This window comes from Micromonospora sp. NPDC003241, from assembly GCF_053589795.1.
This window is the reverse complement of the sequence record NZ_JBSFSO010000048.1, coordinates 1-53,195: the sequence shown is the minus strand read 5'-3', so window position 1 is coordinate 53,195 and position 53,195 is coordinate 1. Positions and strand designations below refer to the sequence as shown.

Annotated in this window: 41 protein-coding genes and 1 pseudogene; 21 read left to right on the top strand and 21 right to left on the bottom strand. The window is 72.0% G+C overall.

What is annotated here, in order from left to right; all coding sequences use genetic code 11:
- Positions 1-162: 162 nt before the first annotated feature.
- Positions 163-822, bottom strand: a complete 660-nt coding sequence (gene eda, locus ACWDVW_RS27615) for a bifunctional 4-hydroxy-2-oxoglutarate aldolase/2-dehydro-3-deoxy-phosphogluconate aldolase (RefSeq protein ID WP_449954447.1) — start codon at positions 820-822, stop codon at positions 163-165.
- A gap of 46 nt (positions 823-868) precedes the next feature.
- On the opposite strand from eda, the gene ACWDVW_RS27610 reads away from it, so the two are divergent.
- Together ACWDVW_RS27610 and ACWDVW_RS27605 are read left to right on the top strand one after the other, a co-directional pair.
- On the top strand, positions 869-1,645 hold the full coding sequence (locus tag ACWDVW_RS27610) for an IclR family transcriptional regulator (protein ID WP_449954445.1): 777 nt from the start codon (positions 869-871) through the stop codon (positions 1,643-1,645).
- 137 nt (positions 1,646-1,782) lie between these two features.
- Complete coding sequence (locus ACWDVW_RS27605) at positions 1,783-2,106, top strand: hypothetical protein (protein ID WP_449954443.1); 324 nt, start codon at positions 1,783-1,785, stop codon at positions 2,104-2,106.
- Positions 2,107-2,267: 161 nt separating this feature from the next.
- On the opposite strand, the gene ACWDVW_RS27600 is transcribed toward ACWDVW_RS27605, so the two are convergent.
- Entirely contained in the window at positions 2,268-3,647 is a 1,380-nt protein-coding gene (locus ACWDVW_RS27600) for a glycosyl hydrolase family 18 protein (RefSeq protein ID WP_449954440.1), read from the bottom strand.
- Positions 3,648-3,807: 160 nt separating this feature from the next.
- Complete coding sequence (locus ACWDVW_RS27595; RefSeq protein ID WP_449954438.1) at positions 3,808-4,971, bottom strand: GH12 family glycosyl hydrolase domain-containing protein; 1,164 nt, start codon at positions 4,969-4,971, stop codon at positions 3,808-3,810.
- A 447-nt stretch (positions 4,972-5,418) separates the two neighbouring features.
- Here ACWDVW_RS27595 and ACWDVW_RS27590 point away from each other — a divergent pair, with 447 nt between their 5' ends.
- Positions 5,419-6,267: an SDR family NAD(P)-dependent oxidoreductase gene (locus ACWDVW_RS27590; protein WP_449954435.1), complete on the top strand. Its 849-nt coding sequence runs from the start codon at positions 5,419-5,421 to the stop codon at positions 6,265-6,267.
- A gap of 75 nt (positions 6,268-6,342) precedes the next feature.
- Positions 6,343-7,899: a glycoside hydrolase family 43 protein gene (locus ACWDVW_RS27585; RefSeq protein WP_449954432.1), complete on the top strand. Its 1,557-nt coding sequence runs from the start codon at positions 6,343-6,345 to the stop codon at positions 7,897-7,899.
- Between the two features lie 79 nt (positions 7,900-7,978).
- Here ACWDVW_RS27585 and ACWDVW_RS27580 read toward each other — a convergent pair whose 3' ends face one another.
- Positions 7,979-9,331 carry an endo-1,4-beta-xylanase gene (locus tag ACWDVW_RS27580; protein WP_449954429.1) on the bottom strand — a complete coding sequence of 451 codons (1,353 nt, stop codon included), beginning with the start codon at positions 9,329-9,331 and terminating at the stop codon, positions 7,979-7,981.
- A 725-nt stretch (positions 9,332-10,056) separates the two neighbouring features.
- On the opposite strand from ACWDVW_RS27580, the gene ACWDVW_RS27575 reads away from it, so the two are divergent.
- The 4 genes and pseudogenes from ACWDVW_RS27575 to ACWDVW_RS27560 all read left to right on the top strand — a co-directional run bounded on the left by ACWDVW_RS27575 (position 10,057) and on the right by ACWDVW_RS27560 (position 13,558).
- Positions 10,057-10,662 carry a DUF4956 domain-containing protein gene (locus ACWDVW_RS27575; RefSeq protein ID WP_449954426.1) on the top strand — a complete coding sequence of 202 codons (606 nt, stop codon included), beginning with the start codon at positions 10,057-10,059 and terminating at the stop codon, positions 10,660-10,662.
- Complete coding sequence (locus ACWDVW_RS27570) at positions 10,659-11,495, top strand: polyphosphate polymerase domain-containing protein (protein WP_449954424.1); 837 nt, start codon at positions 10,659-10,661, stop codon at positions 11,493-11,495. Before ACWDVW_RS27575 ends, ACWDVW_RS27570 begins: the two co-directional genes overlap by 4 nt.
- A pseudogene (locus ACWDVW_RS27565) lies at positions 11,390-11,881 on the top strand (chitobiase/beta-hexosaminidase C-terminal domain-containing protein); the annotation flags it as partial. The gene ACWDVW_RS27570 and the pseudogene ACWDVW_RS27565, both read left to right, overlap by 106 nt.
- 24 nt (positions 11,882-11,905) lie before the next feature.
- Complete coding sequence (locus ACWDVW_RS27560) at positions 11,906-13,558, top strand: CotH kinase family protein (protein WP_449954451.1); 1,653 nt, start codon at positions 11,906-11,908, stop codon at positions 13,556-13,558.
- Between the two features lie 80 nt (positions 13,559-13,638).
- On the opposite strand, the gene ACWDVW_RS27555 is transcribed toward ACWDVW_RS27560, so the two are convergent.
- From ACWDVW_RS27555 to ACWDVW_RS27540, 4 genes are read right to left on the bottom strand one after another with little or no spacing between them, the layout of a single operon-like run.
- Positions 13,639-13,890: a phosphopantetheine-binding protein gene (locus ACWDVW_RS27555; protein WP_396748458.1), complete on the bottom strand. Its 252-nt coding sequence runs from the start codon at positions 13,888-13,890 to the stop codon at positions 13,639-13,641.
- Entirely contained in the window at positions 13,890-17,012 is a 3,123-nt protein-coding gene (locus tag ACWDVW_RS27550) for a non-ribosomal peptide synthetase (protein WP_449954421.1), read from the bottom strand. Before ACWDVW_RS27550 ends, ACWDVW_RS27555 begins: the two co-directional genes overlap by 1 nt.
- 29 nt (positions 17,013-17,041) lie before the next feature.
- On the bottom strand, positions 17,042-18,544 hold the full coding sequence (locus ACWDVW_RS27545) for a class I adenylate-forming enzyme family protein (RefSeq protein ID WP_449954418.1): 1,503 nt from the start codon (positions 18,542-18,544) through the stop codon (positions 17,042-17,044).
- A gap of 1 nt (position 18,545) precedes the next feature.
- Positions 18,546-24,242: an amino acid adenylation domain-containing protein gene (locus ACWDVW_RS27540; protein ID WP_449954416.1), complete on the bottom strand. Its 5,697-nt coding sequence runs from the start codon at positions 24,240-24,242 to the stop codon at positions 18,546-18,548.
- Between the two features lie 137 nt (positions 24,243-24,379).
- On the opposite strand from ACWDVW_RS27540, the gene ACWDVW_RS27535 reads away from it, so the two are divergent.
- Complete coding sequence (locus ACWDVW_RS27535) at positions 24,380-27,205, top strand: condensation domain-containing protein (protein WP_449954413.1); 2,826 nt, start codon at positions 24,380-24,382, stop codon at positions 27,203-27,205.
- Positions 27,206-27,242: 37 nt separating this feature from the next.
- Here ACWDVW_RS27535 and ACWDVW_RS27530 read toward each other — a convergent pair whose 3' ends face one another.
- On the bottom strand, positions 27,243-28,439 hold the full coding sequence (locus ACWDVW_RS27530; protein WP_449954410.1) for a helix-turn-helix domain-containing protein: 1,197 nt from the start codon (positions 28,437-28,439) through the stop codon (positions 27,243-27,245).
- 306 nt (positions 28,440-28,745) lie between these two features.
- Between ACWDVW_RS27530 and ACWDVW_RS27525 the strand changes: the two genes are divergently transcribed.
- Together ACWDVW_RS27525 and ACWDVW_RS27520 are read left to right on the top strand one after the other, a co-directional pair.
- On the top strand, positions 28,746-29,588 hold the full coding sequence (locus ACWDVW_RS27525) for a hypothetical protein (protein WP_449954407.1): 843 nt from the start codon (positions 28,746-28,748) through the stop codon (positions 29,586-29,588).
- On the top strand, positions 29,558-30,451 hold the full coding sequence (locus ACWDVW_RS27520; protein ID WP_449954404.1) for a protein phosphatase 2C domain-containing protein: 894 nt from the start codon (positions 29,558-29,560) through the stop codon (positions 30,449-30,451). The genes ACWDVW_RS27525 and ACWDVW_RS27520 overlap by 31 nt, the downstream gene beginning before the upstream one ends.
- 1,064 nt (positions 30,452-31,515) lie before the next feature.
- Here ACWDVW_RS27520 and ACWDVW_RS27515 read toward each other — a convergent pair.
- From ACWDVW_RS27515 to ACWDVW_RS27505, 3 genes are all read right to left on the bottom strand, one after another.
- A complete protein-coding gene (locus tag ACWDVW_RS27515; RefSeq protein ID WP_396748438.1) occupies positions 31,516-31,887 on the bottom strand; it encodes a hypothetical protein in 372 nt (123 codons plus the stop codon).
- Between the two features lie 230 nt (positions 31,888-32,117).
- Positions 32,118-32,756 (bottom strand): class I SAM-dependent DNA methyltransferase, encoded by a 639-nt coding sequence (locus ACWDVW_RS27510; RefSeq protein ID WP_449954400.1) that lies wholly within the window; start codon positions 32,754-32,756, stop codon positions 32,118-32,120.
- Positions 32,757-32,776: 20 nt separating this feature from the next.
- Positions 32,777-33,136, bottom strand: coding sequence for an ArsR/SmtB family transcription factor (locus ACWDVW_RS27505; RefSeq protein WP_449954397.1), 360 nt, complete (start codon positions 33,134-33,136; stop codon positions 32,777-32,779).
- A gap of 51 nt (positions 33,137-33,187) precedes the next feature.
- Between ACWDVW_RS27505 and ACWDVW_RS27500 the strand changes: the two genes are divergently transcribed.
- The 3 genes from ACWDVW_RS27500 (at position 33,188) to ACWDVW_RS27490 (ending at position 36,429) form a co-directional block, all read left to right on the top strand.
- Positions 33,188-34,270 (top strand): cation diffusion facilitator family transporter, encoded by a 1,083-nt coding sequence (locus ACWDVW_RS27500; RefSeq protein ID WP_449954394.1) that lies wholly within the window; start codon positions 33,188-33,190, stop codon positions 34,268-34,270.
- Between the two features lie 149 nt (positions 34,271-34,419).
- Positions 34,420-34,710, top strand: coding sequence for a flavin reductase (locus tag ACWDVW_RS27495; protein ID WP_449954392.1), 291 nt, complete (start codon positions 34,420-34,422; stop codon positions 34,708-34,710).
- 159 nt (positions 34,711-34,869) lie between these two features.
- Complete coding sequence (locus ACWDVW_RS27490) at positions 34,870-36,429, top strand: ricin-type beta-trefoil lectin domain protein (RefSeq protein ID WP_449954389.1); 1,560 nt, start codon at positions 34,870-34,872, stop codon at positions 36,427-36,429.
- An 88-nt stretch (positions 36,430-36,517) separates the two neighbouring features.
- On the opposite strand, the gene ACWDVW_RS27485 is transcribed toward ACWDVW_RS27490, so the two are convergent.
- Entirely contained in the window at positions 36,518-37,159 is a 642-nt protein-coding gene (locus ACWDVW_RS27485) for a hypothetical protein (RefSeq protein ID WP_449954386.1), read from the bottom strand.
- Between the two features lie 274 nt (positions 37,160-37,433).
- On the opposite strand from ACWDVW_RS27485, the gene ACWDVW_RS27480 reads away from it, so the two are divergent.
- The 5 genes from ACWDVW_RS27480 to ACWDVW_RS27460 all read left to right on the top strand — a co-directional run bounded on the left by ACWDVW_RS27480 (position 37,434) and on the right by ACWDVW_RS27460 (position 44,187).
- A complete protein-coding gene (locus tag ACWDVW_RS27480; protein ID WP_449954383.1) occupies positions 37,434-39,440 on the top strand; it encodes a serine hydrolase domain-containing protein in 2,007 nt (668 codons plus the stop codon).
- A 41-nt stretch (positions 39,441-39,481) separates the two neighbouring features.
- Positions 39,482-40,816 carry a sensor histidine kinase gene (locus tag ACWDVW_RS27475; protein ID WP_449954380.1) on the top strand — a complete coding sequence of 445 codons (1,335 nt, stop codon included), beginning with the start codon at positions 39,482-39,484 and terminating at the stop codon, positions 40,814-40,816.
- Complete coding sequence (locus ACWDVW_RS27470; RefSeq protein ID WP_396748420.1) at positions 40,813-41,469, top strand: response regulator; 657 nt, start codon at positions 40,813-40,815, stop codon at positions 41,467-41,469. Before ACWDVW_RS27475 ends, ACWDVW_RS27470 begins: the two co-directional genes overlap by 4 nt.
- A gap of 70 nt (positions 41,470-41,539) precedes the next feature.
- Positions 41,540-41,620, top strand: a complete 81-nt coding sequence (locus ACWDVW_RS27465; RefSeq protein ID WP_350697899.1) for a putative leader peptide — start codon at positions 41,540-41,542, stop codon at positions 41,618-41,620.
- A gap of 113 nt (positions 41,621-41,733) precedes the next feature.
- Positions 41,734-44,187, top strand: coding sequence for a M14 family zinc carboxypeptidase (locus tag ACWDVW_RS27460; protein WP_449954378.1), 2,454 nt, complete (start codon positions 41,734-41,736; stop codon positions 44,185-44,187).
- A 138-nt stretch (positions 44,188-44,325) separates the two neighbouring features.
- Here the strand turns inward: ACWDVW_RS27460 and ACWDVW_RS27455 are convergent, their stop codons facing one another.
- On the bottom strand, positions 44,326-45,225 hold the full coding sequence (locus ACWDVW_RS27455; protein WP_449954375.1) for an alpha/beta hydrolase: 900 nt from the start codon (positions 45,223-45,225) through the stop codon (positions 44,326-44,328).
- Here ACWDVW_RS27455 and ACWDVW_RS27450 point away from each other — a divergent pair.
- Positions 45,115-45,840 (top strand): TetR/AcrR family transcriptional regulator, encoded by a 726-nt coding sequence (locus ACWDVW_RS27450; protein WP_449954372.1) that lies wholly within the window; start codon positions 45,115-45,117, stop codon positions 45,838-45,840. The two genes, ACWDVW_RS27455 and ACWDVW_RS27450, sit on opposite strands and share 111 nt — an antisense overlap.
- Before the next feature lie 37 nt (positions 45,841-45,877).
- Here ACWDVW_RS27450 and ACWDVW_RS27445 read toward each other — a convergent pair whose 3' ends face one another.
- The 7 genes from ACWDVW_RS27445 to ACWDVW_RS27415 are packed head-to-tail and all read right to left on the bottom strand — an operon-like array spanning position 45,878 to position 52,001.
- Entirely contained in the window at positions 45,878-46,831 is a 954-nt protein-coding gene (locus ACWDVW_RS27445; protein ID WP_449954369.1) for an amidohydrolase family protein, read from the bottom strand.
- Complete coding sequence (locus ACWDVW_RS27440; protein WP_396748410.1) at positions 46,831-47,766, bottom strand: MBL fold metallo-hydrolase; 936 nt, start codon at positions 47,764-47,766, stop codon at positions 46,831-46,833. Before ACWDVW_RS27440 ends, ACWDVW_RS27445 begins: the two co-directional genes overlap by 1 nt.
- Positions 47,763-48,578: an ABC transporter ATP-binding protein gene (locus ACWDVW_RS27435; protein WP_449954366.1), complete on the bottom strand. Its 816-nt coding sequence runs from the start codon at positions 48,576-48,578 to the stop codon at positions 47,763-47,765. Before ACWDVW_RS27435 ends, ACWDVW_RS27440 begins: the two co-directional genes overlap by 4 nt.
- Positions 48,575-49,384 (bottom strand): ABC transporter permease, encoded by an 810-nt coding sequence (locus ACWDVW_RS27430; RefSeq protein ID WP_449954363.1) that lies wholly within the window; start codon positions 49,382-49,384, stop codon positions 48,575-48,577. The genes ACWDVW_RS27435 and ACWDVW_RS27430 overlap by 4 nt, the downstream gene beginning before the upstream one ends.
- Positions 49,381-50,202, bottom strand: a complete 822-nt coding sequence (locus tag ACWDVW_RS27425; RefSeq protein ID WP_449954360.1) for an ABC transporter permease — start codon at positions 50,200-50,202, stop codon at positions 49,381-49,383. Before ACWDVW_RS27425 ends, ACWDVW_RS27430 begins: the two co-directional genes overlap by 4 nt.
- The gene (locus tag ACWDVW_RS27420) at positions 50,199-51,218 is read right to left on the bottom strand and encodes an ABC transporter substrate-binding protein (RefSeq protein WP_449954357.1); all 1,020 of its coding nucleotides are present in this window, start codon (positions 51,216-51,218) and stop codon (positions 50,199-50,201) included. Before ACWDVW_RS27420 ends, ACWDVW_RS27425 begins: the two co-directional genes overlap by 4 nt.
- A 36-nt stretch (positions 51,219-51,254) precedes the next feature.
- Positions 51,255-52,001 (bottom strand): class II aldolase/adducin family protein, encoded by a 747-nt coding sequence (locus ACWDVW_RS27415; RefSeq protein WP_449954354.1) that lies wholly within the window; start codon positions 51,999-52,001, stop codon positions 51,255-51,257.
- Between the two features lie 348 nt (positions 52,002-52,349).
- Here ACWDVW_RS27415 and ACWDVW_RS27410 point away from each other — a divergent pair, with 348 nt between their 5' ends.
- Entirely contained in the window at positions 52,350-53,108 is a 759-nt protein-coding gene (locus ACWDVW_RS27410; protein ID WP_449954351.1) for a Clp protease N-terminal domain-containing protein, read from the top strand.
- Positions 53,109-53,195: the final 87 nt, after the last annotated feature.

Sequence of the window (53,195 nt, the reverse complement as noted above, 5' to 3'; positions counted from 1 at the left end):
GCTCATGCCGGCACTCCGCTCCGCTGCGTGCCGCCACGAGGCACCACCGCACTGAACCCGATGATTCGCTCGCTCTGCTCGCTCATGCCGGCACTCCGCTCCGCTGCGTGCCACCACGAGGCACCACCGCACTGAACCCGATGATTCGCTCGCTCTGCTCGCTCATGCCCGACCTCCCGCCGCCGCGACCACCGAGGCGGTCCGGCTGGTGATCTCGTCCCACTGCTCACCGGCGATCAGGTCCGCCGCCACCATCCAGGTCGCGCCGACGGCCAGCACGGCGGGCAGGGCAAGGTACTCGTCGATCACGGCGGGCGTGATGCCGCCGGTGGGGATGAACCGGATGTCGCGGAACGGCGCCGCGAGCGCCTTGATCATCGGCGCGCCGCCCAGTTGCTGGGCGGGGAAGAACTTGACCACGTCCAGGCCGGCGTCGACGGCCATCTGGATCTCGGTCGCGGTGGCCGCGCCGGGGAAGACCGGCACGCCGGCCTCCTGGCAGAAGCGCACCACCGCGGGGGCGAAACCGGGGGTCACCACGAACCGGGCACCGGCGGCCACGGCCCGCTCGGCCTGCTCGGCGGTGAGCACGGTGCCGGCACCGACCGTGAGATCTCCGCGCCCGGCCACCGACTTGATCGCGTCCAGCCCGGCGGCGGTGCGCAGGGTCACCTCGATCGCCGACAGACCACCCTTGACCAGCGCCGAGGCGAGTGGATCGGCGTGCCGAGCGTCCTCGAGGACCACCACCGGCAGCACCCGTCCAACGTCGAGTCGTCCCGATCCGCGATCAGATTGTTCAGATCCTTGAACGTTAGTCACGTACGTGACCTTACTTGAGGCGTACCGGCTTCGCTAGAGTGGGCCGGTGCCCACCGCGCCCGAGGAGTTCCAGCCCGTCAAGTCGGCCGGGCGCACCCTCGACCTGCTCGAACTGCTCGCCGACCAGCCGCGCTCCTGGGCCCTGGGCGACCTGGCACGGGCCCTCGGCATTCCCAAGAGCAGCCTGCACGGGCTGCTGCGCACGCTGACCACTCGCGGCTGGGTGCAGACCGACGACACCGGCACCCGGTTCCGGCTCGGCCTGCGGGCCCTGCGGGTCGGCGCCGCCTATCTCGACGGGGACGACCGGGTCGGTCTGCTCGGCGGCGTCCTCGACGAGTTGTCCCGCCGGTTCGGCGAGGCCGTCCACCTCGGCCGGCTCGACGGCGACCAGGTGGTGTATCTGGCCAAGCGGGAGTCGGTGCACCGGCTGCGGCTCTACAGCGCGATCGGCCGACGGTTGCCGGCGCACGCCACCGCCCTCGGCAAGGCCCTGCTGGCCGGGCACCCGGAGCAGACGGTCGACACGATGCTGACTTGGCCGCTGCCCCGCCTCACCCCGCACACCCTCTGCGACCGCGACGCCCTGCACGCCGCGCTGGCCGACGTCCGGGCGACCGGACACGCCGTCGACCGGGAGGAGAACGCCGAGGGCATCGTCTGCTTCGCGATGGCCGTGCCGCTGTCGTCCCCGGCGGTGGACGCGGTGAGCATCTCCGTCCCGGTCTCCCGGCTGCGTCCGGAGATCGAGACGTCGATCGTCGCGGCGCTGCGGGAGATGGTCGGTGGCCTCACCCAGGCCCGCAGCATGGTGGTCGCGTAGCGCCCGGAAGCGGGTCAGCGCAGTCACGTGGATCGCTGTAGTGTCGGCCTCGATCATCGACAACAGGTGATCGAGCCATCACGGGGGCTCCTCAACTCAATGTTGGGCGCCCATCGACGATCCGTCGGAGGGTACACATGAACACCGCACTGAAGGCTGGCCTGCGCACGGGCGCCCTGGCCGCACTGCTGGCACCGGCACTCGTCCTGGTTCCCGGCGCGGCCCAGGCCGCGCCGAGCGGCTGCTCGGGCGCGTACAACCTGGAGTACCAGAACACCTACGCGGTCTATTGCAGCAAGGGCACCGGCGAGTACCGCGCCAGGGCCCGCTGCTACCGCATCGGCAGCGAGAACTACACCACCAGGTACGGCACGTGGAAGCGCCCTGGCGGCACGGTCTCGACGGTCTTCTGCCAGTCGAACGAGGAAGTGGCGAGCGGAAGCTGGGAACTCCGCGGCTGAGCCTCGACCCACAAGTTCCGTCAGTGGTCGGGATCGCGGGACCCCAGACGGCTCTCGCCGCTGGATCTCTGACGTCCGCCATCTCGCCGCATCCGTGATCGGGCCGGGGGGTTCGGGACAGGATCATCCCTCCTGAACCCCCCGGTGTCACCCGACGCGCATCAGGCCGGCAGGCGCCAGACCTGGTTGGCGCCGCCGAAGCAGTCCCAGATCTGCAACCGGGTGCCGTCGGCGGAGCTGTTGCCGGTGGCGTCCAGGCACCTGTTCGACGCCGGGTTGCGCAGCGTGCCGTTGGACTGGGCCTGCCAGACCTGCGCGGTGGTGCCGTTGCAGTCCCAGAGCTGCACGAGCGTGCCGTTGGCGGTGCCCGCACTGGCCACGTCCAGGCACTTGCCGAGGGCCCGCAGGGTGCCGCCGGAAGCCACCGTCCAGCTCTGCGCGTTGGTGCCGTTGCAGGTGTAGAGCTGCACGGCCGTGCCGTTGGCGCTGCTCGCGGCGGCCACGTCCACGCACTTGCCGGCGATGCCGGTGATCGGCCCGGTCCGGCCGGTCGGCGGCGGGGTGCCGCCACCCATGACGGTGTCGTAGATCGCGCTGACCAGTGAGGTCGAGCCGCTGGTGTCCTGGGTCAGCTCCCAGTTCATCATCCCGCCGGCGTTCGCCATCGCCCACTGGGTCTTGCGCTTGACGGTCGGGATGCCGTTGTAGCACTGCTGGACGCCGCCTACCGTGGTGCAGTCCCGGTTGGCGTTGGCCGGGTCCATGCCGACCAGCTGGGTGTACGTGTAGTAGCCGGGCCGGCTGTAGAAGGGCACCCCGAGGACGGCCTTGGCGGCCGGCAGTCCGCGCGCCTTCCACCCGTTCACCGCGTTGATCGACCAGTCGTAGTTGGCGTGGGGGCTGCCGCCGTCGTACGCCATGATGTTGAGGAAGTCGACGTGGTTGAAGACCGAGGTCGGCACCCCGTCGCGGTAGTAGCCCTCGGCGACCACGGCGGCGGTCAGCAGCTTGCCCTGCGGGCGCAGCGCGTTGCCGAGCTGCTGCATGAGCAGGGCGTAGTTGGCGGCCGAGGCGCCCGGGTCCGGGTACTCCCAGTCCATGTCGACGCCGTCGAGGCCGTACTGGTTGACGAACGAGACCAGGCTGTTGACGAACGTGGTGCGGGTACCGGCGTTGGCGGCGAGAGCCTCGAAGGCGCTGTCGTCGCCGTCGTTCCAGCCGCCGACCGCGATGGAGACCTTGACGTTGTTGGCCCGGGCCAGCGACACCAGCGAGGAGAGCTTGCTCGGGTTCTCCACCGGCCGCAGGGTGCCGTTGCTGTTCGGCAGCACGAACGCGTAGTTGATGTGGGTGAGCTTGCCGTACTGGACCGAGTTGACGTTGCCGGTCCAGGACGGCATGTAGCCGACGCTCTTGAAGTTGTTCGGCAGGACCACGGCGTGTGCGGCGGTCGGGGTGACGGCGAGGGTCGCTCCGGCGGTGACCAGGGCGAGCAGACCGGCGGCCAGGGCCGAACGGGGGCGTGGACGTGGTGAGGACATCGAGGGCCTTCCCGGTGCGGATCACGGCGTCGTGCCGCCGTCCGGCGCCGATGGTCGTCGGCGCCGGACGGGCGTACGGATGGACGGGTGGGTTCCTCGAGGCAGCAGAATCTTAAAGAGTGTTAACCGTTTCGGTCAATGACGCCTTTCGATGGCCGCGTCAGTTGACGGTCACCGAGTAGGAGTTCGTGACCACCTCACCACTGCCGGTGAAGATCTCCGGACCGGCCTGGACGCTGGTGAGGTACTTCGAGCTGCTCATCCAGCCACGGGACACCACGTCGTTGGCGAAGTCACGGATGTTCAGCGTCGCGTTGGTGGTGTTGCTGGTCCGCACGTACGAGTAGACGTTCCAGGTGCCCACGTAGCCGCGCCACACCTCCCAGGTGGTGCCGCCGATGGTGACGGTGCCCTGCCGGCTGCCGGCCGGAGACGCGTTGGAGCGGTACAGCCAGATCATCAGCTCGTCGGTGGGCTGGTCCGCCGAACCGGGGTTGGCCATCGGGTGGAACCACATGTCGTAGGCGACGTTCATGTTGCTGGTGCCGTTGGAGGTCACGCTGAACTGCCAGCTCGTGTTGACGCTGCGGTTGGCGGAGACCTGCACCGGCAGGCCGGTGTTCGGCCGACGCCATCCCCAGTGCCAGCCGAGGATGGCTGCGGCGTACGACTTCACCGTGCCGGCCTGGCCACCCCAGGTGTAACTGGTGCCCCAACGGATCTGGCTGCCGGAACCGCCGTTGGACCAGATGCACTGGCTCCCGGAACCGGAGCTGCCACCCCACTGGTTGTTGGGGATCCAATACTTGCCGATGTCGATCAGGTCGCTGCTGTTGCAGAGCCGCCCGGTCGGCGGGTAGTCACCGGGCGGCGTCGAGGTGGTCGGCGTCGGTGTGGGGTTGGTCGGACCGGTCGAGCCGGTGCAGGTGACGCCATTCAGGGCGAACGAGGTCGGCGCCGGATTGCTGCCGCTCCACGAGCCGCTGAAGCCGAAACTCGCCGTGCCGTTGGTGCCGAGCGCGCCGTTGTACGCCACGTTCACCGCGGTCACCTGGGTACCGCTCTGGGTCACCGTGGCGTTCCACGCCTGGGCCACCCGCTGCCCGGCCGGGTACGACCAGGTGAGCCGCCAGGACGACACCGGGTCGCCGAGATTGGTGACGGTCACGTCGGCGTTGAAGCCACCCTGCCACTGGGCCGACACCGCGTACCGGACGGCGCAGCCGACCGCTGCCGCGTGGGCCGCGGCGACCCCGGCACCGGCGAGGAGGATCGTCACGGCCGCGGTGGCCGCGAGTGGAACGAGACGTCGTCGATTCAGCACTGCTGTCTCCTTCAGGTCGGACCGCCGCGCGGGACCCGCACTGTTCACGCTCACACCGGCCGGGTTCGACCCCGCCGTTCGTGCGTGCGATCGCGACAGGAGAGCCGGCCGGCGGCACAGATGACGTCCAGGACACGCGTATGCGCAGGTCCTGAGGGATCCGATCCATCGAGCCCGCGGCCCGTGCCCGAGAGGCCGCCGGGGGTGCGACACCGGCCCGATCACCACACCCGACATCGATGAGTATCTTTTGTGAAGGTACGACAACCGTCGAACAGGCGTCAACACGCGGCACACCCGTCGGCCGGGGGCACCGGTCCCGGTCGGCGAAACTCGCCAACCGCACCATCGCCCCGACGACAGCCGCTAGGTTCATCACCGATGCCGCCGGTGCCGCTGCGGGAACGCCGTCCACCGCCCGGGGTTCGACGACGACGGGAGCAGGTCGTGCCGACAGGACAGCACGCCGACGCGCTGCGGGACGCCGCCGTCGTGCTGACCGGTGCGACGAGCGGCATCGGCCGTGCCACCGCGCTGGCCATCGCCGACCGGCCCGGCAGTCTCGTCCTGCACGGCCCGGAGCCGGAGAGCGAGGTCGCCGACCTGCTCGACCAGGTGCGGTCCCGGCAACGCCGCGATGCCGAGCTGACGTACGTGACGGCCGACTACCACGATCTCGCCGAGGTCACCCGGCTGGCCGAGCGGATCCGCGTCACGACCGATCCGATCGACGTCCTGATCAACAACGCGGGCCGTCCCGCGCCGGCCACCCGGACGGTCAGCGACGCCGGGAACGAGATCACCTTCCAGGTCGACTACCTGGCGCCCTTCCTGCTCACCACCGACCTGATAGACCTGGTCGCCGGCCACGAGCGGGGACGGATCGTCAACATCGTGTCCGCCACCCATCACTCGGCCACGCTGCACCTGGACGACCTCGACCTGACCCGGCAGGCGTACACCCCGTCGGCCGCGTACGCGCACGCCAAGCTCGCCCTGGTGACGTACACCGGCTGGCTGGCCCGGAACCGGCCGTCGCCCTCGCTGGACGTGGTCAGCCTGCACCCCGGGGTGATCTCGACCGGCCTGCTGCACGCGATGTTCTCCGTCGACGGGCAACGCCCGGAGCAGGCCGCCGACACCGTCGTGCGGGTCGCGGCGCAGCGCGAGGACAACGGCACCTACTACGACGAGCGGGTACCCGGCACGCCGCACCCCCAGGCCGTCGACCCGGAGGTCCAGGACCGGTTGTACGAACGCACCGTGGAGTTGTTGCGCGGCCATCTCCCGGAGTGACGGGCGGGCCGCCCGCCGGCGCATAACATCGACCGGGATAGTTGCTTCGCCCAGACGACGAAGGGTGACCCCGAGGTGTCCGCTGCCCCCACGTTCCGCAATCCCGTCGTCGCCGGATTCCACCCCGACCCCAGCGTCTGTCGGGCCGGCGAGGACTACTACCTGGTCTGTTCCAGCTTCGAGTACTTCCCCGGCGTACCCGTCTTCCACAGCCGGGACCTGGTCACCTGGCGGCAGATCGGCAATGTGCTGGACCGCCGCAGTCAGCTCGACCTGCCACCGGACGCGCACGCCTCGGGCGGCGTCTTCGCGCCGACCATCCGCTACCACGACGGTCGGTTCTGGATGGTCACCACCAACGTCAGCATCGGCCGGCACCTGCTCGTCACCGCCACCGATCCGGCCGGGCCGTGGTCCGACCCGGTCTACTTCGACCTGCCGCACATCGACCCCTCGTTGGCCTGGGACGACAACGGCGACTGCTGGCTGACCCTGTCCGGGGTGGCGTCGTACCGCATCGACCCCGAGGCCGGCAAGGTCCTCGAAGGCCCGGTGTCGATGTGGTCCGGCAGCGGCGGGCAGTACCCGGAGGCGCCGCACCTCTACCGCATCGGCGAGTGGTGGTACCTGCTGGTCTCCGAGGGCGGTACGCACACCGGTCACGCCGTCTCCGTCGCCCGCTCGCGCAGCGTCCGGGGCCCGTTCGAGCCCGCCCCGGCCAACCCGTTCCTGACCCACCGCAGCACCGGTCATCCGGTGCAGGCGACCGGGCACGCCGACCTGGTGCAGGCGACCGACGGCAGTTGGTGGATGGTGCTGCTCGGCATCCGGGCCAAGGGCCAGTGGCCGCCCTACCACGTGCTCGGGCGGGAGACGTTCCTGGTGCCGGTGCGCTGGGAGGACGACTGGCCGGTGGTCGACCCGGTGCAGGAGGTGACCTCCGCTCCGGCCGGAAGTCCGCCCGCTCTGGCCGCGCCGCCCGGCCCGGCCGCGTACCGGGACGACTTCGACACCGCCGTGCTCGCGCCGGAGTGGATCTCACTGCGCGACCGACCCGCGGACGCCTGGTCGCTGACCGAGCGGCCCGGCTGGCTCACCCTGCGGGCCGCCGGCACGACCCTGGACCGGGCCGGCGTCACCATGATGGCCCGCCGACAGCAGCACCACGACTGCCGCGCCGCCGTGCGGGTCGACCCGGGCACGGGTCGGGCCGGGCTGACGGTACGCATCGACGAGGCCCACCACTACGACATCGAGGTCGCCGACGGGCTGGTCCGGGTGGTCGGCCGGGTCGGGCCGTTCCGTCAGGTCTTCGGCGAGCTGCCGGTGCCGGCCGGCCCGGTCACGCTGAGCATCGCCACCCGGACCGACGACCTGCTCCCGCCGACCGTGACCGCCGCCGAACAGGTCACCGCCCCCGGTGCGCCGTTCGGCGTACGCCCCGCCGCCTGCGACACGGTCGGCTTCGAGGTGCTGACCGAGCAGGGGCCGGTCGTGCTCGCCGAACTCGACGGGCGCTACCTGTCCACCGAGGTCGCCGCCGGCTTCACCGGTCGGGTGTTCGGCCTCTATGTGACCGAGGGCAGCGCCGCCTTCGACTGGTTCGACTACCGCCCGACCGGCCACGCCTGACGCGCACGGGCGAGCGCCCGCCCCCGGGTCTCGGGGACGGGCGCTCGCGTGGTGGTGGAGTCGGCCGTACGGCTCGTCGTCAGCCGACGGAGCAGGACCGGATCTGCGGGCGGGCCGAGGAGTTGCCGTTCGTCGACGTGGTGAAGCCGAACGTGTTGCCGCTGCCGTTGGAGCGCATCGTCATCACGTTGCCGCTGCTGTCCCAGGTGGGGTTGCCGCTCCAGGTGGCGGAGATGCGCTGCGGCGAGGTGATCACGACGACCACCGACCAGGTGCTGGCCCCGCTGACCGTCACCGAGGTGTTGTAGCGGTCGCCCCAGACCTGGCCCGGGGTGATCGTCGCGGTGCAGCCGCCCGGCGCCGGGGTGGTCGGCGTGGGCGTCGGGTTGCCGGTGCCGGGGCTGCCGTTGTTCAGCGCGGTGAGCACCGCGTCGTAGGCGGCCTTCTTGTTGCCGTTGCCGTCGAACAGCAGCGGGCTCTCGTTGGAGCGCCACGAGTCGGAGTCCCGGATGCCCCAGACGGTGATGCCCTTGCAGCGCGCCACGGCGAGACAGTCGTTGACCACGTTGCGGTACGCGTCGGTCGGCGCGTTGCGGATGTCCAGCTCGGTGATGTGCACGTCGACACCGAGGGCGGCGAAGCTGGACAGCGTGGTCCGGTAGTTGCTCGGGTAGTTCGAGCCGCCGGTGAAGTGCGACTGGAGCCCGACGCAGTCGATCGGGACGCCCCGGCTCTTGAAGTCCTGGACCATCCGGTAGACGGCCTGGGTCTTGGCGTCGTTCCAGTTGTCGATGTTGTAGTCGTTGTAGCAGAGCTGCGCGTTCGGGTCCGCCTGGCGGGCCGCGCGGAAGGCGGCCTCGATCCAGTCGTTGCCGGTGCGCTGGAGGTTGGAGTCGCGGCGGGCCCCGCTCGACCCGTCCTGGAACGCCTCGTTCACCACGTCCCACCAGGCGATCTGGCCCCGGTAGTGGGTGGCCACCTGGGTCACGTGGTTGAGCATGGCGTTGCGCAGCGTGGTGCCGGACATGTTCTGCATCCAGCCCGGCTGCTGCGAGTGCCAGGCCAGGGTGTGTCCCCGGACCTGCATGCCGCGGCTGAGCGCGTGCTGGACGAGCCGGTCGCCGTTGGCGTAGTTGAACTGGCCCTGGTTGGGCTGCAGCGCGTCGATCTTCATTTCGTTCTCGGCGGTGACCTGGTTGAACTCGCGGTTCAGGATGGTCGTGTACGCCGAGTCGTTGAGCCGGTTCACCGCGACGGCGGTCCCGAAGTACCGGCCGCGCTCGGCGGCCGAGGCACCGAGGGTGCTCGCCGCGCTGGCGTTGCCCGGCAGCACCACGGCACCCGCCACGGCCAGCATGCCGACGGCGGACAGGACGAGAGCCGCCCGCAGTCGTCTCGGCCGCCTGGGTGCGCGGGAAGAGTCGTTGCTCATCTCATGCTCCTTCCGGGTCCGGTGGCCCGAGGGCGGGCAGCATGACTCCGGACACGCGGGATAGGGATGATGCCCGCGATCCCTGACAAAGGGACCGCATCGGCCTTACTGGACGGAAGTATTTCAGCGGGATTTCACGCCCGTCAATGACTTCCGGAAGTTTTCCGCAAGTACCGGTGGCGATGGCGTGCGCCCCAGACCGACCTTCAGCAGCCTGTGCACCCCTCCCGTCGCTGCACGGAGCGGCGAAACACGACCGACGGGACCGGCGACTGAAACTTCCGGAGACGGTGGACCCCCCACATCGGACACAGCGTCCGATTCCGGTCACACCTCGACGGTCACTCGTCGATCTTCCGTCACCGTGGGCAACGGTCCGACCAGCGGCGACGTCCCAGCGGCACGCCGACTGGACCGCCGTCGGCCGAACCTCGCCGCCGCCCGCACCTCACCGCCCCACGGCGGCGACCCGCCCCGACCGCAACCCTGACCAGCGCCGACGTCCACAGAGGCACGACTGGCGGTGGGCGCCGCTCGCCCACCGCACCGGAAGGGAACACAGAGAGTTATTGACCCGCTTCGATATACCGGTCTAATATTCCCGGACTACTTCCCGCAAGTTCACCGGAAATTTCAGAGGCGTTCGGCCGGTCCTGCACGGTGCGTCGGAGGTGCCGTGGACGGTCGCCGGCCGGCGCGGTGGCGACCCAGGAGGAACGTACGAGATGTCGCAGCTCATCCTGTTCGCGATCGACATCGGCGCGGTGGCCGTGCTCGTCTTCGGGCTCTATTTCCCCCGGCACCGCCGCCGCGATCTCGTCGTCGCCTATCTGGGCGTCAACGTCGGCGTCCTGGCGGTGGCGAGCGCCCTGAGCGCCAGCAACGTCGGCGCCGGGCTCGGGCTGGGCCTGGCCCTGTTCGGCGTCCTGTCCATCATCCGGCTGCGCTCGACCGAGCTGGACCAGCACGAGGTCGCGTACTACTTCTCGGCGCTGGCGCTGGGCATCCTCGGCGCGCTGAGCACCACCCAGCTCTGGCTCAGCGCCGGGCTGATGGGTCTCATCCTGGTGGTGATGTTCCTCGGCGACCATCCCCGGTTGCTACGCCACTACCGGCACCAGATCCTGGTGCTCGACTCGGCCGTCACCGACCATCTCGCGCTCGTCGCGCAACTGGAACAGCTCCTCGGCGGCCGAGTGCACGTCGTCACCGTGCAACGACTCGACCTGGTCAACGAGACCACCGTGGTGGACGTCCGGTACTCGGTGAAGGGCCGGGCCAGCACCGTGTCCCCGGCCGGCACCGCCGCACCGGCGGGAGCCCAGCGGTGAGCGGGGCGTCCGTCATCCCGGTCGTCTCGGCGATGACCCCGGTCGGCCTGGCCGACGTCCTCGGGCAGGCGGCCCTGCAGACCAGGGTGGACCGCAAGTACGTCGTGCCGGTCGACGCGTTGCCCGACCTGCTGGACCGGCTCACCGCGTCCGCGCAGGTGCTGGAGATCGACGGGGAGCGCAGCTTCCGCTACGAGTCGGTCTACTTCGACACCCCTCGGTTGGCCAGCTACCACTGTGCGGCCTACCGGCGACGGCGGCGGTTCAAGGTGCGGACCCGCACCTACCTCGACTCCGCCCAGTGCTGGCTGGAAGTCAAGATCAGCGGGGCGCGCGGCAGCATCACCAAGCACCGGCTGCCCTACCAGCCGCAGCACCGGGCCACCGTCGACCCGGGCCGCGCGTTCGTGGACGAGGCGCTGGTCCGCGAGGCGGTCGCGCCCGACGCCGCCGGCAGCAGCCTGGCACCGGTCCTGGTCACCGGCTACCGGCGTACCACGCTGCTGCTGCCGGCCACCGCCAGCCGGGTCACCATCGACACCGGCCTGACCTGGCAGGACGGCGACCTCGTCCTCCGGTTGCCCGACCTGGCGGTGGTCGAGACCAAGACCGGCTCCGCCGCCACGCAGGCGGACCGGCTGCTCTGGCGCGCCGGGCTGCGCCCGGTCCGCATCTCCAAGTACGCCACCGGTCTGGCCGCCCTCCGTCCGGACCTGCCGGACTCACCGTGGCGACGCACGCTGCGGCGGCACTTCCAGGGCGGCTTCGCACCGGTGGGCACCGCACCGACCACCACCCCCCACCGATCCGTTCAGGAGGCATCGTGCGTCTGACCGTCCGCACCGCGGCGGCACCACTGCGCACCGCCGCGATCGCAACCGTCGCCGTACTGGTCGCCGGGTTGCTCGCCCCCTCACCGTCACCCGCCGGCGCCGAGCCGACCGCCGGCGCCGCCATCTCCAGCGCCGCCGAGGCGGCGGCCACCGTCGCGGCCTCCGCCGCCGCCGACGACCTGGTCGGCGACATCGGCTTCTCGGTGCCCAGCGGCACCTTCCAGGGCGCGGTGACGGTGGCGTTGAGCACCACCGTCAGCGGCGCGCAGATTCGCTACACCACCGACGGGAACCTGCCCACCGCGGAGTCGCCGCTCTACTCGGGCACCGCGCTGCGCTTCACCCGGACCACCCAACTGCGGGCCCAGGCGTTCGTCGGGCAGACCGCCTCCGGCGCGCCGGGCACCGCCATGTACGTCGCCCAGAACACCACCACCGCCCACGACCTGCCGGTGGTCCTGATCGACTCGTACGGTGCCGGGCGGCCGGACCGGGAGTACTTCGACGCCACCACGATGATCTTCGAGCCGGGCGGCGGCACCACCTCGTTGGCCGCCGCGCCCACCGTGGCCACCCGGGCCGGGTTCCGCCTTCGCGGCCAGTCCTCGGCGACGTTCGAGAAGACGCCGTTCCGCCTGGAGTTCTGGGACAACGATGACGACGACGCGGACTACCCGGTGCTCGGCATGCCCGCCGACTCGGACTGGGTGCTGCGCGGGCCGTTCACCGACAAGGCGCTGATCCGGGAGGCGTTCGTCTACGACCTCGGTCGCGAGATGGGGCTGCCCGCCCCGCGCTACGCCTTCGCCGAGTTCTATCTGAACACCGACGCCGGGCCGGTCGGGGCCGACGACTACATGGGCGTCTACATGATCGTCGAGACGATCAAGAACTCCAAGAACCGGCTCGACCTCAAGCAGTTGCGCGCCGACGACCGGACGCTGCCGAGGATCACCGGCGGCTACATCTGGAAGTTCGAGTGGATGGCCGCCGAGGAGCCGATCCTGCCGTGCACCGGCCCGGCCGCGACCTGCTGGAACTACCTGGAGGTGGCCGACCCGTCGCCGTTGCAGCCGGAGCAACGGGACTGGTTGCGCAACCACCTCCAGGAGTTCCACAACGTGCTGCGTGCACCGAACTTCGCCGACCCGGTCAGCGGCTACCGGGCGTACATCGACGTGAACTCCTTCATCGACCAGCTCATCCTCAACGAACTCAGCCGCGAGATGGACTCGTACGTCCGCAGCGCGTACTTCTACAAGGACCGGGACACCAAGATCTTCGCCGGTCCGCTCTGGGACTACGACCTCAGCTTCAGCGTGGGCGGTTTCTTCGCCAACGACCAGACCGCCGGATGGCAGCACCAGCAGGTCCGCCAGCCGGTGGCGAACGACTGGTTCACCCAGTTGCTGCGGGATCCGGCCTTCGTCAACGAGGTGCGGCAGCGGTGGCAGACGCTGCGCCGTGGGTTGCTTTCCGACGCGTCGTTGCAGGCCCGGATCAACACGCTGAGCGCACCCCTGGCGAACGGCGCGCAGCGCAACTTCCAGCGCTGGCCCAACCTGACCACCCGGATGGTCAGCTTCTTCGTCACGCCGACCGCCCCCACCTGGCAGGGCCAGGTGCAGGTCATGCGGGACTGGATGCTGCGCCGGGCGGCCTGGCTGGACTCGACCGCCGGTTGGGGCGGCCCCACCACCACGCCCCCGCCGACGACTCCCCCGCCGACCACCCCGCCCCCGACCACTCCCCCGCCGGGTGGTGGTGGCTGCACCGCCACGTACGCGGTGACCAGCCAGTGGTCCGGCGGCTTCCAGGGTGAGGTGCGGGTGACGGCCGGCAGTCGGGCGATCAGCGGCTGGACGGTGACCTGGACGTTCGCCGGTGGCCAGACGGTCAGCCAGGCGTGGAACGCGACCGTCACCAGCCAGGGCTCGGCGGTCACCGCGCGCAACGTGAGCTACAACGGCACGCTGGCCGCCGGGGCCAGCACCACCTTCGGCTTCCTCGGCTCCACCACCGGCACGCCCAGCGCGCCGACACCGACCTGCACGGCGAGCTGACTGCAAGCCCCTGGCACCGGGTCCACGACGGCCCGGTGCCAGGGGCGTACCGGTCAGCGGGGGTGGTCGGGGCAGCCCGCTCACCGATCGGCGTCGGCCAGCATCGCCACGAGGTCGTCCAGGGTGTCCAGCCGACGGCCGGCGCCGGTCAGCTCGACCTCGACGCCGTACTCCAGCTCGATCGCGTCGACCAGGCGCAGCAGTCCGAGGGAGTCGACGCCCAACGCGATCATGGACCCGCCGGCGAGGAGGTCGGCCGCCTCGACCTCCCCTGCGGTGGCTTCGCTGACCATCTGGGCGATCCGGGCCCGCAGTTCGGGGTCGGCCGTCATCAGAACTCCTTTCCGGACTGCCGCACGATGTCGGCGATCTCGGCGATGGTGGGGGTGTCGAAGAAGGCGTCGAGCGGCACCTCGACCCCGAGCCGCTGCTGGATCCGGCCGCTGATCCGGGTCACCGTCAACGAGTGTCCGCCGAGGTCGAAGAGGTCCTCGTGCACGCCGATGTCGGGGATCCGCAGCACCTCCTGCCAGATCAGGCGAAGCTGCGCCACCACCGGATCGTCACCACCGTCGCCCTCCGGGCCACCGGGTGCCCGGGTCCCCACGCCGCCGGACGAGTCGGTCCCCGCACCGCGCGAGCCGGTCACGGCGTCGCGGGGTGCCGGCAGGGCGGCGCGGTCGACCTTGCCGCTCGGGTTCAGCGGCAGCCGGTCGAGCGTCACGTAATCGGTGGGCAGCACCGCCGTCGGCAGGCTCGACGCCAGGTGCCGACGCAGCTCGGCCGGCTCCGGTACGGCACCGGGCCGAGGCACCACGTACGCCACGAGGCGGGGCTCGTCGGCGTCGCGCCGCAGCACCGTGGCCGCGGCGGTGACCTCGGGGTGCTCCAGCAGCCGGGCCTCGATCTCGCCCAGCTCGATCCGGTGCCCCCGGATCTTGACCTGGTCGTCGGCGCGGCCGAGGAACTCGATCCGCCCGTCCGGCAGCCACCGGCAGCGGTCACCGGTGCGGTAGAGCCGGTCGCCGGGCGCGCCGAACGGGTCGGGGGCGAACCGCTCGGCGGTCAGGTCGTCACGTCCCCGGTAGCCGACGGCCACCCCGGCACCGCCCAGGTGCAGCTCACCGGGGAGCCCGACGGGCGTGGGCCGGCCCGCCTCGTCCAGCAGGTACGCCCGGACGTTGGGCAGCGGCCGGCCGATGGTGACCTCGTCGGGGTCGGCCGGGATCTCCGCCATCGTCGCGTACACGGTCGCCTCCGTCGGACCGTACCCGTTGATCAGGCGTGCGGTGCGGGACCGCAGCTCGCGGGCGAGGGCGACCGGTAACGCCTCCCCGCCGGTGACCGCGACCAGCGGGACGTCCCCGTCCGCCGACGCGGCCGGGTCGCCGAGGCCGGCCTCCAGCAGCACCCGCCAGCCGGACGGGGTGGCCTGGGCGTGGGTGACACCGGCGGTGCGGATCAGCCGCCGGACAGCCGCGCCGTCCAGGGCGCTGACGTCCGAGGCGACGACCACCGTGCCGCCGGTGACCAGTGGCAGGAACACCTCCACCGTGGAGATGTCGAACGACAGCGAGGTCAGGTGCAGCCACCGGTGCGTGGGACCGCCGCCCAGCACGTCGCGGACGCCGAGCAGCAGGTTGGCCAGCGCTCCGTGGCGCACCGCCACGCCCTTCGGGTGTCCGGTCGATCCGGAGGTGTAGAGCACGTAGGCGAGGTCGGCGGCGGTCGGCGGCGGGTCGGCGACGGGCGTGCTCGGGGCGTCGCGCAGGTCGGCCTGGTCGAGGGCGAGCGTGGGCCAGGCGGGGTCCGGCGCGGCGACACCGGTCACCACCAGGGTCGGGGCCGCGTCGGCGAGTACGGCCCGCTGGCGGGCCGGCGGGTGGCCGGGGTCGACCGGCAGGTAGGCGGCCCCGCAGCGCCACACCGCCAGCATGGTCACCACCGCCTCCCAGGAACGGTCCAACGCGACCGCGACGACCGAGCCGGGACCGACGTCCCGCTGTCGCAGCAGTGTGGAGAGTCGCGCGGCGGCGGTGTCGAGCTGGGCATAGCTCAGCGTCCGGTCACCGTCGACCACGGCCGCCGCGTCCGGGTCCGTGGCGACCCGGGCGGCGAACAGGGCCGGCACGGTGGCGTCGACCGGGTACGCCCGGGCGGTCTCGTTCCAGGCCCGGGTGACCTGGTCGAACTCGTCGGCGGTCAGCAGCGGCAGCTCCGCCACCGGCCGGTCGGGGTCGGCGACCACGGCGGCCAGCAGGGTGCGCAGGTGTGCCCCGATGCGGCCCACGGCGGCGGTGTCGATCGCCGCCGGGCTGTGCTGGAGGCCGACCGTGAGACCGGTCGGCGCGTCCACCACCTGGACGTGCAGCGCGTTGCGGGCGGCACCGCAGAACATCGTCCAGTCGACCTCGCTGGCCACCCCGGGGAAGACGGGTGCGGTGCCGCGTCTCCGGTAACCGATGCTGACCGGGGTCGACGCCGGTGCCGGACGCAGGCCGGAGACGGCCTGGGCCAACGGCACCGCGCGGTACCGGTACACCTCGCGCAGGCGGGCCCGGACGGTGTGCGCGTGCGCGCGGAAGGTCCCCCCGCCCGGGTCGGCGGTGACGGGCAGTTCGTTGACGAACAGGCCGATCCGGTCGGCCTGGTCGGGGGTGCGGGTGGAGAGCGCCACCCCGACCGGGGTGCCCCGGTTGCCGTAGCGGGCGAGCAGCACGTGCAGCACCGCGAGCAGCAGCTCGAAGCGGGTCACCCCGAGCGACCGCGCGCTCTGGTCGAGCCCCTGCACCAGGTCGGTGGGCAGGTCCACGGGTACGGCGACACCGGGCTCCGCGCCGGTGGGCAGCCGCCGCAGGCCGGGCAGGACCACGTCGCCGGGCCCGGACCAGTGCCGCGCCCAGTGGTCGCGGGCGGCGGGCAGGTCGACGGCGACGCGTTGCTGTTCGGCGGCGGCGAGGCCGGCGTACTCGTCGGGTCGGGGTGCGGGGTCCACGATGGTGCCGTCGCGGACGGCGGCGTACGCGGCGGCCAGGTCCCGGACCAGGACGTCCTTCGACATGCCGTCGAAGACCAGGTGGTGTGCGGTGACGAGCAGCAGGTGCGTGTCGTCGGCGTCGGTGAGCAGGGTGAACCGGGCCAGCGGTCCGGCCGTCAGGTCGTACGTCCGGGCGATCTCCTCGGTCACCCGGGCGTCGGTCAGCTCCCCGAATCCGACCGTCGGACGGCTGTCGGCCGGTGCCAGGTGCGGGGTGCCGTCGTCGTCGCCGACGATCCTGGCCGCGAGGATCGGATGCCGGTCGGTCACCGAGGCGCAGGCCGCGACGAGGGCCCGACGGTCGAGTGCGGCGCCGAAGCGTACGCCCACCGCCATGTGGAAGGCCGTGCCGGCGACCCCGGCCCGCTCGGTGAACCAGACGGCGTGCTGTGCGGAGGTCGCCTCGGCGGTGCCCACATCTGCTCCCAGGGTTGTGCGGGTGGTGGTCAGTTCTCGAAGAGGTCGGTGAGCTGCCGCTTGAGCACCTTGCCGCCCTCGTTGCGGGGCAGCTCGTCGAGCAGCAGGAGCCGGGCGGGCAGCTGGTAGTCGGCCAGCCGGTCCGCGAGGAATCCCCGCAGCACGGGCAGGGACAGCCCACCCGGCTCGGTCTGTGGTCGGGGCACCACGGCGGCGGCCACGGCCCAGCCGAGCACCGGATGCGGGACACCGACGACGGCGACCTGGGCGACCAGCGGATGTTCGTGCAGTGCCGCCTCGACCTCCAGGGTGGAGACCTTGAACGCGCCGGTCTTGATCACGTCCTGGTGCCGGTCGGTGAGGTACAGGTAGCCGTCGGCGTCGATCCGGCCGACGTCGCCCATCCGGACCCACCCGTCGCGGAAGGTGGCCCGGTTGGCCGCCTCGTCGCGGTAGTAGGAACGGGGAAAGGGCGCGCGCAGCCAGACGTCACCGGTCGTGTCGGCGGGCAGCGGATTGCCGTCGGCGTCGGCGACCATGAGCTGACCGCCGACCGGCCGACCGACCGCGTCCCGCCGGGACGGGTCCCAGATCATCGTGGTCTGGGCCGGTGCCGCCTCGGTGGAGGTGTAGTAGTTGACGATGGTGGCCTGCGGGAACGTCTCGGCGAGCCGGGCCGCGACCGCCGGTGCGAGGAACGCGGCGGTGGAGCCGATCAGGTGTACGCCGCTGGTGTCGCGCCCGCGCAGGGCACCGGAGTCGAGCAGCTCGACGGCGATCGACGGGACGACGAAGACGGTGCCGGTCCCGGCGGCCTCGACCAGCCGGGCGAACCGGGCCGGGGTGAACCGGGGCAGGGTGAGTGCGGCGGCCTTCGCGGTCACCGCGTTGAGCAGCATGGTCTGCCCGGCGTTGGTGCCGATCGCGAAGGCGTGCAGGAACCGTTCCGAGTGGGCCAGGGCCAGCCGGCGCGGATGGTGCGGAGCACCGGCGGTGAGGTTGGCGTGGCTGGCGGCGACTCCCTTGGGCCGTCCGGTCGTGCCCGAGGTGTAGAGGATCTGCGCGAGGTCACCGGGCCGGGCGACCGACGCACCGCCCCGGGATGGCTCGGCCAACAGTTCGGCGCAGGACCAGACCGGCAGGCCGGACGGCACCGGCGGGGCCGGGGTGTCGTCGCCGTGCAGCACGGCGCTGGCCGCGCAGTGCTCCAGGGCATGGCCGAGCTGCCCGGCGGCGAGTCGGTCGGAGAGCGGCACGGCGACGCCACCGGCGCGCAGCACCCCGACGTACGCGACGGCGAACCCGGTCCAGTCCCGGGCACCGAAACAGAGGCCCACGCGGTCGCCGCGACGCAGGCCGCGACGCGACAGGGCGGCGGCGACCGCACCCGCACCGGCGGACCAGTCGGCGAAGGTCAACGCGGCCACCCCGTGCACCTCGACCGCGACCCGCTCGGGATGTAGGGCGGTCCGCCAGTCCAGCAGCTCGGGCACAGTGCGGGGAACGGCCCGGCCCGCTGACGCCGTACCCACCTCAGGCCGCCTTCCCGCCGGTCACGGCGACCGGCACCCGCTCGTCCTCGGCGCTGGCCGACCGGGCCCGGCGCTCCTCGATGCCGACCAGGTCGTCCGGCGGCGCGTCGGGCACCTCGTCGTCGAAGCGGGACAGCACCGGCGTGGCCAGCGACACCAGCGCCGTCACCGCGATGCAGAGCCCGAACAGCACATAGAGCAGCCCGTGTCCGCGCCCCGGCCCGACCCCGATCACCGCGCCGACCGTGCCGGCCAGCACGCCGTCGGCCAGCAGCATCGGCTCGGTCACCCGGGCGGCGAACGGGGCGACCAGACCCCAGCCCAGCGGCAGGGTGGACTGCGCCACCATCTGGTTGAGCGCGAAGACCCGCCCGTGCACCCGGGGCGGCACCTTGGTCTGGATGATCGTGTTGTAGACGCCGTTGACGATGGCGAGCGCGAGGTACATGCCGAACGCGCCCAGGCCGATGACCAGCAGGTTCGGCCGCAGCCCGGTCACCACGGCGGCCACCGCGATACCGAGCGTGCCGAGCAGCACCGCCCGCATCCGGCGTTTACGGGGGCCGCCCCAGAGCAGCATCACCAGACCGCCGGTGGCGGCGCCGACCCCGCCGGTCAGCGCGATCCGCGCCACCTCGGTCAGGTCGGCGAAGCCGAGCACCAGCGGGGAGAGCAGGAACAGCACCGGGAAGAGGAAGAAGTTCAGCGCGGCGAAGAACGCCAGCATGGCGCGGAACTCCCGGCGGCGCAGCGCGTACCGCAGCCCGGCGACGATCTCCGCGCCGATGCTCTCGCGGCGTCGCAGGGCGAGCGTACGCGGGAAGCGCACCACCGCCAGCACACCGATCGCGAAGAGGTAGAACGCCACGTCGACGAGCAAAATGCCGCGCAGGCCGACGGCCTGGAGCAGGGCCACGGCGATCAGCGGGACGGTGAACTGGGTGAGGCCGACAGCGGTCTGGGCGAGGCCGTTGGCGTGGCCGAGGAACCGCTTGGGCACGAGTTGCGGCACCGCCGAGACGAACGCGAGCCGTTGGAACGCCAGTGCCACCGACAGCCAGGCGGTGAAGGGGTAGAAGTGCCACACCTCGGCGACGTCGGTCAGCACCAGCACCGCCATCGCCGCGTTGCCGCCCCCGGCGGCCACACAGGCGCAGAGCAGGACGCGTCGCCGGCTGAACCGGTCGATCACCGCGCCGGCCAGCGGTGCGACGAGCAGGCCGGGCATCAACGCGAGCACCGCGAAGAGCGCGAACCGGGCCAGCGAGCCGGTCTGCGTGTAGATCCACAGGGGTACCGCGAAGGTGGTCAGCGCGGTCCCCATGCCGGAGACGATCTGCCCGGCCGCGACCAGCCCGAAGCGCCGCATGCTCGGCGGCGGCGCGGTGGCCGTACCGCTGCTCCCGCCCGAGGGCCCGTCCGGTCCGCGGTGAGAAACGGCGGCGAGCTGCCAGGCGGGCTGCCCGCCGTCCGACCGTGGCGAGGCGGCCGGCGGCGGGACCGGCTCGGCGCGGACCGGCGCGCCAGGTCCGGGCGACACGGCGGACGGCGGTGCGGTGGACGGCGGTGGCGCGGCGAGGTGCCGGTGTACGCGGGTGACGATCTCGGCCAGTTCGACGGCCCGGTACTTGAGGAAGTAGTGACCGGCCTCGTCGATCACCACGAGCGCGGTGCGGTCGGTCAGGAAGTGCCACTCGCGGTAGCGCTCCTCGTGGAAGTCGGTGCTGCGGTCACGCTCGCCGACCACCGAGACGACCGGCGCGCGCAGCCGGTCGACCCGCTGCCGCATCAGCTCGGTGAAGTACTCCTCGGAGACCTCCGCGTCGTGCCGCATGGCGCGGATCAGGAACGCGACCTCGTCCGGTGCCAGTGACCCGACGGAGGTGCCCTGCGCCTGCAACCAGGTGCGGTAGATCCGGTCGCTGCGCAGGCGTTCGGCCAACCGCAGGCGCAGCAGCGGACCGAGCAGACCGCCGACGGGCCGGGCGAACGGGAAGACCGCGCCGAGGTACACCGCCTCCAGGTCCCGGCCGGCGGCCTCCAGCCGACGGGCGACCTCCACCGCCAACGCCCCGCCGGGACCGCAGTGTCCATAGAGGACCAGCGGCCCGGAGACCCGGTGCAGGATCTCCGCGACCACGTCGGCGGCGACCTCCGCGACGGGTGCCGGGTCGTCGGCCAGGCCGATGTCGTGCCCGGGCATGGCCACCGACAGCAGCCGGTACCCGACCGGCAGGGCGTCGGCCAGCTGCTGGTACACCACCGCGCTGCCGCCGCCGTACGGGACGCAGACCAGGGTGGCGACCCGGGCGGCGGCGGGCACCGGCGGGGTCAGTTCGTGCAGCAGCCCGCCGCCGTCCGGGCCGTCCCCGGCGACCAGCCGGGCCAGCTCGCGTACGGTGCGGTGGCGGAACAGGTCCATCACGCTGACCGGTGTGCCCCCGTCGACCACGTCGGGCAGTTCCCGACGCAGCCGGGCCACCACCTGGGTGGCCAGCAGGGAGTGCCCGCCCAGCTCGAAGAAGTCGTCGGTGGCACCGACCTCGGCCACCCCGAGGACGGCGCGCCAGACGTCGGCCACCAGCGTCTCCACCGGTCCGGTCGGCGTCTCCCGCTCACCGGTCGGGCCGTCGTCGACCGGCTCGGGCAGGGCCCGCCGGTCCACCTTGCCGTGCTCCTGCAACGGCAGCCGGTCCAGGCACACCCACCGGCTCGGCACCATGTGCTCGGGCAACCGGTCGGCGAGCCGCCGACGCAGCGCGGCCGGCTCGGGCGCGGCCACGTCGGGCGTCGGTTCCAGGTACGCCACCAGCCGGTCGTCGCGCAACAGCACCGCCGCCTGCCGTACCCCGGGGCAGTCCCGCAGCGCCGCCTCGATCTCGCCCAACTCGACCCGGTAGCCCCGGATCTTGACCTGGTGGTCGCGACGGCCCAGGAAGACGAGCTGCCCGTCGGCGCGCCAGCGGCCCAGGTCACCGGTGCGGTACAGGCGCGCGCCGGGCGGACCGTACGGGTCGGGGACGAAGCGCTCGCCGGTCAGGCCGGGCCGGTGCAGGTAGCCGCGCGCCAGCCGGTCACCGCCGAGGTACAGCTCACCGGGTACGCCGACCGGGACGGGGCGCATCCGCTCGTCGAGCACGTACACCCGGGCGTGCGGCAGGGGCCGGCCGATCGGCACCGGCCCGGTGGGCGGCGCGTCGGCGGTGACCTCGTACGTGGTGACGCCGACGGTGGCCTCGGTGGGCCCGTAGTGGTTGAACACGCGGGCCGGACCGGCGGCGGCGAGCGGGCCGACCCGGTCCAGCTCGGACGCCTCACCACCGAGGACGAGCGCGCGGGCCGGCAGCAGTTCCCCCGGCTCGACGTCGGCGGCCAGCGCCCACAGGTGCGACGGGGTGATCTTCAGGTAGTCGATGCGCGCGGTGCGCAGCCGCTCGGCGAGTTCGGCGCCGGTGCACCGGCGGGGCAGCAGGTGCACCGCGCCACCGGTGGCCAGCGCCAGATAGAAGAGGGTGACGCTGAAGTCGAACGACATCGACTGCATCAGCCCGTACCGGGCGGCCGGGACGACCGCGAACCGGTCGGCCACCCCGTCGAGGTAGCGCAGCACCTGCCGGTGTGCCACGGCGACCCCCTTCGGGGTGCCGGTGGAGCCGGAGGTGTAGATGACGTACGCGAGGTGCTCGCCGGTGGTGCCGGTCTCCGGCGCGGTGCCGGGCTGGGCCGCGACCTCGGCGGCGATCTCGTCCAGGGTGACCGTGGTCGCCTCGGCGGGCAGACGTTCCCGCAGGTCGGGGCTGGTCAGCACCACGGTCGGGCGGGAGTCGGCGAGCATCAGGCCCAGCCGTGCGGTGGGCTGCTCCGGGTCCAGCGGCAGGTACGCCCCACCCGCCCGCAGCACCCCGAGCAGCGTCGCGGCCAGGTCGACCGACTGGTCCAGCAGCACCCCGACCAGCCGGTCCGGGCCGACGCCACGGCTGCGCAGCCAGTGGGCGAGCCGGTTGGCCCGCCGGTCCAGCTCCCGGTAGGTGAGCGTGTCCGGGCCGAGGACCACCGCCGGGGCGTCCGGGGTGGCGGCGACGTGCGGGCCGACCAGCTCGGCCAGGGTGGTCGCCGCGCCGGTGACCCCGGCCACCGCGTCGTGCTCGGGTCGGCCCAGGGCCAGCATCCGGTCCCGTTCGGCCGCGTCGAGCAGGTCCAGGTCGACGACCGGCAGGTCCGGCCGGGCGACGGCGGCGCGCAGCAGCGTGGCGAGACCGGCGGTCAGCCGGCGTACGGTCGCGGCGTCGAAGAGGTCGGTGTTGTAGACGACCATGCCGCGCAGCCCGTCGGCGGTCTCGCCGACGTAGAGCGACAGGTCGAAGCGGGCGGTGGCCGCGTCGGTCCCGACGCCCTCGACGTGCAGGTCCTCGGGCCACCGGGTGCCGCCGTCCGCGTAGTTCTGCAGGGTGAACAGCACCTGGAACACCGGGGAGCGGCTCACGTCCCGGGTGACGTTGAGGTCCTTGACCAGGCGTTCGAACGGGATCTCCTGGTGGGCCAGGGCGCGGACGACGGTGGTGCGGGTGCGCCGCAACAGGGTCGCGAAGCTTGGTTCGACGGCGGCGGTGTCGGCGGTCCCGGGCTCGGCGGTCGCAGGCTCGGCGGTCGCGGGCTCGGCGGTCGCAGGCTCGGCGGTCGCAGGCTCGGCGGTCGCGGGCTCGGCGGTCGCGGGCTCGGCGGTCGCGGGCTCGGCGGTCGCGGCGACCGGGGAGAGGTCGGCGCGCAGGGCGAGGGTGTTGACGAAGAGACCGACGAGGTTCTCCAGCTCCGGCACCACCCGGCCGGCGACCGGCGAGCCGATGGCGAAGTCCCGCTGGCCGCTGTGGCGGAACAGCACCGCTTGCAGGCCGGTGAGCAGGGTCATGTAGAGGGTGGCCCGGTGGGCGCGGCTGAGCCGACGGAGTCCGTCGGTGAGGTCGGCGTCGAGGGCGAAGCGGTGGGTGGCACCGGCGTACGACTGCACGGCCGGGCGGGGCCGGTCGGTGGGCAGTTCCAGCGCGGGTACGTCGGCCAGTGCCCGGGTCCAGTAGGCGAACCCGTCCCCGGTGGCCGGTCCGTCGAGGCGGTCCCGTTGCCAGGCGGCGTACTCCAAATAGCCGGTGGCCGGTGCCGGGGGCGGGGACGTGCCGTCGCGCAGCGCGCCGTAGGTGGCGGCGATCTCGTCGAGCAGCAGGGTCAGCGACCAGCCGTCGCTGACGATGTGGTGCATGGCCAGATGCACCAGGTGTTCCTGGTCGGCGAGCCGGACGACGAGCACCCGCACCAGGGGCGCGACGCCGAGGTCGAACGGGGTGCGTACCGAGGCGGCCACCAGCTCGCGGGCGTCGGCCTCGTCGGGTACGGCGGTGACGGTGACCGGTACCCGTACGTCGGGGGCGACGTGCACGGCGGGTTCGCCGTCGGCGTTCTCGGTGAACCGCATGCGGAGACTGTCGTGCCGGGCGGCGGTCGCGTCGACGGCGGCCCGCAGCAACTCGACGTCGAGCGGGCCGCGCAGCCGCACGGTCGAGTGGACGAGGTACGCGGCGGTGCCGGGAACGAGCTGTTCGGTGAACCAGATCCGTTCCTGGCCGAAGGAGAGTCGGGGCGTTCCGGCGGGCGGAGTCGCCTTCGGGATGACGGTGGTGTCTCGGGCCGGCACGTCGACGTTCGTCACGCTATGCCTCAATCCGATGACGGACGGGAGTCAGTAGTCTGCATCTCGCGTCCCACAGGTCGGATCGGCTGATCGGTCCACTGTGTAAGACTCGATCGATCGATCCAGCGGCGGAACGGACCGTCGTACCGTCGGGAATGCGATTCGCGGATACGGTGATCCCCGCCGAGTGGGCGTCAGAGCCGCTGCGCTATGCCGAGTTCTCCGGCGGTGGTGCCGGGACGGCGCCGCTGACCTGGGCCCAGCAGGTCCTCCTGCGCTCGATCGCCCGGTTCGGCTCCAACCACCGGTTCCTCAACCTGCGGCGGATCGTGCCGGTCTCCCCCCGCGCCGGGGTGGCCGTGACGACCGCGACCCGGGCGGTGGGTGCCCTGGTCAGCCGCCACTCCGCGCTGCGTACCCGGCTCCCGGTCTCCGACGGCGAGGCCCGCCAGGAGATCGCTCCGACCGGGCTGTTCCCGCTGCTGGTCTGCGACGGCACCAGCGACGGCACGCAGGCCGCACGACGGGCCGCCGAGCGGCTCGGCGACGTCGCGTTCGACCATTCGGCCGAGTGGCCGCTGCGGGTCGCACTGGTCACTGTGGATGATCGGGTACGCCAGATCGTGCTGGTGTTCAGCCACACCACCGTGGACGCTCATGCGGCCGAGATCGTGCTGCGCGATCTGCGGCTGCTTCTGCTGCGCGGCGGCCTGCCCACCCCGGCCGGACCGCAGTCGGCGGACGTGGCCCGACTCCAGCACGGGCCCGACTCTCGGCGTTCGCAGCGGGCGGTGGCGTACTGGCTGCGGGAGTTCGACCGGCTCCCCCGGCAGCCGCTGGTCCCGGCCGGGCCGGGGCTGGAGCCGCACCTGCGCCGGGGCGTCCTGGTCTCCTCCGCCCTCGACCGGGCCGCCCGGCTGGTCGCCGCCCGGCATCGGGTCAGCGTCTCCGCCGCGCTGCTCGCCGGCTACCAGGCGATGGCCGCCCGCACCTCCGGACACGAGCTGTCCGGCCTCTTCCCGATGTCCCACAACCGGTTCCGCACCGAGTACGCGCAGGCGGTCGCCAACCTCGGTCAGATCGGCTTCTGCGCGGTGGACCTGGCCGGGTGCACCGACTTCGCCGACCTGCTGCACCGCGTCTGGGCGGCGTCGCTGAACGGTCTGCGGCACGCGTACTACCAGCCGTCCGCGCTGCGGCACGCCTTCGAGGAGCGGGGCATCGACTACGAGACGGCGTTCCACCCGCACCACTACTTCAACGACGTCCGGCTGCCGCTCGGCGGCCTCGACCAGCCACCCGAGGTGACCCGGGACGAGTTGCGGGCCGCCACGGCCCGGAGCAGCTTCTCCTGGACCGCCGGGCTGACCGCGGCCTCCTGGCACCTGCTGGCGCACGTCGTGGACGAGCCGGACGCGGTGGGCGTCACGCTCACCGTCGACACCCGGCACCTCGCGATGGACTCCGTCGAGCCGTTCCTGCGAGGCATGGAGGAGTTGCTGGTCGAGGCGGCCTTCGACGACGTGCGATGGCCCTGGTCACCGACGTCCCCCGCACCCGCCGGGCCGGTCCCGTCCCGCACCGAGGAGACGGCGTACGCGGACTTCGCGGCCGGACGGCCCGCCAGCGCGCCGCTGACCTGGGGGCAGCGCGCCATGTGGCGGACCGTCGAGGAGTTCGAGTCCCCCGAGGCGTACCGGGTGCTGAGCCTCCCCCGCACGCTCGCCGTGTCGGCACGGACCGAGGTCACCGTCCCCGGGGCGGTGCGGGCGCTCGGCGCACTCGTCGCCCGGCACGGATCGCTGCGCACCCGGTTCCGTCGCCGGGACGACGAGGTGCACCAGGAGATGGCGGCCACCGGACGGCTTCCCGTCGGCGTGCACGCCGTACCCCGCCCGGTGGACGACCCCGACGGCCGCGCCCTCGCGGCGGAGCTGGCCGCCCGGCTACGCGCGTCGCGCTTCGACCACGTCGCCGAATGGCCGCTGCGGGTCGCCCTGGTCACCGTCGACGACCGGGTACGCCAGATCGTGCTGGTGTTCAGCCACGCCACCGTCGACTTCCACGCCACCGACGTCGTCCTGCGTGACCTGCGCCGGCTCCTGCGGCACGGCACGCCCGACACGCCGGTCGGCCTCCAGTCGGTGGACCTCGCCGGGCGGGAGCGTGACGCCGGACGACGACGGTCGGAGCGGGCGGTGGCGTACTGGGTGCGGCAGTTGCCCGGCCTGGCGGCGAACCTCTCCGATCCGGTCGGCTCCGGCGCCTCGCCGCGTTACCGTCGTGGTTCGCTGGTCTCCCGCGCCGTCCACCACGCGGCGGGCCTGGTCGCCACCGGTAACGCCGTCAGCACCTCGAACGTACTGCTGGCGGCGACCGCCGCCGGGCTGTCCGGAACCGGCGGGCAGGACTCCTGCGGAATCGTGGTGATGGCCAGCAACCGCTTCCAGCCGGGGCACCAGGACGCGGTCGGCACCCTCAACCAGATCGGGGTCGCTCGGCTCGACCTGGCCGACCGGCCCGGCTTCGCCGAGCTGTTGTCCCGGGCCCGGCGGGGAGCGCTGGACGCCTACCGGCACGCGTACTACGACCCAGCCGTGTGGGAGCGCACCTTCACCGACCTCGGCCACGACCACCGGACCTTCCTGTCCGCGTACTGCTATCTCAACGACGCCCGGCTGGCGCGCGACGTCGACCCGACGGCGACGGGCCCGGACGAGACCGCCCTGCGGGCGATGGTCGGCCACAGCGAGTTCCGCTGGCTGCCGGAGTTGGCGCGGTTCCCGTGGCGCTGCCGGGTCCAGGTGCTCGACGCGCCCGGTGCGGTCGAGCTGGTCGTCACCGCCGACACCCGGTACTTCCCGGCGGAACGGGTCGAGCCGTTCCTGCGCGGCGTCGAGGCGCTGCTGGTCGAGGCGGCCTTCCACGACGTGCCCTGGCCGTGGTCCCCCGCTGCGGTCGGCCCGTACGCCGGGGGCTGACCGTCACGCCTCGGTACCGCCGGCAGGAGCAGCCGAATCAGGATTGTCGGCGCGGATCATCGCGGTCGACCGGCTCCCTCGCGCCCTGCCGGGTCAGACCGGCGAGGGCGGCGAGTCGGGCCATGCCAGCGGAGGCAGGGCTGCTGCGGGCCACCTCGGCGATGACGGTACGGGCGGTGGGGCGGTAGCGGGTTTCGGCGGGTGCGATGGTGTCGGCGTCGACGAGTGCCCGTTCGGCTGCGGCGTAGTTGCCGACGTGGAGGTAGGCACGCGCGGCGTCGATGAGGTGGGCGGCCCGGTGTTCGGAGGACAGTTGCCGCCAGCCGTCGCGGCGGACCGCACTCTCGTGGCGGCACACCGCTTCCGCCATGTCGCCGAGGTGCAGGGCGGCGAGGAAGCGGGCCAGGTGCACGGTCGTGGCGCCGAAGCTGGTGTGGTGTGGGTCGGTGTCGTCAGCATGCCGGTCGGCGAGTTCGGCGGCGTGGTCGATGAGGTCGTCGGCGTTGCGACGGTCGTCGCCACCGGCGGCGGCGATCCCGGCCTCAAGGAGCAGGGTTCCGCGTACGGCGTGGTGTGCTGGCAGGTCGGCGGCGGTGACTGCGGCGGTGAGCGCCAGATGGTCGCGGCCGAGTGCGCGCAGGGCCTGGCTGACGGCGATGGTGGCGGCGCCGGTGGCGTCGGGGTCGCTCGCGGAGGCGGTGACGGCCCGGTCGGCGGCGAGCCAGGCGAGGTCGGCCGCGTCGAGCTTGGTCAGCATCGAGGCGGTGATCCGGTAGGCGGGCACCAGCAGCGCCGGAGTGCGGTGAACCGTGTCGAGCAGAGCCGGCAGGGCCCGCAACAGCTGGGCGTAATCGGCGTGCTGATAGGTCATCCACGCGTGCGCGATCTGCTGCCGCGCCTGGTCCGGCGGCGTGGTCCGGCCGGATCGATGGTGGCAGCGGACGAGGGCGGCGCGGATCGCGTCGATCCCGTCAGTGCGGGGTGCTGCCGGCGAGGAGCATTGTCGAGGGCCGAGCAGGGTCACCGGATCGAGGCGCAGGACCGTGGCGATGTCCTGGATGACCGAGTAGCGGTCCAGGCTGCGTACGCCACGTTCGACCTTGTCGACCCAGCTCTTCGACTTGCCGATCCGGTCGGCGAAGACCTGCTGACTCATACCCCGACGGACGCGTAACTCTGCCACCCGGCGTCCGATCGGCACCGAGTTGTGGTCGCGTCGCTCGCGGCCGGTCACCGCTGCCGTCCTGCTGGCGGCGGGCCCGACATGGTGGGCCCTCCGCAGTGGGGGCACCACCGGGACTTGACCCGGAACGCGAACAGCCCGAGCAGAAAGCCCGGCACCAGACCACCGAACAACGCGACCGACACCAGATCGACGACCACGAGCATTCACCTCCTCATCTCTGCTGACAGGCCTACCCCACACGGCTGCTTACACCCCCTAAGCATTTCAATCGTGCGGCAGCAGCTTCGACGCTTAGGGGGTGTAAGCAGGATTACTCGACCAGCCGCAACTGTCAAGGGGGCCTAAACTCGTTGTGTGGAGACTCAAGACGAGAGCTTCGAGCGCGTACGGCATGAAGCAGACCCGCTTCGGCAGGCCAAGCTCGCCGGAGAGTTGATCGCCGTCTACCAGCAGAGATCGGTTGAGCTGGCGAGACTGCGCCGTGAGGCGATCAACACCGCTGCGGCAGAGCAAGGGATCTCGTTCAGCGTGATTGCCAAAGAGTTGGGACTCACGCGAGGACGGATCACGCAGATCCGGCAGACGGCACCGCCTGCGGAACGGGCGTTTTTCGGGGTTGGCCCAGTCACAGTCGCCTTGCCGCTACGCGCGATGCCCGAACGGGCTCTCCCGATGATCTCTTCCGAGGACGCCCGCGCTGCCGAACGGTTGACGATGCTCCTCACCGACCTGGCGTTCCAGGTGGAGCAGTTCCGCATCCCTCCGAACGGCCTATGGCAGCCACATGGCGACACTGTCGCGATCTGTGGACCGAAGTCGTCGTCGGTAACCGCGCAGGCAATCTCGTCAGACCCAGTGCTGACGTTCGAGCCCGACGATGATGGGCAGTGGGCCATCCGTGAACGCGACGGCAGCCACGTCTACGAGTCGCCCATGGACAGTCAGGCCGCACCGCGATGGGCCGACTTCGCCTATGTTGGCCGACTCGCCCTGAACGAGCAGACCGTCTTCATCGTCGCGGGCGTACACGCCCTCGGATCAGTCGGCGCAATCGACTACCTCGCTCGCAACGTGGCCGATCTCTACGCCCAGGTCGGCACCCGCTGTTTCTCGATGGTCGTCCGCAGCGAACACGACGGCGACACTGTCACCAGGAGCGAACTCGCATGCCCGCCGCGAACTCACGACCGCACGTAGTCACCGCCGAGCGGGCCGGACGAGATCGGCCGACCGAGGACCGCATCTTCACCACACCGAACGCAGTCATCGTGCTCGACGGCGCATCACAGCCAGGCGACCACCGACACGACGGAGGGTGGCTCGCCCAACAAGTCGGGCATTACCTTGCGCAGCTCCTGACCGCACACCCCGACATCGGCCTCGTCGACGCACTGGCAGAAGCTATCGACCACATCCGCCACCTGCACGGCCTGCGACCCGGTGCCGCACCGTCGACCACAGTCAGCCTGGTTCGATGGACAGACAACGATGTTCACATCCTGGTCCTCGGAGACAGCCCCACCATCGTTCTCACCCGTTCCGGCGAGATCCACCAGGTCCGGGACGACCGGCTCTCACGGGTCGCCCTCGGCCAACACGCAGACCTGCACGATGCCATCCAACAGAGGGGCGGATTCGGCTTCCAGCACGCCGTGGAATGGACCACGCTCGTGGAAGCGCAGAGGAAAGCCCGCAATACCCCTGAGGGCTATTGGATCGCCGAGGCCGCGCCGGAGGCTGCCCGTCACGCCGTCTACGCGAGGTGGCCCGTCGACGACATCGCAGCAGCCCTGACGATGACCGACGGCGTCTCCGACGGCATCGACAACTACCAGACACCCCCAACCTGGGAAGCCGCATTCGCACTCGCCAACCATCACCCGACACGCCTCATCGAGACCGTGCATCAAGCGGAGAAGGACGACGCGGAAGGGCGACGCTGGCCACGCAGCAAACGACACGACGACAAGGCGGTGGCGCTGATACGGCTCACCTCAGCCGCACACATCGCCGAACTGACCTCATGCTGGCCTGGCACATCGGCTGGCGGTGGAGCGTGACCACCGACCATCTCCAGGGCCGGACGCCACGGGAACGCACCGAGGTGTTCTGGCCGGGCGACGGTGAGCCGACCGTAGCAGTATTAGCCCGCCCCATTCACCCGATGTGACGGCCCTGATCCACAGGGCCGCCCGGTCCCGCTCAGCATGGCTGACTGCCGCAGTACGGCCTGATCGTCGCGGTCGCGACCTGCGACGGCCCAATTCTGTTCCCATTCTCCCTGTACGAGACGGCGATCCGGATCGTGCTGTCCTGTTTCCCCGAAACTTCAAGCGTGCAGTGGCGCGACGTCCTGGTACATCCGCTCTCCACGCTGCGGCGGAGAGATGGGGGAACTTCCCACCGGTAGTTGTATCCACCGGAACTGTTGCGCAACTCGAACCTCACGGAGTGGGACGACGCCGGCGCGGTGTTGGTACAGGAATTTTGCCAGTCTGAATTGCCCTTGCCCTTCGACGTCACCCGGCATTCGAGCCTCTCACTTCTCAACAAGGGGATGATTCTGTCGCAAGGCAATTTCTCACAGGCCAGTTTGATCGCCTCGTAGACCTGAGGGATCTTGTAACAAGGCAATTTGGCGAGCTTACATGCCACTTCAGCCACCACCGGAACCCCATCGCCGGCAACCCGCTTCCAGGGTTCATCCGCTACGAAGCGCAGCAATATTATTGTCAATATTGCGGCCGTGATCAGCGCAAGCAGCTTGACCGATACGCGCATAAGCCGCACTTTCCTTTGACTTACTCTTCGCCGACGGTGCGCACCTGCCACAAAATCCTACCTAATTGGAGGTATTAGAAGTTGACAGCAGCTTACGCTCAATTTAGATCACCTGCAATGCAGGTAGGCCTTCCACTCATGCGGCAAAGTCATTCGATTGGGCATCGCCGCTGGCCATGATGGTTTCTGTGATTTGGCTGCGAAAACACGGTTGTGGGTCGTGATCTTCTCTGTCCATGAGAAGGCGACCCACGGTCGGGTAGTCGGTTTATACGGCACTTGTCGCTCTGGTCTTGACCCCTGCCGGGGCTGCCCAGGTCCAGTGAGCACGGTCGTTTCAACATCATCCGGTGCGGCCGAGGATGGTAAATGGCCTGGTCATGTCGCGGTTGGCCCATCGGGTGGCTTCGGTGATGTTGGTGCGACCGGCCAGGCGTAGGGCGTTGATGTGGAGGTTGCGGAGTGAGGCCAGGACGCGGGGTCCGGAGCGGGTGCGGACGCGGGAGTGGTCTTCGCGGTAGCAGGTGTCGCGGATGAAGTGGAGGGTTTCGATGGCCCAGTGGCCGCAGTTGAACGCGGCTAGTTCGGCCGGGCCCGCGTGGTCGGCGGGGTGGCTGGTGATCCCGAGTTGCGCAGCGGTCGCCGGATGCCGTCTTCCCGTCGTGAGCTGCTGCGCTGGCAGTTCGACCTGACCTGGTCGCTGTTCGAATACCACCTGACGGAGTGGTTGACCGTACTGGACCCGCCTCGTCCTGACCGATGCCCGGACCGTCCGAGCCGTGCCGTGCCCGAAGCTGAGGGCAGGTGGCCTACAGCGGGGGCCCTGTCGAGCTGAACCGTCTGTGCTCTCAGCTCGACAGCGTCCGCGCTCCACTGCCCCTGCCCCTGCGGACCGCGCATCGGACCAACCATGAGAGCACTCCGACCTCGTACGCCGCACACGCCTCAGCGGTGGGCGAAGACGAACCCGCCCTCGACCTCCGGTTCCGGGTGGTGCACCAACTCGGCCTCGACGGCGAAGCCGGCCGCCGCCAGCCAGGCCGCGACCCGACCGGGTGGGCGGTAATGCACGTAGACGTTCATCGGGTGTCCGCCGTAGCCCTCCGTCTTGAGCCGGCTGCCGTCCCCGGTCTGGAACCCGAGCAGCACCATCCCGCCCGGGCGCAGCACGCGACGGAACTCGGCCAGGACGCCGGGCACCTCGTCGTCGGGTACGTGGATCAGGGAGAACCACGCCAGCAGCCCGGCCAGGGCCCCGTCCGGCAGGTCGAGGCGGGTCATCGAGCCGACCTCGAAGCGCAGGCCGGGATGGTCCCGCCGGGCCACGTCGATCATCCCGGGCGACAGGTCGACGCCGAACGCGTCCAGGCCGATGTCGCGCAGGTGGGCGGTGATCCGTCCCGGTCCGCAGCCGGCGTCGCAGACCGGTCCGTTCCCCTGGGCGCGGACCAACTCGGCGAAGAGGGCGAGGATGCCCCGCTGGAACGACTCACCAGCAAGCGCCCCGCGCAGCGCGTCGGCGTAGTCGGCCGCCACGGTGTCGTAGGAGGTTCGGGTGTCGTCAAGCCAGCCGGGTACACGCATGGGCGCCACGATAGGGCCGGTCAGTCGTGTTCGGGGGTACCGGTCACCCGGTGGGAGGCGGCGTGCAGCGTCTCCGCGACCAGTCGGCGTACGTGGCCGTCGCGGGCGCGGTAGAGGGCGCGTCGGCCGTCCCGGCGTACGCTGACCAGCCCGGCGAGGCGGAGTTTGCCGAGGTGCTGGGAGACCGCCGGGCGGGCCGCACCGACTGCCGTGACCAGTGAACCGACGTCGTGTTCGCCCGCGCTGAGCAGCCACATCAGGCGAAGGCGGGTGCCGTCGGCGAGCATCCGCAGCATCTGCACGGCCGCCTCGACCTCACCGTCGCCAGGGACGGGTTGTTGCCGCTCACTGGCTCCTGCAACGTTGTCGCGTGCGTACATGAGCACATATTATCGCCGGGACCACAGGCCCCGCTCTCCTCGGGGGGACACGTGACCCAGGGCCGGCACGACCATCACCACCACGAGGACCATCACCACGACGACGATCACCGCCACGACGATCACCACGACCACGGCAGCCCCGGCCGGTGGCACCGGCTGCGGCACGCGGCCGTACCGCACTCGCACGACTCGCGTACCCGGGTGGACCCGGCGCTGGAGACCTCCCGCGAGGGACTGCGGGCACTGTGGATCTCGCTGGTCGCGCTCGGAATCACCGCCGCCGCCCAGGCGGTCATCGTGGCGTACTCCGGCTCGGTGGCGCTGCTCGGCGACACCCTGCACAACGTCACCGACGCGCTGACCGCCGTCCCGCTCGCCATCGCCTTCCTGCTTGGACGGAAGGCGGCCACCCGCAGCTACACGTACGGGTACGGGCGGGCCGAGGACATCGCCGGCATCATCATCGTCGCGGCCATCGCCGCGTCGGCTGTCGCGGCCGCGTGGACCGCGATCGACCGGCTGCTGCATCCCAGCGACATGAGCCACATCCCCTGGGTGGCCGGTGCCGGCGTGGTCGGGTTCGTCGGCAACGAGCTGGTCGCCCGTTACCGCATCCGGGTCGGTCGGCGGATCGGATCGGCCGCCCTGGTCGCCGACGGCCTGCACGCCCGCACCGACGGCTACACCTCGCTGGCCGTGGTCGCGGCGGCGGGCGGTGCCGCCCTCGGCTGGCGCTGGGCCGACCCCGTGGTCGGTCTCGCCATCGCCGTCGCCATCACCGTCGTGCTCGCCGACGCCGGGCGGCAGATCTACCGCCGGCTGATGGACGCGGTCGACCCGACGCTCGTCGACCGGGCCGAGCGCACGCTGCGCGACGTGGACGGCGTCCGGGACGTGAGTGCGGTACGCCTGCGGTGGATCGGCCACCGCCTGCACGCCGAGGCGGACCTGGTCGTCGACGCCGGCCTCAGCCTCGTCGCCGCGCACGAGATCGCCGCCGACGCGGAGCACCGCCTGACCCACGCGGTGCCCCGGCTGACCAGCGCGACCGTGCACACCGACCCGGACAGCCACCCGGGCGGGCACCACCACGCCGACCTCTCCCACCGGCGACGGCAGCCGGCCGGCTGACCCGAACCGACATCACGACGCTATGTGATTGTGCGGAGACTCTGGGCAAGGTATCGGTCAGGCGACGTGGTTCGGTGGGGGCCCGCCCTCGTCGCCCGGGGGCCGCCGTCGGGCGGGCGCCACCCCCCGCCGACGGAGGAGGATCTGCCGTGCCCGCGACCAGAGCGGCGAACGTCGCACCCACCGCACACTGCCGGGACCACGTGGCGTCCCGCCCCACCTGGCGGTGCCGAGCCTGCGGGACCGCTTGGCCGTGCGGACGCGCGAAGCGGGATCTGCTCGCCGAGTACGGCACCCGCCGTACCGATCTGCTGGTCTATCTGGCGAGCCTCTGGGAGGAGGCGCTCGGGCAGCTCACCGAGCGGCACCCGGGGACCGATCCGGCCGAGTCGCACGAGCGGTTCCTCGGCTGGCTGCCGCCCCGACCGCCCTGTCGCTGACCGCCGTGCCGTCCGACCTGGACTGACCCCGCGCCGGCAGCAATTGACAGGAGTCTTGACAGTTACCGGTCACATCGACAGACTTGATCGTGAGAGCGCTCTCTTGGCCGAACTCCCGACGATGCCGCCGCATCGCCCCACCCCCATAGGAGGAGTCCCATGCCACGAGCGCCACGCGTCCTGCGCGCGGCCCTGGCCGCCGTCCTGGTCGCCGGTCTCGCCCCACTCGCCGCCCCGCCGGCCGCACTCGCCGCCGACACCGCCGGCACCGCCACCGCCGACACCTCGGTCACCGGCCTCGCGCCGGAGATGGTCCGCGCGATGCGCCGCGACCTCGGATTGACCGACGCGCAGGTGCTGACCCGGCTCCGCGTCGAAGCCGGCGCCGCCACCGTCGAGCGCCGCCTGCGAGCACGACTCGGTACGGCCTTCGCCGGTGCCTGGATCCCGTCCGGCGGGACGCGGCTGACGGTGGCCGTCACCGACCCGTCGCTGGCCGCCGCCGTACGTGCCGAAGGTGCCGAGGTGACCACCGCCGCCCGCAGCGAGTCAACCCTGGACGGCGTCAAGCGGACGCTCGACCGGCACGCCGGCAAGGCGTCACCGGAAACCGTGCACGGCTGGGCGGTCGACGTGACGACCAACCGGATCGTGGTGACCGCCGGCCGGGGCGCGACCGCCGAGGCCGCCGCCTTCGTCACGGCCAGCGGCGTCGACGCGGACCTGGTCCGGATCGTCGAGTCCGCCGAGGCGCCCCGGATCAACTACGACATCCGGGGCGGGGACCAGTACGTCATCAACGGCAACACGCTCTGCTCGGTCGGTTTCGCGGTGCACGGGGGCTTCGTCACCGCCGGCCACTGCGGCCGGGTCGGCAGCCCGACCCTCGGCTACAACAACGTCTCCCAGGGCACCTTCGCCGGCTCGACGTTCCCCGGCCGCGACTACGGCTGGGTCCGGACCAACAGCAACTGGACCCCGCAGCCGTGGGTGAACAACTACTCCGGCGGCAACGTGTCGGTGGCCGGCTCCCAGGACGCCGCGATCGGCAGCTCGGTGTGCCGGTCCGGCCGGACCACCGGCTGGCGGTGCGGCACGCTGCTGGGTCGCAACCAGACGATCAACTACTCGCAGGGCGCCGTGCACGGACTGACCCGCACCAACGCCTGCGCCCAGGGCGGCGACTCGGGTGGCGCCTGGCTCAGCGGCAACCAGGCGCAGGGCGTCACCTCCGGCGGCTGGGGCAACTGCTCCACCGGCGGGGAGACCTGGTTCCAGCCGGTCAACGAGATCCTCGGCGTGTACGGGCTCACGCTGGTCACCACCGGCGGTGGTAGCGGGAACCGGCTGATCAGCAACTGGAACAACAAGTGCATCGACGTGCCGAACTCGAACTTCTCCGACGGCGTACCGCTGCAGACCTGGAACTGCAACGGCACGGCGGCGCAGTCGTGGAGCTTCGTCAACGGCACGCTGCGTACCCAGAACAACATGTGCATGGACGTGGCCTGGGGTTCCCGGGACAACGGCGCGGTGATCCAGATCGCGACCTGTAGCGGCAACCCGGCCCAGCAGTTCGTCCTCTCCGCCGCGGGTGACCTGGTCAACCCGCAGGCGAACAAGTGCGTCGACATCAGCGGTTGGGTCAACGCCGACGGCGCCCGCCTGGCCCTCTGGGAGTGCCTCGGCGGCGCGAACCAGAAGTGGCGGCGCGGCTGAGACACGGCCCCGGAATGTTAGGAAGGGTCCCCTGCTATCGCCTGGTGTATAGCAGGGGACCCTTCCTTACCACTAACAGCTACAACTATTACGACGACGGCGCGGCCCCGTTGTCGTTGAACCGGAAGCTGTCGAACGGGGCGGCGTCACCCAGCTCCTCCATGATCAGGCCGTTGTTCTGCGAGTTCCGCAGGAACGCCGAGTTGTTGCTGATCAGGTAGGTCTCCGCGTTCTCCGGGTTCGGCGCGATGGTGAAGAGCTGACGCGGCTCGCTCTCCTTGCACTCGGCGCCCTGCACCACCAGCGGCTGCGAGTTGCCCGGGTTCTGCACCTGCCAGCAGACCGGCTCGCCGGTGCCCGGGCCACCACCGGCACCCCGGTACGACTTGATCAGGAACGTCTGCCCGTCGACCGGGGTCGGTACGAACAACTGCCGGCCCTCGTCGCCGTCGACCTCGGCCAGCCGCTGGTCGGTCAACGACAGCCCCGACTCGAACCCGTCGACCCGGGTGATGGTGACCTGGCGGTCGCCGGACAGTACCGGCGGGTTGGCGGTGGTCGGCGACGGCGACGCCTCCGTCGGAGTGGGCGCGGCGGAGGTCGCGCTGGCGGCCGGCGTGCCCGTGGCCTCAGGTGTGGCGGCGGCGTCCGGAGTGGCGTCACCGCACGCCGCTGTCGAGACGGCCAACGCCACCACGCCCGCACCGGCAAGCCACCTACGCATCGACATCATCCACTCCTCCTCCGGCGGCGGGGATTCCCGGTCGGGAGACCGGCGCACCATCCTCCCTCGCCACGGTCGCTGAAGATCGACGTACCCCGGGTGTCGGCGCGGTATGCAAGGACGCGGCAACGGGGTGGATTTCCGACAAAGGTCGTAGGCCGAATGCCGCCCTGCGCCAGATGGCACCACGCTCCCGTTCCCGCAGGCTTTTGCCAGGCAACGGGTGACGCCGCACGGACCCCTCCGGACACCCGATCGGCCTGGAAGGCAGCAGCCCGACATGTCTCGCCACGATCCTGCCCGACCCCGGGCGTCCCGCCTGCGTCGACTCGGCGCAGCCCTGGTCGCGACGGTCGCCGTCGCCACCGCCGCCGGGTGCGGCGCCGCACCGACCGCCCGGTCCGTTCCCACGCCACCCGCTCCCGGCGCACCGGCCGACCCGGCCGCACTGAACGCCGCCGACGTCGACGCCTGGCTCGACGGCCTGCTGCCCGCCGCGCTCCAGCGGACCGGCATTCCCGGCGCCACCGTCGCCGTCGTCCGCGACGGCGAGATCCTCACCGCCCGTGGCTACGGCCACGCGGACACCGGCTCCGGCACGAGCCAGCCCGTACCGGTCGACCCGGACCGGCACCTGTTCCGGGTCGGCTCGGTGGCGAAGCTGGTCACCGCCGTCGCGGTGCTCCAGCTCGTGCAGGGCGGCGACCTGGACCTCGACGCCGACGTCGACGAGTACCTGGACTTCACCGTGCCCCGCCGCTACGACGAGCCGGTCACCCTGCGGCACCTGTTAACCCACACCGCCGGATTCGAGGAGCGGGTCGCCGGCCTGATCGGCTCCGACGGCAACAGCCCGGACCTGCGCGCGGTGCTGGCCACCGACCCGCCGGAGCAGATCTACCGGCCGGGTACCACACCCGCGTACTCCAACTACAGCAACGCCCTGGCCGGGTACGTCGTCGAACGCGTCAGTGGCACGCCGTTCGAGGAGTACGTCGACCGCAACGTACTGGCCCGGGCCGGCATGGCGTCGTCGACGTTCGCGCAGCCACTGCCGCAGGCCCTGGCCGATCGGGTGGCGAAGGGGTACGACGCCGCCGGTGTCGCCGGCCCGTTCGAGATCGTCGGCACCGTCCCGGCGGGCGCGTTGAGCGCACCCGCCACCGACATGGCCCGCTTCATGTCGGCGCTGACCGGCGAGACGGTCGGCGAGGGCCCGCTGCTCGACCCGCCGACCCGCGAGTTGATGCAGCGGCCCGCGCTCGACGCCACCTCGCTCGGCACCCTCGCGGACGGCCCCCGGATGACGCTCGGGCTGTTCGACGAGAGCCGCAACGGCCGACGCATCCTCGGTCACGGCGGCGACACCAAGTACTTCCACTCGCACCTGCAGATCTACCCGCAGGAACGGGCCGGCATCTTCGTTTCGCTCAACGGCGGCGGCCGGGGCGGATTCGACAGCCACGAGCTGCGTCAGGCGGTGGTCAACGGCTTCGCCGACCGCTACTTCCCGGCCACGTCGGACCAGCCGACGCGCGTCGACGCGGAGACCAGTGCCGCACACGCCGCCGCTGCGGTCGGCACGTACGCCGACTCGCGTCGGATCGACAGCAACTTCCTGACCACGATCGGTCTGGTCGGCCGGACCACGGTCAGCGTCGCCGACCACAACCGGCTGCTCTTCGAGCCGGGCCCGCTGTCGGCCACCCCGACCCTCTACGAAGAGGTGGCCCCCTGGGTCTGGCGTGAGGTGGGCGGGCAGCGCACGATCGCCATGCGGGCCACCGACGACCGGGTGACGGCGATCAGCTACGACTCCGCGTTCACCCTGCTGCCGGTCGAGCCGGCACGGGCCACGGCGGTGGTCGTACCGGTGCTCAGCGTCTCCGTCCTGGTGCTGGTGCTGACCGTGCTGTCCTGGCCGTTCGGCGCCCTCGTCCGGCGGGTGCTCGGTCGACCCCGTCGCGACCGGGCCGGACGTACCGCCCGGGTGCTCAGCCGCGTCGCGGTCGCCGGGGCGCTGCTCGCGCTGACCGGCTGGGCGGTGAGCGTGGTGACCGTCATGGGGTTGCAGGACGTCTCCACCGCCTCGTTGCGGACCATCCAGGCGCTCCAGCTGATCGGCCTGCTCGGGGTGCTACCCGCAGGGCTGCGGCTGGTCGACGACGTACGGCGTCGCGTCGGCTGGCACCGGGTCGCCGCCAGTGCCCTGGTCCTGCTGGCGCTGGCCGGTACGGGTTGGTTCGCCGTCGAGTTCATGTTGCTCGCGCCTAACATCTCCTACTGACGCGTCGATCCGGGACGGAGCGGAGCAAGGATGTCCACCGCATGAGCACCCACCCTGATCCGCAGACCGAGGCGGCTCCCCGGTCCCCCCGGCTGACCAGGCGGCTCGACGAACAGCTCACCCGGCTCGGCGTGACCGGCCGGTTCGCCCGGGACGTCCTGCTCGCGGCGGCGGTCACCGTGGTCACCGTGCTGCTGCTGGCGATGCTGCTCTGGGTCGTCGCACCGGCGGAGGAGCTCTCCGTCGGCCCGGGGCGGGCCGGGCCGCTGCTCGTGCTCTGCGGCGTGCAGGCGATGCTGCTCTGCCTGCGCCGGGTCCGTCCGCTGCTCTGTCTCGCCCTGGTCGTCGCCCTGCAACTGGTGGTCGTCGGGCTGTCCCTGCCGGAGTTGTCGATCCGGGGCATCGCGCCGTTCGTCGCCGCGTACACCGTCGGCACGTTGCGGCCGGTGCGGACGGCGCTGCTGATCGCGGGGGTCGCCACGCTGGCGGAGACGGCGGGCGCGGTGGTCGCCACCGCCGTCCTCGCCGCCCCCGACCTGCTCCTCGCCACGCTCGGCAGCCTCACCGCCGGCGCGCTGACCTACCTCGGCGCGGCCTTCGTCGGCGGTTACGTCGCCACCAACCGGCGCTACGTCGAGCTGGTCCGGGTACGCGCCGACGAGGCGGTCCGGGCGCAGCAGGCAGGCGTGCAGGCGGCGATCGGTGCGGAACGGTCCCGGATGGCGCGGGAACTGCACGACGTGGCCGCCCACCACCTCTCCGGCATGGTGGTGCAGGCGGCGGCGGTGGAGCGACTGATCGACCGCGACCCGGCGGCCGCCCGGGCCGGGGTGGCCTGGATCCGCACCCAGGGCAAGCAGACCCTGGACAACCTGCGGTTGGTGGTGGGGGTGCTGCGCGGACGGACCGGGTCGGACCCGGGCGACGGCACCGTCCCGGTGCCCGGCCTGGCCGTCCTCGACGACCTCGTCCGCACCGCCGGTGACCTCGGCGGCCCGGTCGAGTTCGTGCGGGAGGGGCAGCCGCGCGAGGTGCCGCCGATCGCCGACGTGGCGCTCTACCGGGTGGCGCAGGAGTCCCTCTCCAACGCCCGCCAGCACGCCGCCGGCGCCCCGGTCCGGGTGGCCCTGCGCTACCTCGACCGCCGGGTGACGCTCGAGGTGCGCAACGACCCGCCGCCCCGGCGGCCTGAGCCGGCCGCCCGCACCACGGGCGGCGTGGGCCTGGTGGGCATGCGGGAACGCGCACAGCTCATCGGCGCCGAGTTCACCGCCGGTCCGACCGCCGACGGCGGCTGGTCGGTCGCCGTGAGTCTGCCGACCGCACCGGAGGCCGCGCGCGCCGCGACGGCGACCGCGAAGGGGGACCCGACATGATCAGGGTGATGCTCGTCGACGACCAGGCGGTGGTGCGGACCGGGTTCCGGGTCATCCTGGAGCAGGCCGGGGACATCGAGGTGGTGGCCGAGGCGTCGAACGGCGACGCGGCGGTCGACCTGGCCCGCCGGCACCGGCCGGACGTGATCTGCATGGACGTCCGGATGCCGGGCGGCGACGGGCTCACCGCCACCCGCCGGATCGTCGGCGAGGCCACCGAGACGCCGCCCGCCGTGCTCGTGGTGACCACGTTCGACCTCGACGAGTACGTCTTCGGCGCGCTGGAGTCCGGTGCCAGCGGGTTCATCCTCAAGGACTGCGAACCCGAGGAGCTGATCGAGGCGGTCCGCCGCCTGGCCGGCGGGTACGGGCTCGTCGACCAGGCGGTCACCCGCCGGGTGATCAGCGAGTTCGCCCGCCGCACCGCCGCGCCGCGCACCGACGCGGTGGCCGCGCACCAGCTCACCGCACGGGAGGCCGAGATCGTCGGGCTGCTCGCCCAGGGTCTGTCGAACGTGGAGATCGCCGCCGAGCTGTTCATCGAGACGAGCACCGTCAAGTCGCACCTCGGTCGGGCGATGGCCAAGATCGGCGTACGGGACCGGTTGCAGACGGTGGTCTGGGCGTACCAGAACGGCGTGGTGCCGCGCTGACCCACCGACGGTGTGACGCGCACGGCCAGCGCATTGACATCCGGGGATCGTCCGGGGAAAGATCCTCAGCGTGCGAAGCGCCTATCTGACCAAGCGAGGTCACATCGACCTCCTGCGCGTCGCCAGCGCCGCCTGTCGACCCTGCCGCTGACGCCGGGTTCCCCCTTCCGCCCGTCGCGGGCGTCGCCATCCGCGTTAGGTCTCCGGCCCTACCGTCGCGCCCGTCACCGGCACCGCTCCATCCCGACAGGAGAGCTGTCCATCGTGCACAAAACGTCCATACGTCTGGCCACCGCCGGGCTCGCCCTCACCCTGCTCGGCACGACGGCCTGGGCCGCACCGGCGAACGCCTCGGCGTTGCCGGCGGTACCGCCGTCCGCGCCCGGCCTGCACGAGATCGCCGGCTACCCCCGGCAGAACGTGCTGCCGGTCTGGCCGGACAACCCCGCCGACGCCTCCATCCCGATCGGCGTCATCCCCTACGACGAGATCGCCCCGAAGCTGAACGCCCTGCAGGCCGCGAGCGACCGGGTCTCCGCCCGGGTGGCCGGACGGTCCAGCGGCGGCCACGACCTGTACGCGGTCGTCGTCACCGCCCCGGAGTCCCGGAAGGAGGCCCGCCAGCAGGAGGAGTGGAAGCGCCTGATCGAGGAGGACCCGGTCCGGGCCCGCACCGACCGCAAGCTGCTGGCCGGGTACAAGACGCCGCTGTTCGTCAACGCCAACATCCACGGCAACGAGTGGGAGGGCACCGACGCGGCGCTGCGGGTCATCGAGGAGTACGCCACCAGCACCGATCCCGAGGTGGCGACGCTGCTGGAGCGCAACCGGCTGATCGTCAACGTCACCGCCAACCCGACCGGCCGGATCGCCGGCATCCGGGCCAACGCGAACGGTTACGACCTCAACCGGGACCTCACCATCGTCTCGCAGCCCGAGACGAACCTGATCCGCGAACTCACCATCGACACCAAGCCGATCATCACGCTCGACCTGCACGGTTACGTCAACCCGACGCTGCTGCACCCGAGCACCCCGCCGCACAACGTCAACAACGAGTACGACCTGTTCATCAAGCACGCCCTGCCGAACGCGCTGGGCATCGAGAGGGACCTGCGGGCGCTCGGTCACCCCGAGACGCAGCGGGCCCGGATCCCGTTCCGGGACGATGCTCCCGGCGTGTGGGACGACTTCCCACCGATCTACGTGCCGTCGTTCGCGCTGTTGCAGAGCAGCATCCCGTACACGATCGAGGCGCCGCTCAACCCGCGTGGCGCGAACCTGACGCCGGAGGAGCGCCTCCGCCGATCCGCCATCAACACCGACGTGCACGAGGTGGCGATCAAGTCCTCGTTGCAGTACATCCAGGACAACCGCGCCCAGGTCCTGTTCGACCAGGCGGAGGTGTACCGGCGCGGGTGGGCCGGTGAGCCGCTGCGGGACATCCCCGACGACTTCGTGCCGGGTTGGGGCCCGGAGGACAACTACAACACCGTCTTTCCCCGGGCGTACGTCATCCCGACCGGCCCTGGACAGCGTTCCGAGCCGGCCGCCGCGCGCCTGGTCGACCTGCTGATCGGCAGCGGCGGTCGGGTGTGGAAGGCGAAGCACTCCTTCCGCGCCGACGGCCGCAGTTACCCCGCCGGTTCGTACGTGGTCGACCTGCACCAGCCCAAGCGCGGACTGGTCAACTCGCTGCTCGAACCGGGCATCGACCTGACCGACCGGGTGGACGACCTGTACGCCGGCCCGGCCGCGTGGAGCCAGGGGCTGACCTGGGGCGCCACCGTCGACACGCTCTGGGACGAGAAGTTGCCGACGGTGCAGTTGACCCGGGTCTACGACGGGGTGGCCCAGGGCACGCTACCGCCGGCCAGTGCCGATCTCCGGCTGGACATCCAGGACGCCGCCGACCTGCTCGTGGTCAACTCGCTGGTCCGCAAGGGGCTGCGGGTGTACCGGTCGGCCGACGGATCGGTGGTGGTGCCGTCCACCCCGGGCAGCCGCAAGCTTCTCCAGGAGGCGGTGCGGACGCACGGCGTCACGTTCGAGCGGGCTCCGGCCCGCTGGCAGGGCACCCCGGTGGGTGAGATCGTCGTCGGGTACCTGGGCGGCGTGGAGCAGCGCGACACGGTGGCCGCCCTCGGTTTCGAGGCGCGGGCGGTGACCGCCGCGACGCTGGCCGGCACGCTGACCGACGAGGTCGACGTGCTGCTGGTGGCGAGCAACCTGAACGTGGCGACGCTGACGACGGAGAACCGGGCCGCGCTGGACGCGTTCCTGGCGCGGGGCGGCGGCGTCGTCGGTCTCGGCACCGCCGGGGCGAACTTCAGCAACGCCACCGCCCTGCTGAGCGTCACCGCGACCGCCGGACCGTCGCTGGCCAGCGGGGTCGCGAACGTGGTCAACCGGGGTGGTCCGGTGAGCACCGACGCCAGTCCGTACACCTTCATCAGCCAGCCGGTCTGGTTCACCGGCCTCGGTGCCGGGGTGACCGTGGAGCAGTCGTACGCCGCCGATCCGCTGCTCGCCGGCTGGTGGGCGACCACCGGGGCGAACGGGCAATCCGCCGCGGCGAACCAGGCCAGCATCGTCCGGAGCGTGAGCCCCGGCGGCAACGGTGTGGTGCTCTTCGGCAGCAACCCGACGTTCCGGCTGCACCCGAAGGGGCTCCAGCCGCAGTTGGGCCGGGCCCTGCTCTGGGCGGCACAACCGTGAGCTGATCCGTCCGTCAGTGTGCGGGCCCGCAGCGTCCACCGCTGCGGGCCCGTTCCCGTTCCGGCCCGGCAGGACGCCGGGACCGGCAGCCGCCTGCTCCGCACCGTCGACCAGCAGGCCAGCGGCGGACGGCGGCGGTCAGCTGACGAAGTCGCCGACCGCCCGCCCCAACTGGGTCAGGCCCGGTTCCTCGACGGGCAGGTGTCCGGCCCGCTCCAGCAGCACGAGCCACTTGCCGGCGGCGATGCGGTCGAAGAACGCGCGGCTGAGCGCGACCGGCGTCCACCGGTCGTCCGCCGGGTGCGTCATCAGCACCGGGCAGGCGGTGAACGCCTCCGGCTCCACCGGCGGGGCGGAGGTGAGGAAGGTGCGCAGGAAGCGGAGCGGAACCCGGTTGCCGCCGCCAGAGGGGTCGGCGGCGACCAGCGCGGTGAGGGCCGCGTCGTTGCTCATCGCGCCCATGTTCGCGATCCAGCGCATCGGTATCCGCCAGGCGTCGAACGGCCGGACCGGGCCGAGCAGGGACGGATCGAGGCGGCCCATGGCCGGCAGGCGGGTCATCCGCATCCGCGCGGTGACGTCGCGCGGGTCCAGCAGGCAGGTGACGACCAGGCCGGCGACGTCGACGGTGGCGGCGACCGAGTACGCCAGCATGCCGCCCATGCTGGCACCGAGGAGGAAGACGGGACGGCCGTCGCGGGCCCGTTCCGCCGCCACGAGGTCGGCGACGCAGTCGATCCACTCCGGGTACGCCACCGGCCGGTCACCGCGGGTCAGCCCGTAGCCGGGCAGGTCCGGGGCGAGCACCTCCACCGGGGCGAGGTGGGCCAGCATCCGCGCGTACGGGGCGAGCATCCGCCCGTACCCACCGGCGCCGTGCAGTAGGAGGAGCTTCACCGGGGCGTGCGGTGCGGCGAGCCGGTCCAGGTGCACGTCCAGCCCCCGCCAGCGCCACCACTCCTCGGCCGGTGCGTCGTCGAGGTCGCTGCGCAGCCGCGCCGGATAGAAGCGCTGGTAGTCGAGCCACCGGGTGACCATCAGCCCAGGAAGACGCCCCGGCAGCAGCGCGCCTGGCAGACCCGTCGACGCATCCTCGACGCGGCGGCTCGCGTTTTCGCCGAGTACGGCCACGCCGCCGGCACCACCGACCGGATCGCGGCGCAGGCGCGCCTCTCGGTGGGCTCGCTGTACCAGTACTTCCCCAACAAGGATTCGATCCTGTTGACCCTGGCACTGGAGCACGTCGACGAGACCGCCCAGGCGGTGCGGGTCAGCCTCGCCGGTCTCCCTGACGGCCCCGTCCCGCTGCACCGGTGGCTCCCGGCGGTGGTCCGCGCCTGCGCCGAGCTGCACACCCGCGACCCGCGCCTGCACCGGGTGCTGTTCGAGGAGTCACCGCGCCCGCCCGAGCTGCTGGCCCGCTTTCACGAGGCCGAAGGCGAGGCGGTGGCCGCCGTCGGGTCGCTGCTGCGCCGGGACCCCGACCTGGCACCGGCCGACCCGGAGCGCAGCGCCCGGGTCGTGGTCGCGGTCGTCGAGTCGCTGGTGCACCGGTTCGTCGCCCAGCAGCCGGACCGGATCGACGAGCCGGAGCTGACCGACGAGATCGTCGCGGTGGTGACCGGCTACCTGAGCCGCACCCCCGCGAGCTGACCCGACCGTCGCGGCCGGAGGGGGAAGGTGGCCCGGTTCAGCGGCCCGGACCGTCACCGAGCAGCCGGAGCGCGTTGCCTCCGGCGACCAGCCGGGTGTCGGCCTCGTCCAGTCCGGCCCGCGCCAGCGCCGACTCGACCCGGGCGCGGCTGGTGGCGCGCGGGCCGATCGGCCAGTCACCGCCGACCAGCACGTGGTCAGCACCGAGCAGGTCGGTGGCGAACCTGATGGCGGCCGGCGCGAACCCCATCGTGTCGAGATAGACGTGCGCGCGCTGCGACGCGGGCGCCGCCGACGTCAGGACCTCTCCCCCGTCGGTGGCGGCGGCCAGGGACAGCCCGGCGACCCCGAGCATCGGGAAGACCACGTGCAGCCCGGGCAGATCGGCCAGTACGCCGTCGACCAGCAGCGACAGCAGCGCGGCGGCGTTGATGGTGCCCCGGGCCAGCGAGGTGCCGAACCGGCCGAGACCGGCGAAGGCGGTGGTCATCGCCACCGGGCTGATCGGGTGCACGAAGACGGGTACGCCGAGTTCCGCCGCGACGGCCAGGGTGGGGCGGGCGGCCTTCGCGCCGAGCAGGAGCCCGTCGGTGGCGCAGTCCACGACCAGCCCGGACAACCCGAGGTCCCGTACGGCGCGTACCGCCTCGTCGGCGGCCGGGTCACCGGCGAAGGCGTCGACGGTGGCCAGGCCCCGGAGGCGGTCCGGTGCGCTCGCCACCGCCTCGGCGAGGTGGTCGTTGAGACGCCGCAGGTCGTCCGGGCGGGTGCGTTCGCCGTGCGGGGTCACCAGCGCCGGTGGCGCGCTGAGCACCCGCAGGTCGATGCCGTGCCGACCGGTGTCGGCCAGCAGCCCCTCCAGGTCGGCGATCCGGCGGGCCAGCCCGCGCCAGCGTTCGGCCAGCTCGGGCGCGGCGTGCCGGGGCGGCAGCGCCGGATAGGCCGGACAGGCGTAGTGGGTGTGGAAGTCGGCGACGAACAGCGGCGGCATCAGACCTCGATGAAGGTGTACGTGAAGCCGCGCTCGGCCCGGTGCACGTATCCGGCGGCGGGGAACGGGAAGTGCGTCGGCACCAGCAGGTCACCGGAGTCGGCGGCCCGTTCCAGCAGGCGGCGGCGCTGGTCGGCGGAGTCGCCCGGCACCACGCAGTACCGGATGCTCCACTCGGGACGTTCCAGTTGCACGCCGTGGTGCAGCATGTCCCCGGCGAACAGGGCGCGTCGGCCGGCGGACTCGACCACCAGATAGACGTTGCCGGGGGTGTGCCCGAACGCGGGTACGAGGTGGATCTCCGGCGTCAGCACGTGGTCGGCCGGCACCAGGTCGAGCACACCGGCGTCGCGCAGCGGCAGGATGCTGTCCGCGAGGTAGTCGCCGGTACGCCGCAGCGCCGCCGTGCCCTGCGGGCCGGTCCACCAGTCGAACTCCTCCCGGACCACCAGGTAGCGGGCGTTCGGGAAGGTCGGCACCCAGCCGCCGGAGCCGTCGGCGCTGGTGGCGAAGCCGACGTGGTCGACGTGCAGGTGGGTGAAGACCACCGTGTCGACGTCGTCGAGGCTGACCCCGGCACGGGCGAACTGCTCCAGGAACGGCCGGTCGGCGCGGTCGAAGACGCCGCCGTTGCGGGGTTTGCCGTTGCCGCCACCGGCGTCGACCAGGATCAGCCGGTCCTTGGTCCGGAGCAGGTGGGCCTCCTGGTTGAGCACGATCCGCCCGTCGCGGGTGAACGGCTCGGCGGTGTAGAAGGCACCGTCGGTCCAGGACTCGGTCTCCAGTTGCGGGAAGAAGTCCGTCGGGAGCGGGAGGTAGTCGACCTCGCGGATCGGGAAGACCTCGACCTCGCCGACGGGGAAGGACCAGAGCGGGCCCTCTCCGCCGCCGGTGTCCTGCCAGCGCGGTGCGGTCTCCGGGGACTGCTCACTCATCGGGTCACCTCGTGTGCTCGCGGGGTTTCGGGTTCGGGTGCGCGGCGGACCCGCGCATAGACCTGGGCGCGCAGTTCGCCGAAGCGGGCCGAGGAACGGGTGCCGAGCTGGTCGCGGTCCGCCGGCAGGTCGACCGGGAACTCGGCGACGACGCCGGTCGGGGCGGCACCGAGGACGACGACCCGCTGGCCGAGGTACACCGCCTCGTCGATGTCGTGGGTGACGAACAGGACGGTCATCGCGTACCGCCGCCAGAGCGTGGCCAGCAGGTCCTCCAGGTCACCGCGGGTCTGGGCGTCGACCGCGGAGAACGGCTCGTCCATCAACAGCAGCCGGGGCCGGTACGCGATCGCGCGGGCGATGGCGACCCGTTGCTGCATGCCGCCGGAGAGCTGCCACGGGTACGCCCGTGCCGTCTGGGCCAGCCCGACCGCGTCGAGCGCCTCGGCGACCAGTTCCCGGCGCGCGGCGCGACCGAGCCCCCGGTGCCGCAGCGGCAGCTCGACGTTCTGCTGCACCGTCTTCCAGGCGAACAGGCTGCGGCCGTACTCCTGGAAGACCACGCCCAGGTCGGCCGGCGGCTCGGTCACCCGCTGCCCGGCCAGGTACACCTCGCCGGTCGTGGCGGGCAGCAGCCCGGCGACGATCTTCAGCAGCGTGGTCTTGCCGCAGCCGGACGGCCCGACGACGGTGACGAACTCGCCGTCGCCGACCGTGAGGCTCACCCCTGCCAGGGCGTCCACGGTGCGTTCCCGGGCCCGGTACGACTTGCCCAGCGCGTCGATCCGCAGCAGGTCGGGTCCGACTGTCACGATGACTCCTCTCGTCCGGTGGCGCCTCGGTGCCACCGCAGGGCACGCCGCTCGACCAGCTCGAAGACCTTCGCCAGGGCGAAGCCGAGCAGGCCGAGCAGGAGCACGCCGCTCCACATCTGCGGGATGGCGAAGGTGCGCTGGAACCGGATCACGGTGAAGCCCAGGCCGTCGGTGCTCATCAGCATCTCGCTGACCACCATGACGATGAGCGAGATGCCCAGCGCCTGGCGGGCACCGGCGAAGACCTGCGGGCTCGCGGCGCGCAGGATCAGGCCGTGCCGGGTCCAGCTCGGCAGCCGGTACGCGGCGGCGGTCTCCAGGTGGACCTGGTCCACGGCGCGGACGCCGTCGGCGGTGTTCAGCAGGATCGGCCAGACCGCGCCGAGCACGATGACGATCAGTTTCGTGGCGTCGCCGATGCCGACCGCGACCAGCAGCACCGGGATCATCACCGGGGCCGGGAGCACCCGGAAGTAGGCGAGGATCGGGCTGGTCAGTGCGCGTACCACCGACCAGCGGCCGACCACGTAGCCGATACCGACGCCGATCACCAGCGCGGCGGCGTAGCCGGTGGCGAGGCGGCGCAGGCTCGGCACCACGTCGCGGACGAAGACGTCGGAGAGCCAGACCTGACCGAACGCCTCGACGATGCGGCGCAGCGGCGGCAGGAAGATGTTGGTGCTGTCCGCGCTGAGCACCCACCAGAGGGCGAACAGCAGCACCGGCAGTCCCAGCGCGAATCCGACGGCGGAGGCGCCCCGGGCCAGGCCGGTCAGCAGCGGGGCGGATCGTCGGCCGGTCATCCGGTCGCCACCTCCCGCCGGGTCGCCACGTGCCAGTGCAGCAGCCGGCGCTCGGCCAGGCGGGCACCGAGGTCGAGCAGGACCCCCACCGCGCCGGTCAGCAGCACCAGCGCGTACATGCCGGTGAACTCGCCCGACTCCTGGCTGCTCCAGATCAGCTCGCCGAGGCCGGCGGCGCCCATCACCAGACCACCGGTGATGGCCAGCGCGAGCGCCACCGAGACGATCAGCCGCAGCGCGGTGCCGAGGTACGGCAGCACCGTCGGCCAGGTCACGTGCACGACCCGGGCCAGCGGGCCCAGTCGCATGCTGCGGGCGGTGTCCACGGCCACCCGGTCCACGTCGCGCAGCCCGTACAACACCTGGAACAGCACGATCCAGAAGCAGGAGACGGCGACGAGCAGGACGGTGATCTGGACGACGTCCAGCACCAGGACCAGCACCGGGATCAACACGATCGACGGGACCGGGCGCAGGAAGTCCAGGGTGGACGAGGTGACCCGTAGCAGCCACGGGACCGAGCCGATGGCGAAGCCGACGACGATACCGGCGACCACCGCGATCACCAGGCCGGACGCGGCGGCCAGCAGGGTACGGCCGGTCGCGGTCCAGAACCGGGCCTCGGTGAGCAGGCGGAGCGCCTCCGGGGCGACGGCGGACAGCGGTGGCACGTGCAGCGGCGAGAAGAACGCGCGGGTCACCGCCTCGTACCCGGCCGCCGCGACCAGCAGCCCGACCACGCCGAGCAGCCGGCGACCGGCGACCGGGCCGCCGGCCGACCCCCGGGTGGGGGCCGGCGTGCGGCTCCTCGTGGTCACGGCAGGATCAGCTCGTCGAGGTTCGGCGTGGTGCTGATCAGACCGTCGCGTTGCGCGTACCCGGCCAGCTTCTCGGCGGCCTGCCGACTCACCTCGTCCCGCCAGCCGGTGATGGTGATGGTGTTCGCCACCTCGGGGCTGATCTGGGTGAAGGTGGGGATCTTCGCGCGCACCTCGTCCTCGTGCTCGCGGGCGTACGCGTACGCCTCCCGGATCGCGTCGCGGAAGGCCGAGACGACCTCCGGGCGCTGCCCGATGTAGGTGCCCGAGGTGTACCAGGCGGAGACGGTCAGGTCCTCGGCCAGGTCGGTGAAGCCCCAACCGATCGGCACCGCACCCTGCGCCTTGGCCGCCGACAGGAACGGCTCGACCACCCAGGCGCCGTCCACCCGCCCCTCGCTGATCGCGGCCGGGACCTGCGGGAACGGGATCTCGACCAGCTTCACCGAGTCGGAGTCGCCACCGGCGGTGCGGACCGACTCGCGGGCGGCGGCCGCGGCGATGTTGGTCAGGATGTTCACCGCCACCGTCTTGCCTTCGAGCTGCTGGGGGCTGGTGATGCCGGAGTCGCCGGCCACCACGAGCGCGCCGTAGTCCGCACCGGCCTTGCCGGTCGACGCGGACGCGGGCACCACCGCCTTGACGTCCAGCCCCTGCGTGCGCGCCACGATCAGCGTGGTGAGGTCGCCGGTGGCGAAGTCCACCTTGCCGGCCAGCACCGACGGCACCGAGGTCAGGTCGGAGGTCTGGGTGTCCACCTCGACCCGCAGGCCGTGCTTGGCGAAGATCCCGTTGTCCTGGGCGAGGTAGATCGGGGCGAGGTGTCCGAGCGGCGCGGAGGCCAGCCGGACCGCGGTCAGGCCGTCCGTGCCGCCGGCCGCGTCGGCGGAGTCGTCGGCGGCGGAGCAGGCCGCGAGGGCGCTGGTCAGCAGCGTGGCGGCGAGGACGCCGGCCAGGCCGCGACGAAGGGCGGGTGTGGCGGGTACGTGCCGGAGGGTCCGGGTGGTACGGAACATGGTCGGTCTCGATTCTCGGGGGGCTGACGGGGCCGGTCAGAAGCGCAGACGCAGGTCGAGGTCGTTGACGTGCTCCGGGAAGGGCACCGGTCCACCGAGGGGCTGGGCGGCGACGCTCGACACGGCCGCCTCCTCGATGGCCACCACCAGGCTCGCCGCGTGCTTCGCGTCGTCCCCGGCGACGAGCAGGCCGTGGTTGCCGAGCAGGACGCCGTACGTGTCGGGGTGGGCCCGGTAGGTGTCGGCGATGGCGCGGACCGCCTCGGCGGTGCCGCGCGGTGCCCAGGGCGCGACCGGGACGTCCACGGCCTGACCGTGCACCAGCAACGCCTCGTAGCGGGCGGGCAGGCTGGTCGCGGCGAGGGCGTAGCTGGTGGCGTAGGGCGAGTGGGTGTGGATGACGGCGGACACGTCCGGGCGGGTGCGGTACACGCCGACGTGCATGGTGAGGATGGCGGCCACCGACGGGCTGGGCGTGCCGAACAGCACCTCGCCGTCGAGGTTCACCACGACGACCTCGTCGTTGACGGTCCGCAGAGCGGGTACGCCGACACGCAGGTCGTCGGCGGGCCACGGGCGCAGCAGCTCACCGGCGTTGATCGCGAGCAGGTCGTGGTGGCCCGGCAGCCGGACGCTGATGTTGCCGTGTCCGCTGGCGGACATCGCCGAGGCGGCGAAGATCCGGTTGATGCCGGTGGTCAGGTCGGTCCGGGCGGCGGCCAGTTCGTCGGCTCCGAACGGCGCGCCCCGCAGTGCCGAGGGGGTGGGGATGTGCTCAGTCATGACGTCACTGCCTTGTCGTAGTCGGGGTGCCGGTCGACGCACCGTGCGGCGGGCAGGCGGAAGCCGCGTCCGAGGTCGGACGCGTGTGTGTACCGGTGCGTGGGGGTGGATGCCGTCGCGCGGGCTCTCGGCGGTCTGCGGCCGGGTCAGCGGCAGGGACAGAGCGCGCTGCCGGTGCGACCGTAGTCGACCGCGCGGCGGGCGGTCAGCGGCGTTGGCATAACCCTAGTATGCCCCTAGGATTTGCAGGAGATCAAGCGGGTGAACGCTGTGACCTGCACCCCAGCCCCCACCCGGCCCCGACTCCGACCCGCCCTCGCCCCGCTCCCGCCCCGACAGGACCCCCAGATGCCCAAAATCAACGTGTACCTGCCCGACGCGCTGGCCGAGCGGGTACGCCAGGCCCGGCTTCCGGTCTCGCGGATCTGCCAGACCGCGCTGACCCACGCGCTCGACGGGGCCGACCGGGCCGCGCAGGACGCGGTGGCCGACCTCGCGCTGCCCGAACCGGTCGACCTGGCACCGCCGCCCAACCACCACGTCGCGGCGATCCTGCGCCAGGCGTACGACGTCGCGGCGGCTCGCGGGTCGGCGGTCGTCGAACCGGTCGACCTGCTCCAGGCGTTCCTCGACGAGGGCGAGAGCCTGGTGCTGAACGCCGTCGAGCTGCTCGGCTTCCCGGCCGCCTCGATCCAGGCCGCGATCGACGGAGCCGTCGGCCGTCGGCCGGGGCGGTCCCGCGCCTCGCGACGCAACGGCGGGTCAACGCCACCCACGTTGGGCACCGGCGCCCGCACGACGTTGACCACGGCGGCCACCCAGGCCGCCGCACACGGGTCCGCCACCATCGCCGGCAGCCACCTGCTACTCGGGCTGACCATCGACGACGGCACGGCCGGGACCGTGCTGCGGGACGTGGGGCTCACCGAGGTGGTCACCCCCGCCGTACTCTCCGCGCTCTACTACGGTGCGACCTTCGGCCGGGTGGCCACGGACCGGGACGCGGACACCGCCTCGCTCCGGATCATGATGTTCGACGTGCTCGAACGGCTCGACCGGCTGCACCACCAGATCGCCCCGCCCGCGCCGCGTCGCCACCGGGCCTGAGGTGTAAGGAGGGGTCCCCTGCTATGCACGTAGGGAGAACAGGGTGGTCTTGCCGGCCCCCGAGGGCCCGACCAGCGCGGTGTGGCC

What these genes read in the sequence shown, in the direction of transcription:
- ACWDVW_RS27600 (WP_449954440.1), bottom strand. Translation starts at nt 3,647, where the DNA reads ATGTCCTCACCACGTCCACGCCCCCGTTCGGCCCTGGCCGCCGGTCTG.
- ACWDVW_RS27505 (WP_449954397.1), bottom strand. Translation starts at nt 33,136, where the DNA reads ATGTACGCACGCGACAACGTTGCAGGAGCCAGTGAGCGGCAACAACCC.
- ACWDVW_RS27605 (WP_449954443.1), top strand. Translation starts at nt 1,783, where the DNA reads ATGAACACCGCACTGAAGGCTGGCCTGCGCACGGGCGCCCTGGCCGCA.
- ACWDVW_RS27485 (WP_449954386.1), bottom strand. Translation starts at nt 37,159, where the DNA reads ATGTCGATGCGTAGGTGGCTTGCCGGTGCGGGCGTGGTGGCGTTGGCC.
- ACWDVW_RS27510 (WP_449954400.1), bottom strand. Translation starts at nt 32,756, where the DNA reads ATGCGTGTACCCGGCTGGCTTGACGACACCCGAACCTCCTACGACACC.
- ACWDVW_RS27455 (WP_449954375.1), bottom strand. Translation starts at nt 45,225, where the DNA reads ATGGTCACCCGGTGGCTCGACTACCAGCGCTTCTATCCGGCGCGGCTG.
- ACWDVW_RS27410 (WP_449954351.1), top strand. Translation starts at nt 52,350, where the DNA reads ATGCCCAAAATCAACGTGTACCTGCCCGACGCGCTGGCCGAGCGGGTA.
- ACWDVW_RS27430 (WP_449954363.1), bottom strand. Translation starts at nt 49,384, where the DNA reads ATGACCGGCCGACGATCCGCCCCGCTGCTGACCGGCCTGGCCCGGGGC.
- ACWDVW_RS27560 (WP_449954451.1), top strand. Translation starts at nt 11,906, where the DNA reads ATGTACGTCGCCCAGAACACCACCACCGCCCACGACCTGCCGGTGGTC.
- ACWDVW_RS27475 (WP_449954380.1), top strand. Translation starts at nt 39,482, where the DNA reads ATGAGCACCCACCCTGATCCGCAGACCGAGGCGGCTCCCCGGTCCCCC.
- ACWDVW_RS27490 (WP_449954389.1), top strand. Translation starts at nt 34,870, where the DNA reads ATGCCACGAGCGCCACGCGTCCTGCGCGCGGCCCTGGCCGCCGTCCTG.
- ACWDVW_RS27420 (WP_449954357.1), bottom strand. Translation starts at nt 51,218, where the DNA reads ATGTTCCGTACCACCCGGACCCTCCGGCACGTACCCGCCACACCCGCC.
- ACWDVW_RS27535 (WP_449954413.1), top strand. Translation starts at nt 24,380, where the DNA reads ATGCGATTCGCGGATACGGTGATCCCCGCCGAGTGGGCGTCAGAGCCG.
- ACWDVW_RS27445 (WP_449954369.1), bottom strand. Translation starts at nt 46,831, where the DNA reads ATGCCGCCGCTGTTCGTCGCCGACTTCCACACCCACTACGCCTGTCCG.
- ACWDVW_RS27520 (WP_449954404.1), top strand. Translation starts at nt 29,558, where the DNA reads ATGCCCGCCGCGAACTCACGACCGCACGTAGTCACCGCCGAGCGGGCC.
- ACWDVW_RS27575 (WP_449954426.1), top strand. Translation starts at nt 10,057, where the DNA reads ATGTCGCAGCTCATCCTGTTCGCGATCGACATCGGCGCGGTGGCCGTG.
- ACWDVW_RS27415 (WP_449954354.1), bottom strand. Translation starts at nt 52,001, where the DNA reads ATGACTGAGCACATCCCCACCCCCTCGGCACTGCGGGGCGCGCCGTTC.
- ACWDVW_RS27555 (WP_396748458.1), bottom strand. Translation starts at nt 13,890, where the DNA reads ATGACGGCCGACCCCGAACTGCGGGCCCGGATCGCCCAGATGGTCAGC.
- ACWDVW_RS27580 (WP_449954429.1), bottom strand. Translation starts at nt 9,331, where the DNA reads ATGAGCAACGACTCTTCCCGCGCACCCAGGCGGCCGAGACGACTGCGG.
- ACWDVW_RS27470 (WP_396748420.1), top strand. Translation starts at nt 40,813, where the DNA reads ATGATCAGGGTGATGCTCGTCGACGACCAGGCGGTGGTGCGGACCGGG.
- ACWDVW_RS27440 (WP_396748410.1), bottom strand. Translation starts at nt 47,766, where the DNA reads ATGAGTGAGCAGTCCCCGGAGACCGCACCGCGCTGGCAGGACACCGGC.
- ACWDVW_RS27480 (WP_449954383.1), top strand. Translation starts at nt 37,434, where the DNA reads ATGTCTCGCCACGATCCTGCCCGACCCCGGGCGTCCCGCCTGCGTCGA.